Source organism: Sphaerisporangium sp. NPDC049003 (genome assembly GCF_043197795.1).
Lineage (GTDB): Bacteria > Actinomycetota > Actinomycetes > Streptosporangiales > Streptosporangiaceae > Sphaerisporangium.
Map to the genome: position 1 here is coordinate 1 of NZ_JBICTU010000003.1, position 57,671 is coordinate 57,671.

General features: G+C 69.3%; 38 protein-coding genes and 1 pseudogene (1 of these 39 running past the window's edge). 25 read left to right on the plus strand and 14 right to left on the minus strand.

Annotation, left to right across the window (positions count from 1 at the left end; all coding sequences use genetic code 11):
- The first annotated feature begins 433 nt into the window (after nt 1-433).
- The 8 genes from drmD to ACGFIV_RS03645 all read left to right on the plus strand — a co-directional run bounded on the left by drmD (nt 434) and on the right by ACGFIV_RS03645 (nt 20,746).
- On the plus strand, nt 434-3,574 hold the full coding sequence (gene drmD / locus ACGFIV_RS03610) for a DISARM system SNF2-like helicase DrmD (RefSeq protein ID WP_392831626.1): 3,141 nt from the start codon (nt 434-436) through the stop codon (nt 3,572-3,574).
- Complete coding sequence (locus ACGFIV_RS03615) at nt 3,571-7,653, plus strand: Eco57I restriction-modification methylase domain-containing protein (RefSeq protein ID WP_392831629.1); 4,083 nt, start codon at nt 3,571-3,573, stop codon at nt 7,651-7,653. Before drmD ends, ACGFIV_RS03615 begins: the two co-directional genes overlap by 4 nt.
- A gap of 94 nt (nt 7,654-7,747) precedes the next feature.
- Nucleotides 7,748-11,767, plus strand: a complete 4,020-nt coding sequence (drmA, locus tag ACGFIV_RS03620) for a DISARM system helicase DrmA (protein WP_392831632.1) — start codon at nt 7,748-7,750, stop codon at nt 11,765-11,767.
- Nucleotides 11,767-13,719 (plus strand): DrmB family protein, encoded by a 1,953-nt coding sequence (drmB, locus tag ACGFIV_RS03625; protein WP_392831635.1) that lies wholly within the window; start codon nt 11,767-11,769, stop codon nt 13,717-13,719. Before drmA ends, drmB begins: the two co-directional genes overlap by 1 nt.
- A 28-nt stretch (nt 13,720-13,747) precedes the next feature.
- Complete coding sequence (drmC, locus tag ACGFIV_RS03630) at nt 13,748-14,506, plus strand: DISARM system phospholipase D-like protein DrmC (protein WP_392831638.1); 759 nt, start codon at nt 13,748-13,750, stop codon at nt 14,504-14,506.
- A 222-nt stretch (nt 14,507-14,728) separates the two neighbouring features.
- The gene (locus tag ACGFIV_RS03635; protein ID WP_392831641.1) at nt 14,729-16,222 is read left to right on the plus strand and encodes a protein kinase; all 1,494 of its coding nucleotides are present in this window, start codon (nt 14,729-14,731) and stop codon (nt 16,220-16,222) included.
- Nucleotides 16,223-16,312: 90 nt separating this feature from the next.
- Nucleotides 16,313-18,406 carry a UvrD-helicase domain-containing protein gene (locus tag ACGFIV_RS03640; RefSeq protein WP_392831644.1) on the plus strand — a complete coding sequence of 698 codons (2,094 nt, stop codon included), beginning with the start codon at nt 16,313-16,315 and terminating at the stop codon, nt 18,404-18,406.
- A 72-nt stretch (nt 18,407-18,478) separates the two neighbouring features.
- Nucleotides 18,479-20,746 carry a DUF262 domain-containing protein gene (locus ACGFIV_RS03645; protein ID WP_392831646.1) on the plus strand — a complete coding sequence of 756 codons (2,268 nt, stop codon included), beginning with the start codon at nt 18,479-18,481 and terminating at the stop codon, nt 20,744-20,746.
- Nucleotides 20,747-20,797: 51 nt separating this feature from the next.
- Here the strand turns inward: ACGFIV_RS03645 and ACGFIV_RS03650 are convergent.
- From ACGFIV_RS03650 to ACGFIV_RS03660, 3 genes and pseudogenes are all read right to left on the minus strand, one after another.
- Nucleotides 20,798-20,965, minus strand: a pseudogene (locus tag ACGFIV_RS03650) (serine/threonine protein kinase); the annotation flags it as partial.
- A 109-nt stretch (nt 20,966-21,074) separates the two neighbouring features.
- Nucleotides 21,075-21,317, minus strand: coding sequence for a hypothetical protein (locus ACGFIV_RS03655; protein ID WP_392831648.1), 243 nt, complete (start codon nt 21,315-21,317; stop codon nt 21,075-21,077).
- A 98-nt stretch (nt 21,318-21,415) separates the two neighbouring features.
- The gene (locus ACGFIV_RS03660) at nt 21,416-21,880 is read right to left on the minus strand and encodes a hypothetical protein (protein WP_392831651.1); all 465 of its coding nucleotides are present in this window, start codon (nt 21,878-21,880) and stop codon (nt 21,416-21,418) included.
- A gap of 7 nt (nt 21,881-21,887) precedes the next feature.
- Between ACGFIV_RS03660 and ACGFIV_RS03665 the strand changes: the two genes are divergently transcribed.
- Entirely contained in the window at nt 21,888-23,192 is a 1,305-nt protein-coding gene (locus ACGFIV_RS03665; protein WP_392831653.1) for a hypothetical protein, read from the plus strand.
- On the opposite strand, the gene ACGFIV_RS03670 is transcribed toward ACGFIV_RS03665, so the two are convergent.
- The 5 genes from ACGFIV_RS03670 to ACGFIV_RS03690 all read right to left on the minus strand — a co-directional run bounded on the left by ACGFIV_RS03670 (nt 23,189) and on the right by ACGFIV_RS03690 (nt 27,034).
- Nucleotides 23,189-23,791: a DUF6879 family protein gene (locus ACGFIV_RS03670; RefSeq protein ID WP_392831656.1), complete on the minus strand. Its 603-nt coding sequence runs from the start codon at nt 23,789-23,791 to the stop codon at nt 23,189-23,191. The genes ACGFIV_RS03665 and ACGFIV_RS03670 overlap by 4 nt on opposite strands.
- Nucleotides 23,792-23,826: 35 nt before the next feature.
- On the minus strand, nt 23,827-25,017 hold the full coding sequence (locus tag ACGFIV_RS03675; RefSeq protein ID WP_358546489.1) for a hypothetical protein: 1,191 nt from the start codon (nt 25,015-25,017) through the stop codon (nt 23,827-23,829).
- 71 nt (nt 25,018-25,088) lie between these two features.
- Complete coding sequence (locus tag ACGFIV_RS03680) at nt 25,089-25,211, minus strand: hypothetical protein (protein WP_358546492.1); 123 nt, start codon at nt 25,209-25,211, stop codon at nt 25,089-25,091.
- 64 nt (nt 25,212-25,275) lie between these two features.
- Nucleotides 25,276-26,388, minus strand: coding sequence for a ThiF family adenylyltransferase (locus ACGFIV_RS03685; protein ID WP_358546495.1), 1,113 nt, complete (start codon nt 26,386-26,388; stop codon nt 25,276-25,278).
- Nucleotides 26,389-26,455: 67 nt separating this feature from the next.
- Nucleotides 26,456-27,034, minus strand: coding sequence for an RICIN domain-containing protein (locus ACGFIV_RS03690; RefSeq protein WP_392831662.1), 579 nt, complete (start codon nt 27,032-27,034; stop codon nt 26,456-26,458).
- Between the two features lie 530 nt (nt 27,035-27,564).
- Here ACGFIV_RS03690 and ACGFIV_RS03695 point away from each other — a divergent pair.
- Together ACGFIV_RS03695 and ACGFIV_RS03700 are read left to right on the plus strand one after the other, a co-directional pair.
- Complete coding sequence (locus ACGFIV_RS03695) at nt 27,565-28,191, plus strand: hypothetical protein (RefSeq protein WP_358546501.1); 627 nt, start codon at nt 27,565-27,567, stop codon at nt 28,189-28,191.
- 79 nt (nt 28,192-28,270) lie between these two features.
- Nucleotides 28,271-31,549 (plus strand): BTAD domain-containing putative transcriptional regulator, encoded by a 3,279-nt coding sequence (locus tag ACGFIV_RS03700; protein ID WP_358546504.1) that lies wholly within the window; start codon nt 28,271-28,273, stop codon nt 31,547-31,549.
- A gap of 44 nt (nt 31,550-31,593) precedes the next feature.
- Here ACGFIV_RS03700 and ACGFIV_RS03705 read toward each other — a convergent pair whose 3' ends face one another.
- The gene (locus ACGFIV_RS03705) at nt 31,594-32,175 is read right to left on the minus strand and encodes a hypothetical protein (RefSeq protein WP_358546507.1); all 582 of its coding nucleotides are present in this window, start codon (nt 32,173-32,175) and stop codon (nt 31,594-31,596) included.
- A 477-nt stretch (nt 32,176-32,652) separates the two neighbouring features.
- Here ACGFIV_RS03705 and ACGFIV_RS03710 point away from each other — a divergent pair, with 477 nt between their 5' ends.
- The 9 genes from ACGFIV_RS03710 to ACGFIV_RS03750 all read left to right on the plus strand — a co-directional run bounded on the left by ACGFIV_RS03710 (nt 32,653) and on the right by ACGFIV_RS03750 (nt 45,504).
- Nucleotides 32,653-34,083, plus strand: a complete 1,431-nt coding sequence (locus tag ACGFIV_RS03710; RefSeq protein ID WP_392831668.1) for a hypothetical protein — start codon at nt 32,653-32,655, stop codon at nt 34,081-34,083.
- Nucleotides 34,080-37,031 carry a DEAD/DEAH box helicase gene (locus ACGFIV_RS03715; protein WP_392831670.1) on the plus strand — a complete coding sequence of 984 codons (2,952 nt, stop codon included), beginning with the start codon at nt 34,080-34,082 and terminating at the stop codon, nt 37,029-37,031. Before ACGFIV_RS03710 ends, ACGFIV_RS03715 begins: the two co-directional genes overlap by 4 nt.
- A complete protein-coding gene (locus tag ACGFIV_RS03720; RefSeq protein ID WP_392831673.1) occupies nt 37,028-38,197 on the plus strand; it encodes a hypothetical protein in 1,170 nt (389 codons plus the stop codon). The genes ACGFIV_RS03715 and ACGFIV_RS03720 overlap by 4 nt, the downstream gene beginning before the upstream one ends.
- A 77-nt stretch (nt 38,198-38,274) precedes the next feature.
- Nucleotides 38,275-39,138, plus strand: a complete 864-nt coding sequence (locus ACGFIV_RS03725; RefSeq protein WP_358559045.1) for a MurR/RpiR family transcriptional regulator — start codon at nt 38,275-38,277, stop codon at nt 39,136-39,138.
- 96 nt (nt 39,139-39,234) lie between these two features.
- Complete coding sequence (locus ACGFIV_RS03730; RefSeq protein WP_358559047.1) at nt 39,235-40,695, plus strand: APC family permease; 1,461 nt, start codon at nt 39,235-39,237, stop codon at nt 40,693-40,695.
- The gene (locus ACGFIV_RS03735) at nt 40,692-41,930 is read left to right on the plus strand and encodes an aminotransferase class III-fold pyridoxal phosphate-dependent enzyme (RefSeq protein ID WP_358559049.1); all 1,239 of its coding nucleotides are present in this window, start codon (nt 40,692-40,694) and stop codon (nt 41,928-41,930) included. The genes ACGFIV_RS03730 and ACGFIV_RS03735 overlap by 4 nt, the downstream gene beginning before the upstream one ends.
- Nucleotides 41,931-41,937: 7 nt before the next feature.
- A complete protein-coding gene (locus tag ACGFIV_RS03740) occupies nt 41,938-43,224 on the plus strand; it encodes a glutamine synthetase family protein (protein ID WP_358559051.1) in 1,287 nt (428 codons plus the stop codon).
- On the plus strand, nt 43,214-44,356 hold the full coding sequence (locus tag ACGFIV_RS03745) for an amidohydrolase family protein (RefSeq protein WP_358559053.1): 1,143 nt from the start codon (nt 43,214-43,216) through the stop codon (nt 44,354-44,356). Before ACGFIV_RS03740 ends, ACGFIV_RS03745 begins: the two co-directional genes overlap by 11 nt.
- Nucleotides 44,353-45,504, plus strand: coding sequence for a M20 family metallopeptidase (locus ACGFIV_RS03750; RefSeq protein WP_392831680.1), 1,152 nt, complete (start codon nt 44,353-44,355; stop codon nt 45,502-45,504). Before ACGFIV_RS03745 ends, ACGFIV_RS03750 begins: the two co-directional genes overlap by 4 nt.
- 235 nt (nt 45,505-45,739) lie before the next feature.
- Here ACGFIV_RS03750 and ACGFIV_RS03755 read toward each other — a convergent pair whose 3' ends face one another.
- Nucleotides 45,740-46,681: an acyl-ACP desaturase gene (locus tag ACGFIV_RS03755; protein WP_392831683.1), complete on the minus strand. Its 942-nt coding sequence runs from the start codon at nt 46,679-46,681 to the stop codon at nt 45,740-45,742.
- A gap of 322 nt (nt 46,682-47,003) precedes the next feature.
- On the opposite strand from ACGFIV_RS03755, the gene ACGFIV_RS03760 reads away from it, so the two are divergent.
- The 4 genes from ACGFIV_RS03760 to ACGFIV_RS03775 all read left to right on the plus strand — a co-directional run bounded on the left by ACGFIV_RS03760 (nt 47,004) and on the right by ACGFIV_RS03775 (nt 52,809).
- Entirely contained in the window at nt 47,004-47,753 is a 750-nt protein-coding gene (locus tag ACGFIV_RS03760; protein ID WP_392831686.1) for a hypothetical protein, read from the plus strand.
- 291 nt (nt 47,754-48,044) lie between these two features.
- Nucleotides 48,045-49,778 (plus strand): ABC transporter ATP-binding protein, encoded by a 1,734-nt coding sequence (locus ACGFIV_RS03765; RefSeq protein ID WP_358557692.1) that lies wholly within the window; start codon nt 48,045-48,047, stop codon nt 49,776-49,778.
- A gap of 83 nt (nt 49,779-49,861) precedes the next feature.
- The gene (locus ACGFIV_RS03770) at nt 49,862-51,772 is read left to right on the plus strand and encodes an ABC transporter ATP-binding protein (RefSeq protein ID WP_358557689.1); all 1,911 of its coding nucleotides are present in this window, start codon (nt 49,862-49,864) and stop codon (nt 51,770-51,772) included.
- Between the two features lie 236 nt (nt 51,773-52,008).
- Entirely contained in the window at nt 52,009-52,809 is an 801-nt protein-coding gene (locus ACGFIV_RS03775) for an SAM-dependent methyltransferase (RefSeq protein WP_358557686.1), read from the plus strand.
- A gap of 172 nt (nt 52,810-52,981) precedes the next feature.
- Here the strand turns inward: ACGFIV_RS03775 and ACGFIV_RS03780 are convergent, their stop codons facing one another.
- The 4 genes from ACGFIV_RS03780 to ACGFIV_RS03795 form a co-directional block, all read right to left on the minus strand.
- Entirely contained in the window at nt 52,982-53,809 is an 828-nt protein-coding gene (locus ACGFIV_RS03780) for an SAM-dependent methyltransferase (protein ID WP_358557684.1), read from the minus strand.
- A gap of 78 nt (nt 53,810-53,887) precedes the next feature.
- Complete coding sequence (locus ACGFIV_RS03785; protein WP_358557681.1) at nt 53,888-54,796, minus strand: alpha/beta fold hydrolase; 909 nt, start codon at nt 54,794-54,796, stop codon at nt 53,888-53,890.
- 3 nt (nt 54,797-54,799) lie between these two features.
- Nucleotides 54,800-55,510 (minus strand): response regulator transcription factor, encoded by a 711-nt coding sequence (locus ACGFIV_RS03790; RefSeq protein WP_358557678.1) that lies wholly within the window; start codon nt 55,508-55,510, stop codon nt 54,800-54,802.
- Between the two features lie 321 nt (nt 55,511-55,831).
- Complete coding sequence (locus ACGFIV_RS03795) at nt 55,832-56,995, minus strand: cytochrome P450 (RefSeq protein WP_358557675.1); 1,164 nt, start codon at nt 56,993-56,995, stop codon at nt 55,832-55,834.
- A gap of 228 nt (nt 56,996-57,223) precedes the next feature.
- Between ACGFIV_RS03795 and ACGFIV_RS03800 the strand changes: the two genes are divergently transcribed.
- A protein-coding gene (locus ACGFIV_RS03800) for a methyltransferase (protein WP_358557672.1) crosses the window boundary here: on the plus strand, nt 57,224-57,671 show its 5' portion. The gene runs 629 nt beyond the window's last position; only the first 448 of its 1,077 coding nucleotides appear in the window; it begins with the start codon at nt 57,224-57,226; its stop codon lies off the right edge, out of view.

Here is a 57,671-nt window from a genome sequence, read left to right on the forward strand (position 1 = left end):
ACAACCCACGCCCGTTCGTGTGGAAGAAGACCGCAGAGGAAATCCTCGAATCCCTCGCCCGATATTGCCGACGAATTTCTGGCGCGGGACACTAGCTCCCCGCCGGGTAAACCATTTGCGGGAGCCGAGAGTCCCTGTGATGGGCTTCGATGCCTTCGGCACTGGACGCGGTGGCTGTCGGTTCGGGATGTATCAGAACTGCATGCTGAGTTCCCTGCGTTGTGAATCGGATACACGTCAAATAGTTCCCTGTAGACAGTTACCATCTACGTGCCCTACAGTACGGTACACACCGACAGCACAAGTGTTCGGTGGCAAAAGTGCTGTTTTGTCTGAAATGCCCCGCGAGACTGATTCGGGGGAACGTCTCGCTCGTGGCGGAAGGTGGCCGGCTCGCCAAAGCCGGTGCTGTGCCCGTTGACGAGGAGAGATAGTGACGATTGCGCCGTCGGAACGACCGATCACCGGTGCGCTGGTAGCGGTCCGTGGACAGCGGTGGGTGGTCAGCGAGTCCGAAGCCGGTGAGGCCAGCACGCTGGTCAGGCTGCAAAGTGTCGAGGACGGCCGATACGGAGAGACGCTCGACGTCATCTGGGAGATCGAGCCGGGCCGCCGCGTCCTGCCCAGCGGTTCGTTACCCGACGTCACGACTGACGCGTTCGACTCGCCCGAAAGGCTCGCGGCCTTCCTCGACGCCATCAGATGGTCGGCGGTGGCCAGCGCCGACGTGAAGACCCTGCAGGCGCCGTTCCGGTCGGGCGTGGCCATCGAGGATTACCAGCTTGAGCCCGTCGCCAGAGCGCTGGACGCTCCGCGCGTGAACCTCCTTCTGGCCGACGACGTCGGCCTCGGCAAGACCATCGAAGCCGGGCTGGTCGCCCAGGAACTGCTCCTGCGCAACAGGGCCCGCCGGATCATGATCGTGTGTCCGGCCGGTCTCATGCTGAAGTGGCAGGACGAGATGGCCGACAAGTTCGGCCTCGACTTCACCATCGTCGACACCGAACGCTGCGCCATCGTCCGTCGCACCCACGGCAGCGCCGCCAACCCCTTCTCGGTCTACCCGCTGACGATCGTCAGCCTGCCCTGGCTACGCGGCCAGAAGGCCCAGCGGTTGCTCGACGAGGTGCTCGACCCGGCCGGCCTGGAGCGCCGCTTCGACCTGCTCATCCTGGACGAGGCCCACCACATCGCGCCCGCCGCGCCCAAGCAGGTGTACGCCGTCGACTCCCAGCAGACCAAGCTGATCCGCAAACTGGCCCCGCACTTCACCCACCGGCTGTTCCTGTCCGCCACCCCGCACAACGGTTACCAGGCGTCGTTCACCGCGCTGCTGGAGATCCTCGACAACCAGCGGTTCGCACGTGGCGTCGACCCCGATCGGGCCGCGATGAAGGACACGGTGGTCCGCCGGCTCAAGCGGCACATCGTCGACGAGCACGGGAACAAGCGGTTCCTGGAGCGGGAGGCGCATGCCATCCCCGTCGAGTACCCGCAGAACGAACGGCAGGTGCACGCCCTGCTGACTGAGTTCGCCAAGCTGCGCCGCGCACGGCTCAACACGAGCCGGAAAGGGCGAAGGGCGGCCGACCTGATCACCCTTCTGCTGAAGAAGCGCCTGTTCTCCAGCCCCGCGGCGTTCGAGCACACCCTCGGTGTCTACCTCGAAACGGCAAGCGGCACCAGGGCCGTCTCCTACATCGGGGCCGAGGACGACGACGATGACTTCTTCGACGAGTTATATGAGAGCACGGCCACCCTTGACGACGAGGCCCTGTCGGTGGCCGAGGACGATGCGATCGGCACCGCGGCACCGCTCCAGGGAGTAGCCACCGAGGCGGAGATCGCACTGCTCAACCGCATGCGCGGCTGGGCGCAGGACTACCAGGCCGCTCCGGACGCCAAGGCCCGTGAACTGATCACGTACCTGAAGGCGGTGTGCCGGCCGGGCGGGCAGTGGACGAACGAGCGGGTCGTCGTCTTCACCGAGTACCGCGACACCCAGAGGTGGCTGGTGGAGCTGCTCCGCCAGGAAGGGCTCGCCGGTGACGACCGGCTGGAGGTGCTGCATGGAGGCGTCTCCGCCGAGGAGCGCGAGCGGCTGCGGGTGGCCTTCCAGAAGGACCCGAGCGAGCACAACGTCCGCGTCCTGGTGGCCACCGACGCCGCCAGCGAGGGCATTGACCTGCAGAACCACTGCCACCGCCTGGTCAACTACGACATCCCGTTCAACCCCAACAAGCTCGAACAGCGCATCGGCCGTGTCGACCGGTGGGGCCAGAAGCAGACGCCGGACATCCGGCACTTCGTCGGCACCGGCTGGGACAAGTCCGTCGACTCCTACGAGGCGGACCTGGAGTTCCTGTCCCGGGTGGCGAACAAGGTCGCGCGGATGGAGGAGGATCTCGGCTCGGTCAACGCCGTTCTGGCGGCGGCGGTGCAGAAGCGCATGCTTCACGACATCACCGACTACGACGTGGAGCGTGCCGGCAAGAAGGGCACTATCCCGGTCGAGACCAACGTCGGCGAGCAGGTGCGGAAGCTGCGCGCCAACCTGGACAACACCGTCGACCTCCTCGGAATCACCCCCGCCAACGTGAAGCGCGTCGTGGACACCGCCCTCGACCTGGCCCGTCAGCAGCCGCTCAAGTCGCACCTGGACGAGAAGCACCTCACCGGAGGCCTGCTGGACGTCCCGCCGCTGACCGGCTCCTGGGCACGTGCCAGTGCGGGCCTGCTGGCCAAGACCACGAAGAAGGACGAAAGGCCCCACCAACGGCCGATCACCTTCGACTCGGCCGCGACTTTCGACCCCGAAGGCCGGGTACGGGACGATGTGGTGCTCGCCCACCTGGGGCATCCCCTGGTCGCCATGTCCACCCGGCTGTTGCGCGCCGCCGTCTCCAACAGAGAGATCGGCCTTCACCGGGTCACCGCCGTCGTCAGCGACGACCCGGCGCTGGAGACCACGCTGGTCGGCGCCTACTCCCGCTTCCTGTTGGTCGGCGGAGACGGCGTCCGCCTGCACGAGGAGGTGCTGCACGCGGGCGGCTGGGTCCCCGAGACCGGACGGTTCCGCCGTCTGGAGAACCTCACCGTGCTCGGCGCCATCCTCGGCCGCGCGCTCACCGAGGGCACCCCGGCGTCCGCTCCCGTACGCGGCAGGCTCGCGGAGGTGTGGCCGCGGACCAGCGGCCCGCTGCTCCAGTCGATCGACTGGCGGGTCGAGCAGCTTCGTGACCAGCTCGACCGCAAGCTCGCCCAGCGCATGGAGTCCGAGCAGACCCGTCTCGTCGACAACCTCGACCAGTTCGCCGCCACGCTCCGCGCCAAGCTCGCCGAAGGCGACCAGGAGGAGGACGCCCTGTTCAGCCGCAGCGAGGTGGCCAGGAGCAAGGAAGAGCTGGAGCAGTACCGCAAAGACCGCAGATCCTGGGAGGAGCGTTTGTCCCACCTCGCCGAGGAGCGAGACCGCGAACTCAAGGTCATCGCGGCCCGCTACCGAGACCCCCAGCCGCACCGGTTCCCGGTGGCCATGGTCTTCGTCGTGCCGAGGCGGGAGGCGACCCGATGAGATACCACGTCCGCGAGTTCAGCCACCAGGACTGGCTCAGCCTCGTCGAGGTGTCCGGCCCGTTTCTCAGCCTCCCCGTCCTGCGCTCCACCTGGCCGGCGCTTGACTCGATCGACAAGCGGGCGCTCGAACGGCTCCGCCTCGCGCACGCCGCCTGGCAGAAGGGCGGCGGCCGTCGCGACTGGGTCGAGTACGTGCTGCGCGACCTGCTCGGCTGGGGAGACGCCGTCCACATGGGCGGGCTCGACCACCGCCTCGACCACCTGGCGATGGACGTGCCCGAACACGACACCTCCGTCACGCCTGCCTTCGCGCTCGCCGTGCCAGGCGAGGAGACGAAACCGGACACCGTCCGACTTCTGGGCATGATCACCAAAGGCCACCCGACCGCCCGCATGAAGTCGTCAGCCTGGGCCGCCACCCCGGTCGACCGCATCGCGCAGCTGTGCCGCCACCATGGCGTCGAGCTTGGTCTGGTGACCGACGGCCGCTGGTGGGCGCTGGTCTGGGCGCCGCGCGGCGGAGTCACCACCACGGCCGTGTTCGACGCCATCCCGTGGCCCGAGTCGGCCGAACGCGACGTGCTGCGCGCCTTCGTCTCCCTGCTGAACATCGTGCGGTTCTTCGAGGTCCCCGCGGGCGAGCGGCTGCCCGCGCTGCTCAAGGCCAGCCTGGACAACCAGGAGGACATCACCGAAGCCCTCGGCGTGCAGGTCCGGCAGGCCGTCGAGCTGCTCGTCGCCGCCATCGGCCGGACCGGCGTGCCGAACGACATCAGCGCGCACGAGGTCTACCGGGGCTCCGTGACGGTCATGATGCGGATCGTCTTCCTGCTCTTCGCCGAGGAGCGCGGCCTGCTCCCCTCGGACAACGAGGTCTACGCCGCCGCGTACTCGGCCGGACGCCTCTGCGCCGAGCTGGAGCAGAGGGCCATGGAGGGCAGCGAAGACGAGCTGGAGAACACCCAGGCGTCCTGGCACCGGCTGCTCGCCCTGTTCCGCGCCGTGCACAGCGGCGTGGACCACCCCCGGCTCACCATGCACCCGCACGACGGGTCGATGTTCGACCCGGACGCGGACGCCTGGATGCCGCTGACCATCGACGACCGTACGGTGCTGCACATGCTGCGCGCTGTGCAGTACGTCGAGGTGGGTACGGGCCGGAACCGCGAGCGCCGCAAGCTGACCTTCCGCTCCCTGGACGTCGAGCAGATCGGCTACGTCTACGAGGGCCTGCTGTCCTACGAGGGCTTCCGCGCCGCCGACACGGTGGTCGGCCTGGTCGGTAAGCCAGGCCGGGAGGAAGAGGTCGAGCTCACCGACCTGGAGAAACTCGCGAGGGAGGTCGCGGCCGAAGTCGCCCACCGGATCTACGAGGCGATGGTGCCGGGCCACGACCCGATCGTGGAGACCCTGGCCGAGAAACTCGCGGAGAAGTACAAGGACTCCGGTATCGGCTCGGCCGCCGCGCTACGGAAGCGGCTCGCGCCGCTGGACGACGTCGCCACCCTGGAGGCCACCCGCAAGCTGCTCGCCGTGACCGGTGGCGACGCCGAGCTGGCCGGACGGCTGCTGCCCTTCTTCGGCCTTCTCCGGGAGGACCTGCGCGGACTTCCCGTCGTCATCCTGCCCGGCGCGCTGTATGTCACCGAGTCGGCGCTGCGCAAGAACACCGGCACCCACTACACGCCCCGGTTCCTCGCGGAGCAGGTCGTCGAGGGTGCCCTGGAGCCGCTGGTCTATACGCCCGGTCCGCTGCAGACGGCGGACAAGGCGGAATGGAAGCTTCGCAGCTCCGAAGACATCCTCAAGCTGAAGATCGCTGACATCGCCATGGGCTCGGCCGCCTTCCTCGTCGCCGCCGCCCGCTACCTGGGCGACAAGCTCGTCGAGGCCTGGTCCCAGGAGGGCAGCGCGGAGGCGCTCGCGTACGTGTCGGGCGCGGAGGACCGTACGGCCGACGCCGACGCCGACCCCCTGGTCATCGAGGCCCGCCGCCAGATCATCGAGCACTGCCTGTACGGCGTCGACATCAACCCCATGGCCGTAGAAATGGCCAAACTCTCCCTCTGGCTCGTCTCCATGGACACCACCCGGCCCTTCACCTTTGTTGATGACAGACTGGTCGCTGGGGACGCGCTGCTGGGGATTACGTCACTGGAGCAGCTTGAGCACATGCACATGGATCCCGCGAAGGGCCGCGAGATTCACCAGGACATCTTCGACTGGACCGCCGGGGTACGATCGACGGTCGCCGACCTGGCTGGATACCGTCGAAAAATCTTCGAAGTGGAGCTTGGCGACGATCCGTTAGCCGCGCTGGCCAAGAAGAGGGCACTCCTCGCTGATGCGGAGGTCGCCTCGGCGCAGTTGCGTCTCATGGCAGACCTTACGGTAGGTGCTGCGCTCGCCTATGCAGGCAAGGGCGAGCGCGGCCTAAGAATTGGGTCAGAGCAAGCAGCAAAACTGGTCAACGACGTTTATAGTAGGCGTGGAGATCTAGTGGCTTGGGAGGCCCGAAAAAACTGGCTCTTGACCGATCGAGTGAGCGGTGGTTTCAATCGCCAGCCAATTCATTGGCCCCTGGTCTTCCCTGAAGTTTTCCAGGGAGGTGGATTTGGCGCGATCATTGGGAATCCTCCTTTCCTGGGTGGGCAGAAGCTTACAGGAGCCTTGGGCGTAGCTTATCGTGAGTATCTTGTTGAGGTGCTCGGGGCTGGTGTGCGAGGTAGTGCCGACCTCGTAGCGTACTTCGTGCTTCGAGCTCACAGTCTGCTTAATTCGGTAGGGCAAACAGGCTTAATCGCCACGAACACCTTGGCTCAAGGGGATACCCGAGAGGTAGGCCTCGATGAGCTGTTAGCTGAAGGTGTAGTGATTCGTCAATCTGTCAAAAGTAGGCCGTGGCCATCAAGAAGCGCGGTCTTGGAATACTGTGCTGTATGGACTAGCAAGGCTGTCCTTGCTCAGCGGGCGATGCGGCGAGCAGATGGCGAGGCTGTAATCGGCATCACTTCATCGCTTGATGCACAGTCGCGCGTAATTGGGACTCCTAGGAGTCTACTGAGCAACAGCATGTGCTTCGTCGGATCCTACGTGCTGGGGATGGGATTCACGATGGAGCCCCAAGAGGCAAGGCGCTTGATTGATAAGGATCCCAGGAACAAGGATATCCTTTTTCCTTACCTGAACGGACAGGATCTAAATACTCACCCAGATGGGTCGGGTAGTAGATGGATCATCAATTTCCATGATTGGCCCGAGAGTAAGGCGAAGAGTTATCGAGAATGTTATGAACAGATAGTCCGAGAGGTTAAGTCCGAACGCTTAAAAGTAGCGTTCAGCAAGAACGCTCGCGAGCAATGGTGGCTCTATGAGCGCCGTCGTCCCGAACTGTATCGGGCTATGGCCGGGTTAGAGCAAGTTATCGTGCTTACGAGAGTAAGTAAAACCGTGATGCCGCTCATGGTTCCAACAGGACAGATCTTCAGCGAAGCTACTGTTGTCTTTACAACAGATGACACAGCCATGCTGGCTATGATTTCCAGCGCTTCGCATTACTGGTGGGCCGTCGCTTGGGCATCGTCCATGAAGACAGACCTTCGTTACACGCCCTCGGATGTGTTCGAGACCTTGCCGCTCCCCCAACTCACTCAGGAGATGCGTGGTTTGGGGAACGAGCTGGACACCTTCCGTCGCGACCTGATGCTTGCCCGTCAGGCTGGCCTCACCAAAACGTACAACCTCGTCCATGACCCCAAATGCGACGATGAGGACATAGTCGAGTTGCGCCGGATTCACAAAGCCATCGACGAGGCCGTCTGTCGGGCCTATGGGTGGGATGACCTGATCGATCAGCTTGATCATGGGCACCATGATCTCGGGCGGGAGACGCGCTACACCGTTGGTTCCTATGCCCGGCGGGAGCTGGTGGATCGGCTGCTGGAGTTGAACCACGAGCGGTACGCGGAAGAGGTCGCGAAGGGGTTGCACGACAAGGGGGCCAAGAAGAAGGGGTCTCGGGCTCCCAGGAAGCAGCCGATGACGGATGGCTCCGTGCAGGAGGCGTTGCTGGAGTGAGCGGGTAGGTACGCAAGGCACGCAGGTGGTTCACGGCCGTGGTCGGGGGGCTCGGCTGTTCTTCACGATTCACGAGATCAGAGAGGAAGCCCCCGTGTACGACCGGCAGGAACCGCTCTTCGCGGCACAAGCCGAGCAAGCCGACCTTTTCGCCGAGAGCACCGACGGCGACGGCGCGAAGGCGGACGCCAAGCCAGCCACCGCAAGCCCCGCAAGCCCCGCAAGCCCCGCGACCGCCGAGCCGGCGTCCTCAAGCCCGGCCTCCGATGAGCCTGTCTTACCCGACGCGGCCCCGCCCCAGCAGCGCGGATTGGACGCGCCGCAGGTGTTCGAGCCGGCCACATCCTTCGAGGTGCGCGACGCATTCCAGGAGCTGGCCTGCCGCGACCTGCTGGGCCCGTGGAACGGTGACGAGGAGGAGCTGCCGACGAGGTCCCCTGGCCCGCGCGAGCGCTACCTGGTCGGCATGCTGGGTCCGAAGCCGTCCGCGCGGTCGATCGAGAACGACGCCGACGAGGTGCCGGACACCGAGATCGGCGCCGAGGGCAGCGGGGACGACGGCGAGCTGCCCGACAAGCTGACCCCGCAGAACCTCGGCCGTATCTGGGCGTCGTCCATGGGCATGATGTTCGCGGTGCCCGGCGACGTGGACGTCCTGAAGGTCACCGCCTCCTGGGGCCGGTACACCAAGTCCGACATCCAGGTGGACGACGGCAAGGGCGGCACACGGGCCGTGCAGGCCTGGTGCCGTGAGCCGGTGACCCACCCCAGGGAGATCCGGCTGGACGGCGGCGCGTCGCAGCGCGTCCCGCTGACGATGGAACGCGCTGACGCTCCCGGAGTGCTGCTGGCCGTCGGCGTGCGATCGCAGAAGGACGGGCGGCGCGTCGTCGAGCTCACCCTGATCAACCAGCAGACCGCGCCGGTAAGGGCTCCCGACAGCGCCTGGTTGTTCCAGACCGAGCTGAAGGTCACCGCACCCCACTCCGACCGGGAGGCCGCGCCCTGCGTCTTCCTGCCGATCGACGACCCCCTCGACGGTGACGACGGCCTGGAGGAGGACCTGGAAGACAGGCATCTGCGTCTGCTCTACCGGAACGAACGCCGGTACGCGGCCGGACGCAACGTCGCCGTCCACGCCATCGTGCCGGACGGGCAGCGGTGCGCCGCCGAGCTGTGCACCACCTGGCTGCCGGCCTACGACGTCCCCGCCACGGTCGCCCCGGTCGGCGAAGGCACCCCGCTCGAAGGGGTGGAGCTGTCGATGGACGCCCTCGCCGCCGCCTCGCCCGGCGAGCTGGCGGCCGGGCTGATGCCGCTGGCGACCGGGTACGCGGCCTGGCTGGACGTCCAGGAGGAGCGGATCCCCAGCCTGCCGGAGCCGCTGCGCGAGGCCGCCTCGCTGGCGGTGTTCAAGGCACGCGAGGCCGCCCGGCGCATCGAAGCCGGGGTCGCGCTGCTCAGCGGCGAGGAGCACGCGCGTGCCGCGTTCCGGTTCGCCAACCGGGCGATGGCGTTGCAGCGCCGCCGTACCGCCGTGGCGAAGCTGCGGGACGAGTCCGGGCTGAGCTACGAGGAGGCCATGGCGCAGGTCGACGAGCAGGGCGCCAAGGCGGCGTCGTGGCGGCCGTTCCAGCTCGCGTTCGTGCTGCTCAACCTGCCCTCGCTGACCGACCCGGGCCACCCGGAGCGCGCCGCCGACCACACGGCGACCGTCGACCTGCTGTTCTTCCCCACCGGTGGCGGCAAGACCGAGGCCTACCTCGGACTGACCGCCTACACCTTCGCGATCCGCCGGCTGCGACGGCTCGTCGGCACGGGCGCGGACGCGCGTGACGGCATGTCCGGCGTCGCCGTGCTGATGCGCTACACGCTGCGGCTGCTGACCGCCCAGCAGTTCCAGCGGGCCGCCGCCCTGGTGTGCGCGGCCGAGGTGCTGCGCCGCGAGGACACCGCCACGTGGGGCGAGGAGCCGTTCCGCATCGGGCTGTGGGTCGGCAACGCGGTCTCGCCCAACTGGTTCGACGAGGCCGAGAAGCAGATCCAGGAGGCCAGAGAGGCACCGGACAGCCGCCGGGCCAACGTGCTGCAGACGCTCACCTGTCCCTGGTGCGGCGAGAAACTCGTCGCCGGCCGGAACCTCCAGATCGACCAGGAGCGCCGCCGGGTGCTGCTCTACTGCGGGCGCGGCCGGGAGGGGGAGACCGACCTGTGCCCGTTCTCCAAGCTGGGCGAGGACCGGATGCTGACCTCCCGTCTGGACGATCCCGGAGAGATCGAGAGCCGCAGGGAAGGGCTGCCGATCCTGACCGTGGACGAGGAGATCTACCGGCTGGTGCCGAGCCTCGTCATCGCCACCGTGGACAAGCTTGCCCAGCTTCCGTGGCGCGGCTTCGCCGGGCATCTGTTCGGCCGGGTCGGCCAGTGGTGTCCCCGCCACGGCTATCGCCACGGCGACCTGGATGATCGGGTCAAGTGCGGCGGCACGCACCACGCCAAGGGGAAGCTGCCCAAGGCGTGGAGCCGTCCGGTCGTACGGCTCCGCCCGCCGGACCTGATCATCCAGGACGAGCTGCACCTGATCTCCGGAGCGCTCGGGACCACGGTCGGCCTGTTCGAGGCCGCGGTGGACGAGCTGTGCACCTGGCGGGTCGGCGGGCGGCCCACCGGACCCAAGATCGTCGCGTCCACCGCGACCACCAAGCGGGCCGAGCGCCAGGTGCTCGGCATCTTCGGCCGTGGGCTCGCGGTATTCCCGCCGCAGGTCATCGAGGTGTCTGACACCTTCTTCTCCCGGCAGGTGCCGGTGACGCCCACGACCCCCGGGCGGCGCTACCTCGGCGTCTGCGCGCACGGCGTGCGTCTGAAGTCCGCGGAGATCCGGCTCGCCGAGATCCTGTTCATCGCCGGCCAGACGATGTTCGACCGGCACGGCGAGGCCGCCGACCCGTACATGACCGTGGTCGGCTACTTCAACGCCACGCGCGAGCTGGCCGGCATGCGCCGCTACCTCGACGACGACGTGACGACCCGTATCAGGACGCACGGCAGGCACAAGAACCTGTCCAACCGGCTGCTCAGCAGGGTCGACCTGCTCAACATCGTCGAGCTGACCTCGCGTATCTCCTCCGGCGACATCAGCGACGTGCTGAAGCGGCTGGAGATCGGCTTCGACCCCGAACTCGACACGACCCGGCGGCGTCTGGAGATCCGCGAGGAGTTGGCCGCCATCATGAAGGAGGAGAAGGGGAAGCGCAGGCAGGCGCATCCGCTCGCCGACCGCAACCTCGCCCGGCGTACCGACCGCACGGCCGGCCGGCAGCCGGTGGACGTGGTGCTGGCCACGTCGATGCTGCAGGTCGGTGTGGACGTCTCCCGGTTCGGTCTCATGGTGGTGACCGGCCAGCCGAAGAACACCGCCGAGTACATCCAGGCGTCCTCGCGCGTCGGCCGCGACGCCGACCGGCCCGGCCTGGTGATCACGCTGTACAACTGGTCGCGTCCCCGCGACCTGGCGCATTTCGAGGACTTCGAGCACTACCACGCGACCTTCTACCGGCAGGTGGAGGCCCTGTCCGTCACGCCCTACACCAGGCGGGCGCTCGACCGGGGCACCACCGCGACGCTCGTGGCGGCGATCCGGCACGTCGACGAGTCGTACTCGCGTAACCGGGACGCGGAGGACGTACCGCTGGACGGTGAGCGCGTGCGGCACGTCATCACCCGGATGCTGCACCGGGCGGAGGCGGTCGGTGGCCCGCGCGGCCGGGAGTATCTGGACGCCCGGATCAAGGCGGTAACCGACATGTGGAAGCAGCGTAAGGAAGGGCCGGCGCGGCTCGGCTACGAGCGCAGGGCCACCAAGCAGGAGACCATCGCGCGTCTGATCGAGCGGGCGGGCAACGGGCCGTGGAGCCTGATGACGGTCGGCAACTCCATGCGGGAGACCGAGAACGACGTCAATCTCCTGCTGCCGGGCAGCGGCGCCATCTTCGAATCACCGGTGAACGCGAGCGCGTGGGCGTTCGCCACACCGCAGGTGGAAACGGAGAACGCCGACATCCCGGTCGGCGACGAGCTGGGTGAGTCCACGATCGGGGGGCGGGGTAACTGATGGCGGAATTCTCGCGGTACCGGCGCCGGGTCGGATCGGTCCGTCCCAGCCACCTGATGTTCACCTCCGGAGTGGGCTCGCTGGTGGACCTGCCGAACTTCTCCGTCCTGGTCAAAGGGCTGGAGGACTGGAAGTACGAAAAGGTCGGCGACAGCCCCGCCGTGATCACCGAGCCCCGGCTGCTCGCGGCCGTCCAGGCGGTGCTCAGCAAGACCGTGGAGCAGCCCCGGCTGCTCGCGGCCGTCCAGGCGGTGCTCAGCAAGACCGTGGAGGAGCTCAAGCCCGCCCCGTGGCTCCCCGGCGCGGACCAGGATCCCAACGGTGAGGCGGCGCGGACCGGGACTCCGGTCGTCCCCTTCCCGAGCTGGATGCGGTGCACCGCGTGCAACCTGCTCGCCCGCATCGACTCACAGGTGTTCGGCTTCGAGAACGACAAGCCGAACAAGCCGCACGAGGCGCGGTTCTTCCACGAGTGCGGCAAGGGGCGCAGGAAGAACCTCGTGGTCGGAGCCCGGTTCGTCGTCGCGTGCACAGCGGGGCACCTGGACGACTTTCCGTACCTGGAGTTCGTGCACCACGGCGGCACGTGCCCGGCGGTGGAGAAGCCGAACCTGCTGATGGAGGACCACGGCGGCAACCTCGGCGCCAACGTGCGCATCGCCTGCCAGCGGTGCCCGGCCACCCGCAACATCCGTGAGGTGATGGGCAAGCGTGGCCAGGTGCACCTGCCGAGCTGCCGCGGCCGCCATCCCCACCTCGGCACCTTCGGAAGCTGCGCCAAGCAGTTGCACGTCCTGGTCGTCGGCGCGTCCAACCAGTGGTTCGCGCAGACCCTCTCCGCGCTGGCCGTGCCGCAGGCCGGGGCGGGTGAGCTCGACGGCAAGGTGGAGCAGTTCTGGGCGAACCTCCAGCACGTCTCCGGGATCGCCATGATGCCGTTGATGCGGTCGATGCCCCCGCTGAGCTACGAGTTCGAGAAGTGGACCGACGACGAGTTGTGGGCCGCGATCGAACGCCACCGCGCCGGGCCAGAGCCCGACGGGGGGAAGGAGCCCGAGGGGTATCCCGACCTGCGTACCCCCGAATGGCAGGTGTTCTCCAGCGCCACGCTGCCCGAGCCCGGCGACGAGTTCGCCGCCTACCGCCACCCCGACGGCGTACCGAACCTGCTCAAGGGTTTCTACTCGGACGTGATCCAGGTGGAGCGGGTGCGTGAGGTACGCGCCATGATCGGCTTCACCCGGCTCGACGCTCCCGACCCCGACGACCCGAACCTCGTCACCCGGGCGAAGCTCTCCCGATCGAATCCCACGTGGGTGCCTGCCAGCGAGGTACGCGGAGAAGGCGTCTTCCTGCGGTTGCCCGAGGAACTTCTGGCGGGCTGGGAGAAGCGGGTCGCCGGCTCGCGTGCCATCCAGTCGCACTACGAGGCGTTCGGGCGATTCCGCGAGTACCGGTACTCGGCGCGCACCGGGCAGCCGTTCAACGAGGAGACCCGCTACCAGGGGTGGCCCGGCGCACGCTACTACGTCCTGCATACGCTGTCGCACCTCATGATCCGGACGATCGCGCTGGAGTGCGGGTACAACTCCGCCAGCCTCGCCGAACGCATCTACGCGGGGAACGAGGACGACCCGCGCGGAGGCATCCTCATCTACACGGCCGTGCCGGACGCGGAGGGGACGCTTGGCGGGCTTGTCTCACTTGCCGAACCCGATGACCTGGTCCGGCTGACCCGCCGCGCGCTCACCGGGGCCCGGCACTGCTCCTCCGACCCGCTCTGCGCCGAGCGGCTGCCGTGCGACCCGGAGGACTTCCTGCACGGAGCCGCATGTCACGCCTGCCTGTTCGTGTCGGAGACCACCTGCGAGCGCGGCAACCGTTTCCTCGACCGGCGCTTCGTCGTGCCGATCGACGCACCCGACCTGGCGATTTTCCCGGACGTGCCGTGACGGCGGGCCCGCTCCCGGGACGGGCGTCGTGAGCGGGGATTTCGAAGCGGCGGTGGAGGAGGCCCTGGTCCGGCTAGGGCCGCTGTACACCGGCATGCTGGGCCTGGCGGTCGGCCAGGAGGTACCCCGGGAGGCCGTGGTTCACGCCGTCCCGCTGCCGGAGTCGGCGAGGGTCGCCCGGCGGGTGCTCGACGCCAAGGAAGCGGAGGGATTGTCAGGCGCCGAAGCCGCCGCGTACATCAGGGGAGCTGCCGCCGGGTGGGCGGCACACGAGGTCACCCTGCGGATCGAATCGGTGTGGAGCGGGCCGGGCACGCACGAGGTGCCGGTACGCGCCACCGCGCAGGTACTGGTCGAACTCATCGAGGAGGCCACCCACGAGCTGCTGCTCATGACCTACTCGGCCAAACCCTACGAGCCCCTTCTGGAGGCGCTCGCCGCCGCGATCGCCAGGGGTGTGTCGGTGATGGCCGTCGTCGAGACCCTGCAGGGCGCGGGGAGCGCGCTCGCCGGTTCGGAGCCGGCTCTGGCGTTCGCGTCGGTCGCCGGAGTGGAGGTGTGGCACTGGCCGCAGGCCCGGCGGGCCGAGCAGGGCGCCAAGATGCACGCGAAACTGGCGGTGGCCGACCGGCGCGTGCTGCTGGTGTCGAGCGCCAACCTGACCCAGTCCGGTGTCGGCAGGAACATCGAGGCCGGTCTGCTCGTCCGTGGCGGGACGGCCCCGGGACGCGCCGCCGAACACGTGGCCGCACTCCGTGCCAAGGGGCTACTGGAGCGGCTGCGTTAACCCGGCCTTTTCGAGCCTTCGCGCGAATGGCGGGGCGGCCGGTCCTGCCGGGACGGATCTATTATCGGAGGGTGTGAGCGGCCGACAATGCATGTGGCCCCCGGCATTGATCGTGTAGTTTCTTGCGTTATGGCCTTACAAGAAAGGCGGGTCGCTGCGGACCGCCGGACTATTGTCGGCGGCCGTTACGAGTTGGATCCGCTGTCCCGTCGCTCCGGAGGGATGGGGGAGATCTGGTTCGGCTACGACAAACGCCTCGATCGGGCGGTCGCGGTCAAATTCATCCGGATCGACAGGCTGCCCGACGGTAAGCCCGACAAGGAGCTCACCCAGCGGTTCGTCCGCGAGTCGCGGATCACCGCGCGGCTGGAGCACCCCGGGGTCCCCACGGTCTACGATTGCGGATCCCACGGGGAGGACCTCTATCTGGTGATGCAACTCGTCGAGGGTTGCTCTCTGTCGGACCTGCTGGACGAGATACGCGAGGACGGCGAGATCCCCGTCGCCTGGGCGGCGGCCATCGCGGCTCAGGTGTGTTCGGTCCTGGGCGCCGCGCACGCCCGGTCACTGGTGCATCGCGACCTCAAGCCGGGCAACCTCATGCTCTGCCGGGACGGCTCGGTCAAGGTGCTCGACTTTGGCGTCGCCGCGGCGCTGTCGTCCACCGAGACCAAGCTGACCCGTACGGGTGTCGCCGTCGGCACACCCGAGTACATGGCGCCGGAGCAGGCCGCCGCCGGGACCATCGGCCCGCAGACCGACCTGTACTCCCTGGGCGTTGTGCTGGACGAGATGCTGGCGAAGAACAACCAGTTCAAGGGCGAGACCGCGCTCGCCTCGATGCGGAATCACACCGACCGCGCTCCGCAGCCGCTGCGTACCCGCGGGCGCGACGTCCCAGAAGGACTGGAACGACTCATCCTCCGGTTGCTCGCCAAGAACCCAGCTCACCGGCCCGCCTCCGCCGACGAGGTGTACACGCGGCTGCTCGACTTCTGCGACGACCTGCCGCCGTTCCCGGGCTACGTCGACCTCACCCCCCGCCATCCGCTGCGCATGTACGCGAGCGTCGTCGGGCGTATCGCCTCACCTCGGGCGACCCCTGTAGAGGCGCTGCCGGAACCGGCGCGGTCACCGGCGCCTTCGGTCACAAAGATCCATCCGAATGACATCGCTCTCGCCCGCACCCGAGCCGAGGCGCTGAGGGCCGAGTCCCGGTTCAGCCAGGCTGCCGAGGTGCTGGCCGGGGTCGTGGAGATGGGCACGCGCACGCTCGGCGCACGCCATCCCCAGGTGATCGAGGTACGCATCGAGCTCGCCGACGTCCTGTTCTTCGGCGGTGACTACCGCCGCGCGGCCCCCGAGTTCGGCACGCTCGCCGCGGACCTGGCCGAGCGTGAAGGCCCGGAGGGCGACCTCGTGCTCCGCTGCCGCCTGATGGAGGCGAACTGTCATGCCGCGGTGGGGGAGACCGGCCTCGCGCTCGCCCAACTAGCCCGGCTGCTCGATGACGAGAGGCGCTTCGGCGTTGACGAAGACCGCATCCTGGAGTTGCGGCGGCAGATCGGACTGCTCGAACTGGGCTCCGGGAACCGATCCCAGGCACGGCGCACGCTCGGCGGCCTTCTGCCCGACCTCGAACGACATTACGGCCCGCACCACCCAAATGTCCAGAAGGTCCGGGAGGTGCTGAACGGCCTCGGCGGGGAGCGTTGACAACTGTTCAGAGTTGCTCGCTAACGACCTCGGGCCGAACGCCGATGGTCTCTTTAGCGCGTATGGCACCGGTCTTCAACAAGGAGTGGCGTGGCGAAACTCGGGATCCACAAGGACTTCCTGCGTGATTACGGAAAGCTGGAACGGTCCGTCCAGGACCGGGTCGCGGAGGTCTTCGCCAAGTTCGAGCACGCCACCCATGCCGGACTGCATCTGGAGAAGCTGCACAATGCGCGTGACGACCGCTTCCGTACCATCCGCATCGACCTCTTCTGGCGGGGGGTCGTCCTCGCCCCGGAGACCGGGGACACCTTTACGCTGCTGAAGGTACTTCCCCACGACGAGGCCACGGCCTGGGCGGAACGCCGGCGTGCCTCGGTGAACGCGGCGACAGGCCGCATCGAGATCCGCGACGTGGCGGCGATGGACGCCACCCTGCCGGAACTCGTCCGTCACGCGGAGGCTTCCTCGGCATCGCTGTTCGAGCACGTCGGTGACGCGGACCTGGCGAGGCTCGGTGTCGACGAGCCGACCCTCGCCTTCGCCAGGGTTCTCACCCACGTAAGCCAGCTGGAGGCCGCCGAGGCGTTCCTCCCGCAGAACCAGTGGCATGTCCTGTACGGACTCGCGGCCGGGTTGACCCCCGAACAGGTATGGGCCGAACTCGGCGCCACGCCCAGGCCGGAGGCGTACGACACCGACGACCTCTCCGCGGCGGTGCGGCGCACCCCCGAGCGCGTGGTGCTTGTCGACGGACCGCAGGAACTCATGGAGGTGTTCCGGCACCCCTTCGCGCTGTGGCGTGTCTACCTTCATCCCGCGCAGTACCAGGTGGCGAACGCGACGTTCAGCGGCCCCGCGCGCGTCACCGGAGGACCGGGCACCGGCAAGACGGTGGTCGCCCTGCACCGAGCCCACCATCTCGCCAGGCTGGGAGCGGGTCCTGTCCTGCTCACCACGTTCACCTCGACGCTGTCCGCCTCCCTGGAAGCCGGGATGCGCCTTCTGGCCGACTCGGAGGCGGGTCGCGACCGAGTCGAGGTGCGCCACGTCGACCAGCTCTCCTACCAGATCTTCGCCGCGCGGCATGGACGGGCCGCGATCCTGCGGGACAAGGAGGAGAAGGAGATCTGGCGCCGGATCGTCAAGCGCCTTGACGCGCCTTTCACCGAGACCTTTCTCGCCGAGGAATGGCGGCACGTAGTGCTCGCCCAGCGGGTCACCGACGCCGCCGGATATCTCGCGGCCAAGCGCGAGGGGCGGGGCCGCCGGCTCGGCACCCGGCAAAAGGCCCAGCTTTGGCAGGCCGTCTGGGAGTTCGAAGAGGAGCTGAAGCGTCGGCGTGTCTGGACGTACGAGACGATCTGCGTCGAGGCGACCAGGCTGCTCGGTGAGCGCGCCGACAGGCCGTACCGGCACGTCATCGTCGACGAGGCGCAGGACCTGCACCCGGTGCAGTGGCGGTTCCTGCGCGCAGCGGTAGCCGAAGGGCCGGATGATCTGTTCATCGCCGGGGACACCCACCAGCGCATCTACAGCAATCGCGTCTCACTGCGAGACGTCGGCGTCAAGGTCGCCGGACGATCGTCACGCCTCACGGTCAACTACCGGACCACAGCGGAGATCCTCGGCTGGAGCCTTGGCATGCTCCGCGGCGAGCCCATCGACGACATGGACGGAGGCCTCGACTCGGTCGCCGGTTACCGGTCGCAGGTGCATGGCTATCCGCCTGAGCTGCACGGTTTCCGTACGCAGAAGGAGGAACTGGACGCGCTCGAACAGAAGGTCCGTGAATGGCGTGACATGGGGGTCGAGCCGGAGGAGATCGGCATCGCGGCGAGATCCAACATGCTCGCCGACTCCGCCGTCACCGTCCTCAACGCGGCGGGCATTGCCGCCCAGTCGCTCGCCAAGGCGGCGGGCGCCGAGGGCGTGGTGCGCGCTGGAACCATGCACCGGATGAAGGGACTGGAGTTCCGGTGCGTCGCGGTCATCGGCGTGGGGGAGCACGCGGTGCCCCCGTCGAGCGCTGTCACCCTACCTGAGGAGGACTCGGTGACCCATGCGCAGGACCTGCAGCGTGAACGTTGCCTTCTGTTCGTCGCGTGCACCAGGGCACGGGAACGGCTCTATGTCTCCTGGCATGGCAACCCGAGTCCCTTTCTGGACGGTTTCACCTCGTGACTTCTGGTTATCGTTCGTTTGCAAAGCGTGCGTCAACCTTTGATCGGCTCATCGTCAACCTGAAGGCGGGTCATGGCCAGGCTCTCGGTACTTCTTGACCAGATAGACAACGGCACCGTGCTGCTCCCCGAGTTCCAGCGCGGGTACGTGTGGAACCGCGACCAGGTCCGCGGGTTGATGCGCTCGCTCTACCGCGGCTATCCGGTGGGCGGCCTGCTGCTCTGGGAGACCAAGCCTGAGCAGACGGCCGTGCGAGGCGGGGCGACCGACGGGGGAGTACGGTCGCTGCTCCTCGACGGCCAGCAGCGCATCACCTCGCTCTACGGCGTCATCCGCGGCCACGCGCCCGCCTTCTTCGAAGGAGACGCCGCCGCGTTCACCGGCCTGCGGTTCAACGTGGAGGACGAGAGCTTCGAGTTCTACGCGCCGGCGAAGATGCGCGACGACCCCCGGTGGGTCGACGTCACCCGCCTCTTCATCGACGGCCTGCAACCGTTCTTCAAGGACTTCGGCGCCATGCAGGAGGAGTTCCCGGTCTACCTGGGACGGTTGAACCAGCTGCGGCAGCTCCTGGAGCGGGAGTTCCACGAGGAGAAGATCACCGGAGCAGACAAGGATGTCGAGGTCGTCGTCGACATCTTCAACCGGGTCAACTCGGGCGGCACTGCGCTGTCCAAGGGCGATCTGGCGCTCGCGAAGATCTGTGCCCACTGGCCGCCGGCCCGGCAGGTCATGCGTGACCACCTGAAGGGGTGGCAGAACAAGGGCTTCGACTTCTCTCTGGACTGGCTGCTGCGCAACACCACCGCCGTGGCCACCGGGCGTGCCATCTTCACGGCCCTGGACACCATCTCCGCCGACGAATTTGAAATCGCCCTGGCCAAGTCGGTCGGGTATGTCGGGAATTTCCTCGAAGCGGCGTCCGGCCGGCTCGGGCTCGACCACGATCAAGTTCTGATGGGCCGCTACGCGATCCCCGTCATCGCCCGCCTGCTGCACCTCAGCCCTGGTGGCCGCTTCACCGACGCCGCCCATCGGGACAAGGTGCTGTTCTGGTACGTCCACTCAGCTCTGTGGGGGCGTTTCGCCGGGTCGACCGAAACGGTGCTCGCCAAGGACTACGAGGTCGCCAAGGAATCCGGAATCGACGGGCTCATCGCTTCACTGGAACGCTGGCGCGGCGGCAACCTTGAGATCCAGGCTCATGACTTCGAGGGGTCCACCAAGGGGTCGCGCTTCTACCCGCTTCTCTATCTGCTCACCCGCGCCAAGGGGGCGCGCGACTTCGGCAGCGGGCTGCCGTTGCGGGCGGAAATGCTCGGCAAGCTGACATCACTCCAGGTGCACCACATCTTCCCCAAGGCCGTGCTGCACAAGGCCGGCTACGACCGTAGCGAGGTCAACGCCATCGCCAACTTCTGCTTCCTGACCCAGGACACCAACCTCGTCATCGGCAAGCGCACTCCCGAGGAGTATTTCGTCGAGGTCGAGGAGAAGCACCCCGGCGTGCTGGCCTCACAGTGGATTCCGGCCGACCGCGATCTGTGGAAGGTCGACCGGTATCCCGACTTTCTCGCTGCCCGGCGGGAACTGCTGGCCCAGGCCGTGCAGTCCTTCCTCGCCGAGTTGCGCAACGGCGCCATGACCCCGGTCGAGGAGCTCGCCCCGATCACCGTCACCGCCGACGAACGCGACGACGTCCGCGTCGCCCAGGTCAAAGCCATGGCCGAAGAGCTGGTACGGCTGGGCTACGCCGAACCGGCCCTCGACAGCGAGATCGCCGATCCCGCGACCGGCCGCGCCCTTGCCGTCGCCGAGGCATTCTGGCCCGACGGGCTGCAGCCGGGCCAGGGCAAGCCGGTGATCCTGGAACTCGACCCAGAGGCCGCGGACCTTCCGCGACTGGAGGAACTGGGGTATGAGGTCTTCACGTCGGTCGACGCGCTGCTTGGCTACGCGACCCGTCGCAACGAGTCGGCTGCCGGCATCGAAGCGGTGGTCGAGCAGGCGGAGGTGGCTCCGGACGTCCGGCAACCGGTGGCAGGGGCAGACGCGGAGTTCGACAGGGCCATGCGGTCGGTCTACGACCGTGCACGCCGCGAGGCGAATTATCACGCCGGATACTTCCTCAGCATGCTGGCCGAGCACGGTAGCCTCGCGACGGCTCGTAAGCTTCTCCATGCTCCCGCCGTGAGCGATGGCTTCGCCGCCCTATGGGAGCGAGGCCGCCTCGACCTCACCGTCGAGGCCCTGGTCACCCAACCACGCTTCGCCGACCTGTTCACCCCAGCGGAAATCGACATCGCCCAACACCGCCTCGCCCAGTTCGGCTACCACTGATGGTGACCTACTGAGTGATCGCGAGCAAGAACTGGGCGGCTGTGGTGGGCCGATCGGGTGCCCGGAGACCTGCTCCGGGGACATGTAGGCGGGGGTGCCCTTGACGCCTCCGGTCGTTGTGGTGACGGTGTCGGGTGCCTTGGTGATGCCGAAGTCGATCACACGAGTGCCGTCAGGCCCGAGAAGGACGTTGGCCGGCTCGAAATCCCGGTGGACGATGTTGGTGTCCTTGAAGGACCAGGGACAGTGGGGTCGCGGCCCGGGAGTAGGAAGCAGCAAGTGCCACCCATAGCAATGCCTGGGATCGGCAGGTTCGAGCGGCCTACCGTCAGCGTTTCCGGTCGGTCTGTTTTGGATGTCCGGTTCCAGCTCGTGTGATCCACAGGGTGCGGTGTTCGTCGTCGATGGCGTACCAGATGCGACCCCCTGACGTCGCCTCGTACTGCCACTGTTCCAGCGACTCGCCGCCGACCTTGACCGTGCCAAGGGCACCCTTCAGCGGATGCTGGCGGCCATCCACGTGGCGAGGATCGCCTGTGATGGCCACCCATGCCCGGTCGAGATTCTCCATAGCCTGGGCGAGAAGCTGGCTCCAGCCCTCGGCTGCTCTGCGGTCGGCGAATCGTACGATCCAGGGCTTAGGGCGGGGAACATCCTTTCCCCGGCCGGTCACGCCGACTCAGCGGAAGGCCGGGGCACTTCCGCGCCATCGCCGGGGAACGGGCCTTGGAGATCCCTCGCGATCTGCGGGTCGCTCCAGGCGACGGCGGTGGAACGCCAGGAGGTCAGCGCCCGGCTGAAGGGCACCAACTCGCCCGTGTCCGCCCCGGCCATCAAGTGCCCGAGCAACTCGCGCACGCAGGTGTGCCGCTCGGTCTCTGGGAGCCATGTCGTCCACGGCAGTTCCTCGGCCAGTACCTCCTCTGCGAGATCGCTGTAGCGCCGGGCGAGGATCGCCAGCGCGCGGGCCGCGATGCGCAACGTGGCCGCGCCGGCTTCGAAACGTTCGGCGCGCATCAGGACGAGGTTCTCGTCGTCCCTCCGCTCCAGCACGACGTCGGCATCGTCCAGGGAGGGAAGCACCTGAGAAGGCCCACGCAAGAAGGCGCTGTACGGGAAGCTCTTCGTCGCCATGACTTTCATGCTATCTGAACTACTTCAGATCGCTGATTGGCACCACAGGATCAGAACGCTGGCGCTCCAACCGCGTATGTCGTGGTGCTCTCCCTGGCCGCCGTGGCCGTCGCAGGAGTTCTATGCGGGCATTGCTGGCGACCTGGTGCTCTGGGAGCTCGTCGAAGAGCTGTCCGGCACCGTGGAGTCCGTCGCGAGCCTGGGCGTGTGGGCCGCCACGGTGATCCTGCTGGTGCGGGTCGTCTCCGGGGTATCGGCCCGGTTCCGGGCGTTCGCCCTCGCACTCGGCCTGATCAGCGTGCTGACTCCGCCGCTGGGGTTCTTCATCGACGGCTCCGGCTTCCAGGCGTTCAGCCTGTTGGGACTGGCGAGCGTGGGCTGGACGGTGATGATCCTCATCGGGCAGCGCCACGATGGCCGGTGGAGCAGCGCCACAATCAACATCGGGAGGATCGCCCTCGTCGCCCCGCTGGCCGTCCCCCTGCTCAGGCTCGCCCTCCAGGACGAGCGGATGATGTTCGACGGCACGGGGCTCGCGATGAGAGCGCTCGGCGACGAGGAAAGCGCCCGGTTGGGCTTCACCGGTGCGGACGAGGGCTGCCGCGAGCGGATCCGGTCCTCCACCGACACCCGGCAGGAGGACCGGCGGCGGGCGTTCCTCTGCGTCGCCAGGGACGACACCGAACGAGGGACGCCGATATTCCCCAAGGACCTGGCGGACCAGCGAGTCCTGGTGTATGGCGAGGAACTGTGCGCGGTGCCCGGCGTCAAGGAACGGCAGGCGCTGCTCCTGCGGGCAGGGGGGTCGGCGGACGCGGCAGAGCTCGGCGGCGCACTGGAGTTTTTGTGCCCCGGCATCGTCGCCCGGCAGCGGGCGGAACAGGCGCGTAAACAGGCCGAGCGGGAGCGGGAAACGGCCGCGTGGAAGGCCGAGATGAACGCCCGATGCGCCAACCCGTGGCCGAAGCTGCGGGCCAGGCGGCAGGGCACGGCCGCGTACAGGCTCTTCGAAGGGGGCGGCTACGGCGTCCACGACGCCCGGGACAGTGCCGAGGGCGCGGGCGGCGACATCTTCGCGGCCATCGAGGATGGGTTCATCGACGCCGCCGGGAGCAGCGTCGCCATCACGACCTATGGCGAGAACGAGCCGATGTGCCTCACAGTCAAGGCGTTCGGAGCCGCCCCGCCTCTCCGGCTCAAGGGCTGGGACCGGGTGGTCGAGGTGGGCGTCGTCAGCCGCAGCGGCCGCCTGGTCGTGCCGTCGTACGCGCCCTCAGCGCAGGCGGGGGAGGAGGAGCGCCGCGTTTCCTAGTTGGTCGCCGGTGGGGGCAGTGGCGCGATTTCTCGTTCGTGGTAGGCGATCAGGTCTTCCGCCTGGTCGTACAGGCGGATGAGCGCGTCCAGGCACGGCCCGATCACCTGGGGATCGCTCACCCTGCGCGCCCCGGTGTGCCCGCCGGCCGCGTCGTAGAGCACTTCGTAGCAGAGTGAGCGAGAGAAGATCACAAGTTCCGGCACCGGGGAGTTCCGCTCGAAGTCGCGTACGGCGTCCGCGGGGAGGACTCTGACCTGTTCACCCGTCGACACCCGTATCGTCAACCCGTTGATCTCCCACTGCAGGTAGGGCGTGATCGGGGTCTCGACGATGCGCAGCCGGCGGAACTCGGCATGGGTGGCGTACTGTTCCTCCAGCGGTGGGCGCCAGTCTTCGAGCAGTTCCATGGAGCGTTTCCAGTCGCCGTCCATCATGGCCTGCCAGCTTTCGACGTCGGGTTCGTGGAACTCCTGGGCTCGCTCCAGCTTCCAGACGGTGTCGCTCGCGGCGGCGTAGACCTTGTCGAACTCGTCCTGGTATTCGGCGACGGGAAGGACCTCGCCTCCGGCGGTCCGAAGGTGGTGGAACGGGTCCAAGACTCCTCCGATTTTGGTCGGTGTCGCGGTCGGTGTCACTTTCGTTGCGCGGTCGCCAGGCGCGAGATGGTGACGGCGCGCCGGACTCGCCGGCCGTGCCGTCGCCACCAGGCTCTCGCCCAGAGCGACTGGAAGAACAGGATGACGAGCAGGGTCACCAGCGCGTCGGCGAGCCGGGCGGGACCAGGCTGATGGGAAAGCGTTTCGAGCGCCCGGGTCAGCAGGGCCAGGGTGGCGGGAAGGGTGATGAGGAGCGCGATCGACAGGCATCCCGCCGTCCCCAGCACGACCAGGGACGTGTACCAGCGCAGCGCGCGGCGTTCCGCCACGGGCAGAGCGGCGAGGGGGTTCGGCCGCCGGCGGCCCGAGACGAGATGGAGCAGGTAGGCGCCCGCGTCCCTGTACATGTTCCGGCAGCCGGTGAGGTCCTGCAGAACGAAGTACAGGTCGGTGCGCATGAACACCAGGAACTGGGTCGCCACCATCGTCAGTGCCGTCAGTATGACGACCGTCAGGAGGGGGTGCCCGCCGGTGGCGGCCGTCAGGACCAGGCAGACCGCGCACACCGCGCAGTCCACGGCCATGCCGGCCAGGTACACCGTCATCCGGATCCGGCGTTCGGCCAGCCAGATGCCCGAGACGTCCGTCTGCGCCGCGAGGAACTGCAGGCGGGTCCCGAGCCGGATGCGCCCCGGAACCCCCGCGGCCCGCGCGGTCGAAAGGTGGGCCAGCTCGTGAACGAGGATGAGGGTCCAGCCCACCGCGATCTGGGTCAGCAGTACGGCCGTTCCATTGCTGCTCCACAGCAGATCTCGCCAGCCGGGCATGAGCCCCGGACGGAGGAGGAGTGTGGCCGCGCCGGCCAGGATGACCAACGCCACGGCCAGGTGAAGGCGTGGGCTGAGGGCCCACCGCACGTGCCGGGCCGTGAGGCGCGGCAGCGTGGGGGGAAGCGGCACCGGGGAGCCGGTCGCGCGGCCGTCGACCGCGGCGACCAGGCCCGCTTCGGTCAGCCCGGCGACGAAGCCCGCGACGTCGAGCCGTGCGCCGGTGTCCTCGAAGAGGCGGCGCTCGGTCTCCTCGACTGATCCGTACTCCTGAAGCAACTGGATCGCCCGTAGCCCCGCGGACGGTACGGCCACGAAGTCACCGGAATCGACACGGCCGACGATCCACTCGTCCCTGTCGCGGCGGAATCCAACCTCATGAAGTTCTACCAAGGTCATGCCGGCGGCGTTCCTCTACATGCGAGTGACCGGTAGGCGGAAACGCGCCTCGCCTACCGGTCAGCGCGTGATCAGTTGGAGTTGCCAGAGCTGTCAGCGGTGGTTTCGATCTTGTCGAGCCGGCGGATGGTGATCGTCACCTTCGCCTCACCCTCGTCCTCGGAGGGCTGGATCTCGCTCTCTGCGTGAGACATGGTGCGCCTTCCGTTAGAGAAGCTCCTGCGGACCCCCAGATCATCCAGGCCCTTGAGGGCGTGGTCAAGGTTTGTCGGATGGCCCTGTCCGGGCGCGACACACCGGGCATCCCTCGCGCGCGGGATGGCGGATGTCGATGAGCTGGTCGGGCGCGATCAGATTCATGCCGCAGACGCGTCCCGGCGGGATGGCGGGAACACCGGTGAGCTGTGTGATCACCGCGTGGGCCACCAAATGCCCGGAGATTCCCGCCGAGGTGGCGATCACCCCTGGCCCACCCAGGTCGACGGGGGTTCCCGGGCGACGCCTGGCCTGCTCGCCCGCACTGACGCACTCGTAACACGGTCCGCCCGGTCCGTACACCCCCACCGTCACCAGCGGACCGCTGTAGCCGCCACCCGCCCAGGGGATACCCGCCCTGGCGCACGCCCGGTTGGCCCAGACGCGCAGGCCGTGGCCGCGAGGTTCGTCGGCGCAGAGCGCGAGCATGTCGGCGCCGGCGAGGAGTCCCGCGAGCTCCTCCTGGCTCGTGACCCGCCTGCGGTCACCGGTGATCGTCACATCGGAGTTGATCCCGCGTAGCCGGCGCACGGCCAGGTCCGCCTTGGCCTGGCCGACGTCCGCCTCGCCGTAGAGGACCTGACGGCTGAGGTTCGACAGCTCCACCACATCGGGGTCCACGCAGTGCAACCGGCCGACGCCCGCGGCGGCGAGCGCCCACGCCGCGTGGCTGCCCGTGCCACCCAGCCCGAGCACCACCACCCTGGCGTTCCTCAGCCTGAGCTGCGTCTCCCAGCCGTGCTCGCGGGGGATCAGGTCGATGCGCCGGAAGAAGGCGTGATTCCTGCTGTAGCGGTCGAGCTCTCGGGGGCTGAGATCGCCTGGGGGCGCCGCCGCCGCGTCTTCGAGATAGCCGGAACCGATGAGCTGGGCGACCACCGACTCGGCCTGCCCCGTGGACAGTTCGGGGAAGGCTCCGCCCAGGCGCGACACGATCTCCTCCACCGGGCGGGTCCCGTCCATGAGCGAGAGTGCCGTCCACACCCATCCGCTCGGATCGTCGATCTCGGCGGCGAGCCCGTAGACCTCACCGCCGACCCGGACGGTGCCATCCGGATACCGGTGCGGACGATGCTCCGGCTTCACCCGGGGACGACGCAAGGACACCACCTCCATCCCAGAAGGATCAAGCTTGTCTGAACCGCCCCCGTTTCGGCCGGGTAATTCGTCTTCTGATCGATGATCAGCCTACGAGCCTGAGTGTCCAGCGGCGGGAGGGGTGGGTGTCGCAGGTGAACTGGAGTGCCTCGACGTTGTTGGCGGTGCTGACTCCGCCTGCGATGGTGAGGCACTTGCCGGTCTGGACGTTTCTGATCTGGTAGAGGCCCGTCCCGGTGACGTCGGTGAGCCTCCAGCGGCGGGAGGGGTCGGTGTCGCAGGTGAACTGGAGGGCCGTGACGTTGTTGGCGGTGCTGACTCCGCCCGCGATGGTGAGGCACTTGCCGGTCTGGACGTTTCTGATCTGGTAGAGGCCCGTCCCGGTGACGTCGGTGACCCTCCAGCGGCGGGAGGGGTGGGTGTCGCAGGTGAACTGGAGGGCCGTGACGTTGTTGGCGGTGCTGACTCCGCCTGCGATGGTGAGGCACTTGCCTGTTTGCACGTTCGTGAGCATGAACGTGTTGGTCGGCCCGAGATTCGTGCGTGCCGCGGTTTTCGAGAGCGCTGCCGTATCCGCGCTGGCGGGGGAGGCGGCGGACACGCCCAGCGCGGCGACGGCGAAAGCGGCGGCGATGCTGAGCAGGGGGCGGATGGAACGGTCCATGTGATGCTCCTCGTGTCGCGCTGTTCCCGGTTCGTCCCGGACAGGCGGATTGGTATACGGCTTAGCGAGCGTGCCTGCAATGCCTACGGTCGCCGAGAACAGCGGAGCGCACATGAGTAGGCCCCTACTCAAGCGAGAAAAGGCCGATGCCGCTCCACACGTCGGTCCGACCGTACTCGGGCAGAGAGGGGTCCGGGCTCAAGCGCGAGTCCGTCGTTCGTCGGCCATGGAGAGTACGTGGTGATTGATCCGGCTCTGCGTTTACGCGAGTCGGACCTACCGGCGGCGGCTTACGGGGCCTGTCCACCATTCGGAAACCGGACCGGAGCGCCGCCACCGACTGGTGGGTCCGTTAAGTCGCCGCTAAGTCGCTGCGAAGTACCACTGGGCACTCTTCTGGAGAACCGAGAGATCAGCGGAAATGCCCGATTACCCGGATGGATCGGGCGGATCCCCGGCTGCTCGGGTCACAGGTCCCGGCCATCCCCGGACGACTCGTGTCCGGGAAGATTTCGACGGAGGAACATCCCATGAAGCTGTCCAGATCGGCTGCCGCAGGAGCGGCGGCACTCGCCGTCGCCGGCCTGGTCTGCACCGCGCCGTCCGCATCGGCCGCCGACACGCAGTGGCGGCACGCCTTCCAGGTCTCCCCCGGTGCGACCGTGACGGCCACCCAGACGTGCCCCGCGGGCGCCCCCTATCTCGTGCGGACCGGATTCCGCGCGGAGTACGGCACCGGCGTGGCGGTGACGAAGCAGATCCGGCGGGACGCCGCCGCCGACGGCTGGGTGGTGACCGCGACGAACACCGGCACCGAGGAGGCGACGGTGACGGCCGCCTACAGCTGTTCGACGACCGCGACGACGTACCCGAGGTGGAACAACGCCTGGGTGAGGTCGACCGATACGAACCCGCTCAACACCTCGATCGGCTGCCCGTCGGGCTACCCGTACTTCGACACGGGTACGGCCGTTCAGGGCGACACCAAGGTGTTCAACTACGTGACGCCCGACTTCGAAGCCGTGGCCGGCGTCCCTCACGTGACCCCGATCGGATTCCCGCAGAAGATCGAACTGACGTTCCGCAGCAGTTATCCGATCACGACCCACCCGTCTGTGATCGAGTGGATCAGGTTCGACTGGGTGTGCTCGAGGTAGCCGGGCTTGGCCGCCCGCCCGGCCGGCTTTCACCCTCCTATATGCCGACGGGAGGAGTGAACCCTATGCTGCTCTGGACATGGTGCGCTTGCGGGTTCTGGGGCGGTTCTCGGCCGAGGTGGCAGGGCGTCCGGTAGATCTGGGCCCACCGCTCCAGCGGGCGGTGATCGCGAGACTGGTGTGCGCCGGCGGGCACGTGGTCTCGACGGACCGGTTCCTCGACGATCTGTGGCAGGGCCGGCCCCCGCCGAAGGCTCTGGGCGCGTTGCAGGTCTACGTATCCAACCTGCGCCGCGTCCTGGAGCCGGACCGGGCACCGCGGACCCCGGCCACCGTACTGGTGAGCGCCCCGCCCGGATACCTGCTGCAGCTCGACACCGACGCCGTCGACGCGTGGCGGTTCCCCCGGCTCATGAACGCGGCGGTGGCCTTCCTCAACGACGGAGAGCCGGCCAAGGCGCTGCACACGGTCGACACCGCCCTGTCGCTCTGGAGAGGCCCCGCCTTCGCCGAGTTCGCCGACGAGGACTGGGCGGCTCCCGAGGCGTCCCGTCTGGCAGCGCTGAGGGTCATGGCGGTCGAGTACCGCGCGGAAGCGGGACTCGCGCTCGGCTGCCACGCGGTGATCGTGCCCGAGCTGGAACGGCATGTCGCGGCACACCCGCTGCGCGAGAACGCGGTGCGGCTTCTCGCGCTCGCCTACTACCGCTCGGGGCGGCAGGCCGAGGCCCTGGCGGCGCTGCGCACGACCCGGGCCATGCTCGCCGACGAGCTGGGAGTGGACCTCGGGCCCGCCTTGCGGGGTCTCGAAGTCGACATCCTCACGCACAGCGACGCCCTGGGCGTGCCGGAGGCCGGCTCTGCTCCTGCCCGCCTCGCCGCGCCACCGGCCGCGCCGCCGTCTCAGATGATCGGCCGTACGGTGGAGCTCGGCCGCCTGGCGTCCGCCGCCGGGGAGGCCGAGCGCGGGCTCCGGGTGGCATGGCTCGGCGGAGATCCTGGAGCCGGCAAGAGCACGCTGGCCGACGCGCTGCTGCGGCGGCTCGGCGACGAGGGCTGGCAGGTCGCGGTCGGCCGGTGCCCGGAGACCCTCGGCGGGGTGCCACCCGCGTGGGCGTGGCGCGAGGTCCTCCGCAGCCTGTTCGTCGTACAACCCCCGTCCCGTGAGCTCGAAGCACGGCTCGAGCCCCTGTTGACGGCGGACTCTCCCCAGGTCGGCCAGTTCTGGCTGGCCCAGGCCGTGGGGGACTACCTGGAGACCGCGCCGGGACCGCTGCTGCTCGTGCTCGAGGATGTGCACCGCGCCGATGACGCGACTCTCCAGCTGCTGCGTCACCTGGCTGCCAGGCTGGCGGACATCCCGGTGCTGGTGCTCCTCACGCATCGGCCCGCCGAAGCCAGCGACGACCTGGTCGCGGCCAGGGCCGCCCTGGCCGTCCAGGCCGCGGAGGACGTGACGCTGCAGGGCCTCGGCGAGGACGACGTCCACCGCCTGCTGCTGGAACGGTCCGGCATGGAGGTGGACGCCGACACCACCCGGACGGTCACCGAACGAACCGGCGGCAACCCCCTGTTCGTGGCCGAGACCGCCCGGCTGCTCGCCACCGAGGGAGCGTCGGCGGTTCACTCGCTGCCGCCCGGCGTCCGCGATCTCATCCGCAGGCGGATCGCCCGCCTCCCGGCGACCGCGCAGACCACCCTGCGTGACTCCGCCGTGATGGGCCGGGACGCCGACGTCGACGTGCTGGTGGCCGTCCAGGACGCCGACGAGGAGACCGTGCTGGCGGGCCTGGAGGCAGGCGTGCTCGCCGGGCTGCTCACCGAGCCGAGCCCCGGCCGGGTCCGCTTCACGCACGTCCTGGTCCGCGAGACCCTCTACGAGGACATCTCCCGGCTGCGTCGCACCCGGCTGCACGCGCGCGTCCTCGCCGCGCTGGAGCGGGTGCGGCCGGGCGACGTCGGCGCGCTCGGCTACCACGCGCTGGCCGCCGCCACGGCGGCCACGGCAGGTGCGGCCGCCGAGTACGCGGGAAGAGCGGCGGCCCAGGCGTCCGGCGTCTACGCCCACCGGGAGGCGGTGACCCTGCTGGAGGGCGCCCTTGACGCCCTCGACCTCGGAACCGAGCCCGTGGACGACATCCGGCTGGATCTGCTGTGCCGTCTGGTCTCCGCGCGGGCGAGCGCGGGCGACCTGATGCGGGCGGCGACCGACCGCCGGCAGGCGCTGGCCGTCGCCCGCAGGCTCGGCGACCCCGCCGCGATCGCCCGCGCCGCGGTGGCCAACGACGCGCCCGCCATCTGGATCTCGCAGACCGACCTCACCGGGGACGCCGACCTGGTGGACGCGATCCGGAGCTGCCTGCCCGCCGCGACGGGCGAGCTACGGTGCCGGCTGCTGGCCGCCCTGGCCCAGGAGTCGGTGGGCCATGACGACGAGCTCACAGAGAGCGCGAGCGCCGAAGCCGTCGAGATCGCCCGTGCCGTCGGCGACCCCCGGTTGCTGTGCCTGGCGCTCAACGCGCGCTACTGGGTGGCGTTCGTGCCCGGCCACCCAGACGAACTGGAGGAACTCGGGCAGGAGCTGCTGGCGGTCTCCGCCCGCGGCGGCCTGCTCGGCTACCAGACGCTCGGGCACTACGCTCTGTGCAATGTCGCGCTCGGCCGCAACGACTGGGCCTCGGCCCAGCGGCACGCCGGACGGGCGGTGGAATACTCCACGAGCGGCCAGCTCGGCCTCGCCCTGGTGGCCATCGCGCACCTCGACGCCCTCCGCCTCCTGCTGGACGGCGAGTTCGAGCGGGCCGAGGCGGCCTACACGGCCCTTGCCGACCGGATGGGCGAGGCCGGAGGATCGAACGCCGCCATCTACGGCGGCATGAGCAGATTCGCGGCACGCCTCGCGTGCGGCCGGGCCCACGAGTCGGTGGCCGAGTTCGCCGCCACGCACCATCGCGTGCCAGGGGCGATCGACGAGTTCTACGTCAGCGCGCTGGTCGCCGCCGGGCGCCTGGACGACGCCCGGTCCGCCTGGCCGGCGCACCGCGCACCAAGACGGGACATCTTCCTGCGGATCAACCTGGCGCTCCGCGCGGGCAACGCGATGGCCCTGGCGTGCCGCGAGGTGGCCGAGGAGTGCTACCGCCTGCTCCTGCCGGCCGAGGGAGAGATGATCGGCCTGCAGACCGTCTCGATGACGCTCGGCCCGGCCGGCCTCACCCTCGGGCGGCTGGCCGAGTTCCTGGGCGACCCCGCCCGGGCCGCGGACCACTACGCCACGGCCGCCGACGTCGCGAGGCGGCTCGGCTCACCACACTGGCAGGACCAGGCCGGCCAGGCACTCGCCGCGGTCCGGCCCTGACGGCGGGCACAGGCGTGGTTCGATCGTGCGAGGCCGGTGCCGGGTCAGCCGGGGGTCTGGGCGGTTTCCAGTTTGTGGATGATCGGGGTGAGGAGGGCGTTGAGCTCTCGGGCCAGGGCGGCGACCGCCAGGCGTGCGGTGTCCGGGAGGGCCTCTGAAGGTCCGTCGGGGGCGGGTGGCAGCGCGTCGAGGGGGATGGGCGCGTCGATGAGCAGGGTGCTCCGCAGGAAGGGGATGCGGGTGAGGTCCTGGTCAGTGGGCTCCAGGTACTGGCCGAAGGACTGCGGCCACTCGCGCCAGCCGCGGTCGCGCCACCATTCGCGGGAGGCGGTGAGCTGGGCGGGCAGCGGTGACACCAGCAGGACGTGGGCGGTCAGCGTGCCGTCCCAGGGATTGCGGTCGCAGGCGGCGGACAGGACGCGCCGGTGCCGGCGCACGTACGGCGGAGAGGGCGTGATGGCGAGCCGCCAGGCGGCGCAGGCGAAGGTGACCGGCGCGATGTCGCCCCACGAGCCCTCGAACGCCGCGACGTTGCGCCGTACGTGCTCGGCGTAGTGGCTCGACCCGTCGGCCGCGAGCTCACGATCGTGGCCGTGGTCGATCCAGAAGGCATCGTGCTCGCCCATGCGTTCCTCTCCCCGACGTGGTTCCGCCGCCAGTCAACGCGACATCGCCGTCCCGCGCGCGGGGTCTCTCCCAGAGCCGACAGGATGTGCCCTCTTGGGCTGTCATGTCGCGCGCCGTCCCGTTACCGGTCAGTGCCCGCACGCGATCCGGTCCCGTGTGGCCTTTTCGGCGGAGAACCTGAAATCTCGGTTCGATCAATCGTTTCTCCTCGACGGCCGCGTTGATGTACAACGGTCTGGCAGAACGGATCAGCCTGGCGAGGGGTTTCCGGGTTCAGAGGTCGAGTGGCTCGCGAACGCGGCGTGTGCGCTTCGCAGTGATATATCGGGTAAAAGCGTGCTGCGTGCGGCCCATGGCTTTATCCCCTCCCCATTCAAGGGCGTCCGGAATCAGTGTTTATGGATCACCCTCTTAGGGTGAACCCGCGGTGGCGGGGGCGAGTGGAGGCCAGGGTCTCCGGCGCGGGAGTGTGGTGTGTGACCGGCGGTGGCTTCGGGGTGGGCGAGCATCCGATCGACTTCCTGGCGCACCATCAGCGCAGGGGAGAGGCGGGGGCGCCGGAGGACTTCGAGCAGATGCTCGGGTTGCTCGTCTCGGCGGTGACCGGGCAGGAGGCCACCCTGGTCCGGGCGAATCCCGGCGACTGGGGCATCGATGTGCTCGTCGGAGACCTGAACGGCGGCATCTCGATCTGGCAGTGCAAGTACTTCGTCAAGGGCTTCGGGGAGTCCCAGAAGAAGCAGGTGAGAGAGTCCTTCGACTCGGCGATGCGGTCGGCGGGAAAGGAGGGCCACACCGTGGAGCGGTGGGTGCTGTGCGTTCCGTGCGGCATGGACGCTCCGACCCTGAAGTGGTGGCACGGCTGGCGGTCGCGTCAGCAGGCGGCCCACCGCGTCACGATCGAACTCTGGGACGAGAACGTGTTGCGCCGCCACCTCGGCCGCCCCGAGGCCGCGGTCGTCCGGCGTGCCTACTACGACCTGTACCGGCCCGTGGAATTGGACGACTCGCCGCCGGTTCCCCTCGCGACTCCGGTCCCGTCGGCAGGGGACGCCGACTGGCGTGGCGGTGAGGAGCTCCGCTTCGGCGGCGACTGCTTTCTCCTGCACGACGAGCCTACCCAGAAGTTCAGCCCGGACCGGTCATGGGTCGGGCGGGAGGCGGTGGCCGATCGGATCGAGCCGGTTTCCGCCCGGGTACGGTTACGCCAAATCGCGATATTTCGGGGTACGTCCGGTGCGCGGGCTGCCAAGGAGGCCTTACGCGCTCAGGCCGAACTGCTCACCACCATGTCAGGCGCACACCGGCTGCCCCGGCTGCTCGCCGTCCATGAGAGCCCGCAAGCCATCACGACGGCCTCCGAGCTACCGGCCGGTCCGACCTGGCGCGAGGCGTTCGGCCCGGGCGCCGTACCGCTCGATCGCCTCACCGTCGCCGCGGTCCTGGCCGCGGCCGCGCGGCTGTGTGAGCCGCTGGCCGAGCTCCATCGGCGCGGTCACAGCCACCGCGTGCTCGGTCCCGATGCGATCGTCATGGCCGGACGGTCCTACGAGCCGGCACTCAGGGACATCGGGCTGGCGGCCTGGCCGCCGCTGCCGGGCGAGGGGCCCGACGGGTACCGCGCTCCCGAGCAGGTGCGCGTGGGCCCGCACGTTCCGGCCCCGGGCAGCCACACCGACGTCTACCAGCTCGCCGCGATCGTCTATCACACCGTGACCGGGTACCCGCCCGCGCCGGGCGGCTCCCCACCGGTACGCGCGACCGTGCGCGGGTTCCCGTCCTCGCTCGACGACCTGCTCGCACGCGCCCTCGACCCGGATCCCCGGCGTCGCCCCGAGCGGATACGCGGCCTCGGCACGGCTCTGTCGCGAGCGCGGCGGGAGCTTTCCCAGGGAGGGCTCGCGTGACGGCACTGCCGGTGTTCCTGCCCGGTCCGGTGGCGGTGATCCCTTCGGAGAAGGTGTACGCGCAACTGGCCCCGGCCGCGCATCCGCTCCAACTGGTCGAGGAGATGACCCGCCTGGCCAGGGCGGGCGCGCTGCCCGCCCGGATGGAGGAGAACCCGAACCGTCTCGCCGTCTACACCGACACGCACGTCGCCCGGCTCTACGTGACCCAGTTCGGCGACGCCTACCGCCTCGGCAGCGCGGCCCCTCGCGGCTTCAAGGACGAGGAGCGTCTGCTGCGTGGCGCCATGCTGCTGAACTGCGCCGCCGGCTGGCGCGCGTTCCACCAGGTGCGTGACGTACCGCGCGGGACCATGTCGGCCCACTGGGGCTTGCTGCGGCAGGCATGGGCACAGGTGGGCCGTCCCGAGCGTCCTGTTGAGCGGCTGCCACCGCACCACACCGCGTACCTGGACCTGATGGCGCGGGTCATCGAGGCGGGGCGGGACATCGAGGTCGCCCGCCAGCATGCCGCGCCTCCCATTCACTACCGGCGCAGGGAGAGCGCCCGCGAGGAGCGCTACTCCGCCCGGGGCGTCTACACCTTCCGCCTCGCCCGCCCCGCCCCGCTGGCGACCGGCGCGGTGGTCTACCTCGCCGACCAGCCCGACCTGCGAGGCAGGGTGACAAGGGCCAAGGATCTGGACGTGGTCGTCCGGTTCGAGTCGACGATCGACTACGGCCGGATCCCCGCCCAGGGCGCCCTGATGGTGATGCCCAGCGACCGCGTCTTCCGGGCGCAGGCGGACGCCGTGGAGACCCTGCGTCAGGGGGAGGCGGCGAACCGGCGGCTACTCGGCCAGCTCGTCGAGCGGCGTCTCGCCCCGTACCAGGTCAACCCGCACGACAGGCCACGCGGGACGCTTGACCCGGACAGCCAGCTGGTGGCCTTCCAGCGGGCGCTCGCCGTACCCGACCTGCTGCTCATCCTGGGGCCGCCGGGCACGGGCAAGACGAGGACGATCAGCGAGATCGCGGCCGCCTGCACCTCGCGCGGCGAGCGCGTGCTGGTCACCTCGCACACCAACCGCGCTGTCGACAACGTGCTTGAGCAGCTGCCCGAGTACATCCGGGCCGTACGGGTGGGCAACGAGGACGCCATGACCGGCCGTGCCCGCGGCCTCATGGTGGACAACCACGTCGCCGTGTTGCGGGACCAGATCCTCGCCGGCACCGAGGGGACGGTCTCGCGTCTCGCCGCGTTCACGGGCGAAGGGGAGGTGGCCGACCGGTGGATGGCGTACCTCACGGACTCCCTGGCGGACGCTCGTACGGCCGAGCACGACGCCTCGGGGCACGCCGTCGCCCTCGACCGGGCCGTCCGCCGCGTCGAGGCGCCCTTGGCCGACCGGCTCGCCGCGGCCGGCGGCAGGCTCGCCACCTCCAGGGCGACCGTCGGGCGGCTGGAGGCGCAGGAGAGCACGTGGGGGCTGCGGTACGCGAGCGCCCGCGCCCGTACGGACGCGGGGGCGCTCGCCTTCTTCTTCCGCTGGCTGGCCGGGCGGAGGATGAACCGGTTGCGAGCGGTCCAGCGGGAGCTCCTGCCCGCGCGAGCGGAGCTCGCGGAAGCGGGCGCCGCGTACCGCGCGGGGCGGGCCGAGGTGGACAGGCTGGTCGCCGCCGACCCGGACGCGGGCAGGCTGGTCGCCGCCAGGGACGACGCCCACCGTCGGCGGGAGGAGGCGCTGGCCGAGGCCGGCAGAGCGGCGGAGCTCGTACGCGCCATGGTCGAGGCCGTCATGCCGATGCCCGCCGAGACGCTACCGGCGGACCTGGCCGGCTGGGAAGGGCTGCGCGAACGGCTCGCGCACACCGTGGCGACGCTCCGCAGGCGAGCCGGCCTGCTGGCCGAGTGGCGTGCCGGGATCGGCGACGCCGAGCAGAACCTGCAGCGCGAGATCGTCCGGTACGCGGATGTGGTGGCCGCCACCTGCATCGGCACCGCGACGACCAAGTTGCTCGCCGACCTGGAGTTCGACCTCGCGATCGTCGACGAGGCCGGGCAGATCTCGACGCCGAACCTGCTCGTCCCGCTCGTACGGGCGAAGCGGAGCATCCTGGTCGGGGATCACCAGCAGCTTCCGCCGTACCTGGACGACGAGGTGCGCGAGTGGGGTGAGAACCTCGCCCGGGACGGCGCCCTGCCGCCCGCCGCCGCGCGTGAGGTCGGGGAACTGCTCAGCCGTAGCGCCTTCGAGCGGCTGTACGGAGACGTCCCCGCGGACCACAAGGTCATGCTGAACGTGCAGCGCCGGATGCCACGGGAGATCGGGGAGTTCGTCTCGGCCGCTTTCTACACCGGTGTGCTCCGCACCGATCACCCCGGCGGGCACGGTGATCCCATCTTCACCGGCCCCTTCGCCATGGTCGACACGGCGGACAGGTCCCCTGCCGAGCGCAAGGAGGAGGCCGGCGGACAGGGAGAGGACGGCAACCGTCGTGGGTACGTCAACGCGCTGGAGGCCGACCTCGTCGTCCGGCTCGTGACGCGGTACGTGCGGCGGTACAAGGACTGGGCGGTGATCGTGCCGTACCGCGCCCAGGCGGAGCGCATCCGCGCCGGGCTCGCCCATACGATCGGCGGCGGGGCCGAGGTGGCGGACAACGTCGGCACCGTCGACTCGTTCCAGGGCGGCGAGCGGGATCTCGTCGTCTTCGCCTTCACCCGCAGCAACGCGCGCGGCGAAGTGGGGTTCCTCAAAGAGCTGAGGAGACTCAACGTCGCGGTGTCCCGCGCTCGAAGACAGCTCGTGCTCGTGGGGGACACCGCGACCCTCGGCATCGCCCGTGACGAGGGCTTCCGTGTGCTCATGCGGCAGATGCTCGACCATCTCCACCGCGTCGGCGACCTGCGACCGTCCGCCGACGTCGCAGCCCGCCTCGACCTTCTCGACGACGAGTCGCTATGACGACACGTGCCATCTACCCCGCCCGGCGTGCCGTGGAGCACGCCGTCACCGTGCCCGGTGTCCGCCCGGTGCGCCTGTTCGCCGTACTGTGGCCGCTCTGGCAGGTGGAGATCACCGCGAACGTCTACGACGAGCAGGCCTACGAGATCATCGACAGATTCCTGGTCCGTGCCATCGCCGAGGGCGGCATCGACGGCAGGGACGAACTGATCGCGTTCTACTGCCTGCAACCTTCGCTGGTGGACCGTTGTCTGGCCTTTCTCACCGTGATCGGCCATCTCACGACGGATCACGGCCGGCTCCGCCTGACCGAGCTGGGCCTGCGTTCCGCGCGGGCGGGCGTCCGGTACACGCTGAAGGAGAGCAGGCAGAAGCTGCTCTTCGAGCGGTACACCGGCAGGCCGCTGCCACGGCGGCACTACCACGGCTCGGTCACCGTGCTGCCCACCCCGGACGTCCCGGAGGACATGCTCGCCGACCGCACACGGTTCCTTCCGCTGTACGCGGCGACGGCGTTCCATCCGCGGATGGTCGATGCCCTGGCGGCTCGCCCTGACAGGGCCGACTACAACCTTCCCGGGCAACTCCGCAGGATCGGCGGCGGCGCCGCGCAGGATGCCTACCTGCCCGTCTACCTGATCGAGACCGACAACCGCGACCTGCTGGCGTACACCGCGATCGGCGCGGAACGGGACGCGTTCCTGGAAGCGGTCTGCCGTGACGTCCCGGCGATCCACGCGAGGATCGACGCCGAGAACCGCCAGGACCCGCGTGACCTGTGGACCGAATGGCTCGCCGGCACCAAGCTCGGGGCGGGTCAGCCCCGGCGGCTTGCGAACGGTGTCTGGCGGGTCACGCTGACACCGGCGGCTTTCAGCGGGCCGCCGAAGCTCCCGCTGAGCCGCGTGGGCTCCTTCCAGCTGAGAAAGCACCACTTCCTGCAACTGTGGTGCGACGACGCGGAACTGCGCGGTCGTGCCGTGAAAGAGAGAGCACTCGCGATGGCGAGATCGCACGAGGTCGAGACCCAGGCCGACCTAATGGGCCGGATCGACGCCCTGGCCTCCCAACTTGAGGTGACCGGCCCGACGATCGCGCAGCTCCGTTCCTACGCGAAGAGCAACCGGCTCCATGATCACCTGGCTCATCTCGACGACCTGGGATAGCGGATCAGGCAGATCGTCAAGCGGCTCGCCGAACCTGTACCTTGCGCGTAAACGTGATGTGAGGAGAGAGCAGGCATATGAGCGTTGCAGGTGGCGCGGCCGCGAGTTCCAGCGTGGCTGAGCGGATCCGCGGCCGCATGGGGCAGCTCTCGGCCGGCGAGCGCAAGGTCGCGCGGGCTCTCCTCGCGCACTATCCGTCGGCGGGTCTGGGGTCCACCCACGAGCTCGCGGGGCGTGCCGGCGTCAGCGCCCCGACCGTCGTCAGGTTCGTCGCCCACCTGGAGTTCGACGGCTACAAGGAGTTCCAGCAGGCGCTCCGCGACGAGGTCCAGGAGCGCAGGGCCTCACCGCTGACCATCCCGCAGCGCATCACCAAGGACGACCTGCGCGCCGTCTCCGCCCACGTCTTCACCCAGGCCGTCCAGCAGACCTACGCCTCGCTCCCCGACGAGGAGCTGGACAAGGCCGTCGACCTGCTCGCCGACACCAGCAGGCACGTCACCTCCTTCGGCGGTCGTTACTCGCACCTGCTCGCCACCTACCTGGACCTGCATCTGCGGCAGATGCGCCCGGGCACGACCGTGCATCCGCAGACGCCCACCCACCACTCGGGCTTCCTCCTGGACGTCGGCAAGCGTGACGTATGCGTGGTCTTCGACTTCCGCCGGTACCAGCGCGACGTCGTCGACCTGGCCGTCCACGCGCACGGCAGGGGCGCCAAGATCCTGCTCATCACCGATCCGTGGCTCTCGCCGGCCGCAGAGGTGGCCGACCTCGTCCTGCCGGTCAGGGTCGACGGTCCGAGCCCCTTCGACTCGGTCGTTCCCGCCACGGCCGTCGTCGAGTCGATCGTGGCAGGCGTGCTCGCGAAGCTCGGCACGCACGCGGAAACCAGGATCAGAGATGCGGATGAGCTGGCGGGGGACATCACGTTCGACTGAGATGTTTCGCTGGTGACTCATTGACATCCGGATGAAATGAATGTTTCATGGCGGGCACCCCGCGCCCGAACTCCGCGTCACCCTGGAGCCCGCCTCATGGCCGACAACGCACCACGTAAGCTGCGCCTGTGGGAGGCGCTCGCCCTGTCCGTCGGGCTGATGGGCCCGACCCTGGCCATGGGCCTCAACGGACCCGGCGTCGCCGCGACCGTCGGCAAGGCCGTCCCGCTCGTCTTCGTTCTCGGCCTCATCGGAGTCGGCCTGGTCGGCTACGGCTTCTGGCGCCTGACCCAGCACTTCAACCACGCGGGCTCGGTGTACGCGCTGGCCGGCGCCACCATCGGGCCGCGCGCCGGGTTCTTCGGCGGCTTCGCGCTCCTCGGCACGTACTTGTTCTTCCTGACCTGCACCCAGGCCGCCACCGGGGTGTTCGCGCACGCGTTCCTGGAGGCGCTCGGCGTCCACGACAGCGGCCCGTGGATCATCGTCGCCGTCGTCGCCGCGCTCGGCGTCACGATCCTCAACTCGCGCGACACCCGGCTCACCGCGCGGACGCTGCTGATCATCGAGGGTCTCGGCATCCTGGCCATGCTCGTACTGGCCGCGGTCGTCGTCGGCGCCTCCGCCATCGGGTCGGGCGGCGTCACCGAGAGCGGGGGCGCGCCCACCCTGGACCTGTCCACGTTCACCTCCGGTGGCACCACCTTCGGCGCCGTCATGACCGCCACCGTCTTCGCGTTCCTGTCCTGGGCCGGATTCGAGGCATGCGCCTCGCTCGGTGAGGAGACCGACAACCCCAGGCGCAACATCCCGCGCGCTCTGGTCGGCAGTGTCGTGCTCACCGGCCTGCTCTTCGTCCTCATGATGTTCACCGAGACGATCGGCTTCGGCACGGACAAGGCGGGCATCGACGCCTTCGCCGCCGCCGAGTCGCCGCTGTCCACGCTGTCCGCCCGCTACATCGGCACGTGGTTCGCCCTCGTGGTCGCCTTCACCGCCGTGGCCTCGGCGTTCGCGAGCTCGCTGTCCTCCTCCGCGGCCGCCGCACGCATGCTCTTCGCCCTCTCCCGGGACGGTTTCGGGCCGAAGTCGCTTTCCCGCGTCGACCCCCGCACCGGTTCTCCCCGCGCCGCCCTGGTCGCCGTCGTCGGCGTCACGCTCGTCGTCGACATCGTCGTCTGGGCTTCCGGGGTCGGCGCCTTCGACGCCTACTACTGGTTCGCCACGCTCGGCGTGCTGTGCGTCCTCGTCGCGTACGCCGTGGCGGGCGTCGGCGTCATCGCCTTCACCTTCTCCGGCCGCTCCGCCATCCCGCGCTGGGAGGCCGTGTTGCCGGTGGCCGGCATCGCCTACCTGCTGTTCGTCTTCTACAAGCAGTCGTCGGGGCAGGACGCGCCGTACTCCTACTTCCCGTGGATCGCGGGCGCCTGGTGCCTGCTCGGCGTCGTGGTGATCCTCTCCGCGCCCGCCCTGGCCAGGCGCATCGGCGAGCGGCTCACCTCCGAGCTCACCGGCACGGGAAGCGCCTCGGACGAGCCGGCGGAACAGCTTCGATGAGCCTTCTCTACGACGCCGATCTCGCCGTCGTGGCCGGGGCGCAGCGGCTGCGGTTCTTCCCGCTCGCCCCGGTCTCGGGCCACGGGGCCCGCCTGGTGGAGGCGGACGGCCGCGAGCTGATCGACCTCTCCGGTGCCTGGAGCGCGGCCGGTGTCGGCTACGCGCATCCAAGGGTCGTCGAGGCCGTGGAGAGGGCGGTACGGCGGATGCCGGGGGCCAGCCTGCTCTCGGCCACCAACCCCGAGGCGGTCGCGCTCGCGGAGGAACTGCTGGCCATCACCCCTGGCGGACCCGGCCGCCGCGTGTACCTCGGCCACGCCGGCTCCGACGCCAACGCCGCGATCATCAGGAGCATCCGCGCCGCCGGTGACCGGCCGCGCATCCTGACGTTCGAAGGCTCCTACCACGGAGGGCTCGGCCCCGCCCAGCAGGTATCCGGCCTTCATGTGGCCGCCGGCGTCGAACCGGACCCCGGTCTGGTGCTCGTCCCCTACCCGGACCTCGACGCCGTCGGCACGGAGCTCGCCGCCGGCGACGTCGCCGCGGTGATCGTCGAACCGATCCTCAGCGACGGGGGAGTGGTGATCCCACCGGACGGTTTCCTCAAGGGGCTCGCCGGCCTGTGCCACCGGCACGGCACCTGGCTGGTCGCCGACGAGGTGAAGGCCGGTCTCGGGCGGACCGGCCTGCTGCACGCCTTCGAGTGCGACGGCATCGTCCCCGACCTCGTCGCGCTGGGCAAGTCACTCGGCGGAGGACTGCCGCTGTCCGCGGCGATCGGCCCGGCCGGGATCCTCGACGCCGCCGAGGGATCCTCGCTGCTCACGACCGCCGGCAACCCGGTGGCGGCCGCGGCGGGGCGGGCCGTGCTGCGAATCCTGGCCGAGGAGGAACTGCCCGCCCGCGCTGCCCGGCTCGGCGCGGGACTGAGCGCCGGGCTCGACCAGCTCCTGGTCCGGCACGACCAGGTGGCCGGGGTGCGCAACCGCGGGCTGATGGGCGGCATCGAACTGGTCGACGCCACGACCGCGGCGAAGGTCGTCTTCCGTGCCTACCAGCTCGGAGCGGTGCTCTACTACGTAGGACCGAGGTCGAACGTCCTGGAGCTCACCCCTCCGCTGGTCATCGAGGAGGAGGATCTCGACCGGGCGCTGGACATCCTCGACACGGCCATCGCCGATGTCGCGGCAGGCGAAGTGGACGACGCGGCCGTCGCGCCGTACAGAGGCTGGTGAGGTGCGCATGACATCGATGATCTTCGTGGCGACCTGCGACCTCGCGGGGCAGACCCGCGGCCGGGCCGTCCCGGCGGCGGACCACGACAACGTGCTGCGCACCGGGGTCGGCTGGGTCCCCGCCGACCTCGCGATCAGCTGCTTCGGCCCGATCGCCGAGGACAACGTGTTCGGCTCGACCGGTGACCTGCGACTGCTTCCCGACGAGTCGACCGGCGTCGACATCCCGGCGGACGGCACGCACCCGGGCGTGCGCCTCTACCTCGCCGACCAGGTACGTCCCGACGGGTCGCCGTGGCCGTGCTGCCCGCGCACCTTCGCCCGTACGGCGCTCGCGGAGTTCCGCGAGCTGACGGGGCTGGAGGTCGTGGCGTCGTTCGAGCACGAGTTCGTCCTTCAGGGCCTCCCGGACTCCCGGCCGTTCTCCTTCGGGCGCTACCGGGACGCCGAGCCGTTCGGTTCGGAGCTCGTCGAGCTGATGAGCCAGGCGGGACTCGAACCGGAGACCTGGCTCCCGGAGTACGGAGACGGGCAGTTCGAGGTCACCATGCGGCCGAGCGACGCCATGGTGGCGGCGGACCGCGCCGTGCTGCTGCGCGAACTGGTCCGCGACCTTGGCCGGCGCCGCGGCCACCGGCCGACCTTCGCGCCGCTGACCAGTCCCGAGGGCGTGGGCAACGGCGTACACGTGCACCTCTCGCTGCGCGACGCCGAGACAGGGGCGCCGGTGCTCTTCGATCACGCGCGGCCAGGGAGGCTGTCGGAGATCGGCGGCCGGTTCGCGGCCGGCGTACTCGGGCACGCCCATGCGATCACCGCCGTCACGGCGCCCAGTCCCGTGTCGTTCCTGCGGCTCACCCCGCACCGCTGGAGCGCCGCCGGCGTCTTCCTTGCCGAGCGCAACCGGGAGGCGCTGCTGCGCATCTGCCCCACCACGGCGGACGGCGACGTGGCCAGGCAACTGAACCTGGAGTTCCGCGCCGCCGACGCGACCGCGAACCCGTGGCTGGTCATCGGCACGCTCGTACGGGCCGGACTGCGGGGCATCACCGCCGCCTACCCCGATCCGAAGGTGTGGCCGGAGAACAGCACCGAGGCCGAGCTGTCGGACGTGCCCCGCCTGCCCGGGTCGCTGGACGAGGCGCTCGACGAGCTGGCCAAGGACGACGTCGCGCGGGCCTGGTTCGACGACGACCTGCTGCGGACCCACCTCGACGTCAAGCGCACCGAGCTGGCGCTGGTCGAGGGGCTCACGCCCGAGGAGAAGTGCCGGAGGATCGCCGATGTCTACTGATCTCAAGGCCGAGATCGACGAATTGGGGCTGGTCGACCACCACGTGCACGGCGCGCTGCGCGGGCCGGTGGAGCGGCCGGCGTTCGAGGAGCTGATCACCGAGTCCGACCGGCCGATCCCGCCGTGGATGACTCAGTTCGATTCGCAGCTGGGCTTCGCGATCCGGCGGCACTGCGCGCCGCTGCTCGGGCTGGAGCCGTCGGCGAGCGCGGACGACTACTGGGCCGCACGGTCCGCGGTGGCCCCTGGCGAGCTGGCCGGCACCTTCCTGCGCGCGAGCGGGACCGACCACTGGCTGGTGGAGACGGGCTACAAGGGTGACCAGATCCTCAGCCCCGTCGAGATGGCGTCCGCCGGCGGTGCCCGGGTAGAGGAGGTGGTGCGGCTGGAGGCGGTGCTGGAGGACCTGGCGGGTACGGCCCCCTCCGCCGGCGGCCTGCGTGACGGCTTCCGAGAGGCACTGGAGCAGCGGACGCGCGGCGCCGTCGGCCTGAAGAGCATCGTGGCCTACCGCCACGGCTTCGACTTCGACCCGGCGCGCCCGACCGACGCGGAGGTGCGGAAGGCCGCCGGCGACTGGCTGCGGCAGATCGGCGAGGGGGCGGCGCCACGCGTCGACGACCCGGTGCTGCTGCGGATGCTGCTGTGGGCGGGGGCCGAGACGGGCCTGCCGCTGCAACTCCACACCGGTTACGGCGATCCGGATGTCGAGCTGCATCGCTCCGACCCGCTGCTGCTGACCCGATGGCTGAAGGCGGTGGAGCACACCGGGTCCGACATCCTGCTGCTGCACTGCTATCCCTTCCAGCGCAACGCCGGCTATCTCGCCCAGGTCTTCCCGCACGTCTATTTCGACGTGGGGCTCGCGGTCAACTACACCGGCGCGCGCTCCGACGTGATCGTGGCCGAGAGCCTGGAGCTCGCGCCGTTCGCCAAGATCCTCTACTCGTCCGACGCGTGGGGCCCGCCGGAGTTGCACTACCTCGGTGCGCTGCTGTGGCGCCGCGGCATGACGCGTGCCCTGACGGCGTGGGTGGAGGAGGATGAGTGGACTCCGGCGGACGCCGCGGGTGTCGCGACGATGATCGGGCGCACCAACGCGGCCCGGGTATACGGACTGGACCTCGGATGAGCGAGCACCCCGAGCTGTGGGCGGCCCTCGATCAGGAACTGCCCGCGGCACTCTCGTTGCGCCGCCGCCTGCACTCCTCGCCGGACCTGTCCGGCGAGGAGTCGGCCACCCGCGAAGCCGTACTCGCGTCGCTGCCCGGCGGGCTGCCCCTGACCAAGGTCGCCGAGACCGGGGCGGTCGTGCGCGTCGGCGGGCCGGGGCCTGCCGTCGGAGTGCGCGGCGAGCTCGACGCGCTCGGGGTGACCGAGGCGACCGGCGTCGAGTGGAGCTCGCGGAACCGCGGGGTCATGCACGCCTGCGGTCACGACGTACACCTGGCCGCGCTGGTGGCGGTGGCCCGCGCCGTCCACAGGGTGGGAGGGCCCAAGCCGTTGCTGGTGGTCCTGCAACCACGCGAGGAGACCTATCCCTCGGGCGCGCAGGACATCGTCGAGAGCGGTGTGCTCGGCGCCGAGCGGTGCGGGGCGATGATCGGCGCGCACGTGCAGCCGGTGCTGGCCGCCGGCGTCGTCGCCTGCGTACCCGGCGGTGTCAACGCCTCGTCTGACGAATTCCAGATCAGCGTACACGGCGAGTCGGGACACGCCGCCTACCCGCACCTCACGCGCGACCCCGTGCTGGCCCTGTCGCACACGGTGGTGGCGCTCCAGAGCGTCGTCAGCCGGTCGATCGATCCTATGGCGCCGGCCGTGGTGGGGGTCTCGTCACTTCAGGCGGGCAGCGCGGCCAACGTCGTCCCCGGCGTGGCCAGGGCGCGTGGCACCATACGGGCGTTGTCGACCGCGACGCGCGAACTGCTGCACCAGCGGGTCGTCGAGGTGGCGGAGTCCGTGGCGCGCACGCACGGCTGCGAGGCGGAGGTGACCTTCGTGAAGGGGGAGCCGGTACTGGAGAACAACCCCCGGCTGGTGACGCAGGTGTCCCGGCTGCTTCGCTCGCACGGGCTGGAGGTGTCGGACACGCTGCGCTCGGTGGGCGCGGACGACTTCTCCTTCTTCGCCGAGCGGCTGCCGTCGCTGATGCTGTTCGTGGGCACCGAGACCGACGTCTCCCTGCACAGCGACCGGTTCCTGCCGGACGACGCGGACGTCGACCGCCTCGCCCGCGCGATGCTGGCCGGCTACCTCGGCGCCTGCACGGCACTGTGACGCCCGTCCCCGGCGTGGCCAGGGCGCTCGGCACCATACGGGCGCTGTCGACCGCGACGCGCGACACCGCAGGTCAGAGGATATTTCGGTGGAAATTTCGTCATTGCTACCGGGACCTCGTGGAGGAAGCGACCCCGCCGGGCGTGATACTGATCTTCGGGCTGAAGCCGCGGTGTGGGAAGCAGCGCCAGCTGCGACGCCAGGGCCGTTCCGTCCTGACGGCGGTGGCGGATACTCAGTGGTTCGCCGCGGTGTCGGCGAGGCGGGCGCGGCGGGCTTCGCGGCGGTCGACGAAGCGGGAGGCGGAGACCTCCAGGCGGGCGAGGAAACCGGCGAGCTCGTCGCGGGCCTTGTCCGCCTCGGCGTCCAGTCCGGTGAGGTCGAAGACGGCCCACTGGCGCAGGACCGGCATGAGGACGTCGTCGAGGTGCAGCCGCAGGTCGTAGATTCCGGCGTTGGCGATGGTCATCGCCTTGCGGGTGAAGCCTTCGATGCCGGTGCCGGGCATCTGGAAGGTGGTCACCACGTCGGTGACGGCGCGCATGGTCTGGCTGGGGGCGAGCCGGAAGGCCGCGTCGAGCAGGTTGCGGTAGAAGAGCATGTGCAGGTTCTCGTCGGCGGCGATCCTGGCGAGCAGGCGCTCGCAGTTCGGGTCCTGGGAGACCTTGCCGGTGTTGCGATGGGACACGCGGGTGGCCAGCTCCTGGAAGGAGACGTACGCGAGCGAGTGCAGCACTCCCTCGTAGGAGTTGCTGAAGCCCTCTCCCATGTGCAGCATGCGGGCCCGCTCCAGGGCGACCGGGTCGACCGCGCGCGTGACCGTCAGGTAGTCGCGGATGGCGGTGCCGTGGCGGCCCTCCTCGGCGGTCCACCGGTGAACCCAGGTGCCCCAGGCCGCGTCCCTGCCGAAGGTCGTGGCGATCTCGTGGTGGTAGCTCGGCAGGTTGTCCTCGGTCAGCAGGTTGACGATGAGGGAGACCCGCGCCTCCTCGGGGATGGTCGAGTCGGTCTCGGCCCAGGCCTCGCCGCCGAAGACGCCGTCGTAGTCACGCCCCTGCGACCAGGGGACGTACTCGTGCGGGAACCACTCCTTGGCCACCTTGAGATGCCGGTCCAACTCCCCGGCGACCACGGGCTCCAGCTCGAACAGCAACTCGGTGTCATTGAACGCGCGCACAGGATCTTCCCCCAATAGGCTACGAAACCGTAACCTACGCTAGCGTAAGTTCGAGCCGCTCGTGGCATCGGCGGTGCCGGCCTTGCGCATCTCGGGTGAGATCCCACCCGCGGCCATACCGCCTGAACGCTTCATCGTGCGACGCCTGGCGGATCGGAGCTGCCCGCCCTCTACCGGGCCGCCATCGCGGTCCTCTGAGTCCCTCGGCGAACAGGGCTTGACAAAGGGAGTCATACATAAATAGTTGAGATGGTCGTCAAACTAATCGATTAGCCGAGGAGGTTCTGACGTGCTGGTTCAACGTCGTCCTGTCGTTCGGCAGGTGCTTGCCTGTCTCGCGATGGTGGCCGCTCTCGTCGCCGGTACGACCCTGCCGGCCCATGCCGCCAACACGTGTACCGCCTACGGGACGATCACCCAGGGCAAGTACTGGATCAACAACAACCTCTGGGGGCAGGACTCGGGGTCGGGCTGGCAGTGCATCTGGGACACCTCCACCTCCGGTAACACGATCGGCTGGGGGACGTCCTTCGGCTGGTCCGGTCAGTCGAACTCGGTCAAGTCCTACGCCAGTTCGGTGCTCGGCTGGCACTGGGGCTGGAAGAACGCGAACACGGGGTTGCCCATCCAGCTGTCGGCCAACCGGAGCGTCAACACCGGCTGGAACTACAAGGTCACCCAGAACGGCGCGGTCACGATGAACGTGGCCTACGACCTGTGGCTGCACGCGATCTCGAACCCGAGCTACAGCGACAACCCCACCGACGAGGTGATGATCTGGCTCTACCGCTCAGGCGGCGCGGGCCCGGTCGGCACCAAGCAGGCCACGGTCACCATCGCCGGCACGAGCTGGGACCTCTACCGTGGCAACATCGGCTGGAACGTCTTCTCGTTCGTGCGCACCGCCAACACCTCGTCGGCGACGCTCAACCTGCGTGACTTCCTGAACAACCTCGTGTCGCGCGGCTGGATGGCCAATTCCAAGTACCTCACCAGCGTGGAGGCGGGAACCGAGGTGTTCATCGGCACCGGGCAGCTCGACACGAGCTCCTACTACGCGAACGTGGTATAGCGTCCGTCCGAGACCGCGAACCGGCGGGCACGGACACCGAGCCCCGCGCCATCACGATGCTCGCGGGCACTTCGGTGGTGAGCTGTGGTCTGCCGCGGAATGCGAGCGACTCCGGATCGGCGACGTCGGCCGGCGGTGACCGCGCAGGTCATCCGCTCCGGCCGCCCGCCCACGGCCTTGCCGCTCAGCGGGCTTGTCCCGGAAAAAGGTGCGTGAATGGGCCGCATGCTCCTATAACGTGATGCGCGTGACCCCGCCCTCCCGCCGTGCGCCCTCCGTCGGAGCGCATCCATGTTGAGCCGACTGCTCCGTACCTATCTTCGTCCCTACTCGTCGGCGCTGGCCGCCGTTGTGCTGTTCCAGCTCGTCGGCACCATCGCCTCGCTGTACCTGCCGAGCCTGAACGCCGACATCATCGACCAGGGTGTCGCCGCCGGTGACACCGGCTACATCCTGACCACCGGCGGCTGGATGCTGGCCGTGTCCCTCGTGCAGATCGGCTGCTCGATCGCGGCGGTCTACTACGGGGCGCGGGTGGCGGCGGGCTTCGGACGGGACGTACGGTCGAGCGTCTTCCACCAGGTGGGCGGCTTCTCCGCCCGGGAGGTCGCGCATTTCGGGGCGCCGAGCCTGATCACCCGCAGCACCAACGACGTGCAGCAGGTGCAGATGCTCGTGGTGATGACCTGCACGATGCTGGTCGCCGCGCCCATCATGGGCCTCGGCGGCATCATCATGGCGCTGCGGCAGGACATCGGCCTGTCGTGGCTCATGCTGGTCTGCGTCCCGGCGCTGCTGATCTCGATCGGCCTGATCGTCTCCCGCATGGTGCCCCAGTTCCGCGCGATGCAGACCCGCATCGACCTGGTCAACCAGGTGCTGCGCGAGCAGCTCACCGGCATCCGCGTCGTGCGGGCCTTCGTACGGGAGCGCGAGGAGACCCGCCGGTTCGCCGAGGCGAACGACGCGCTGACCGGCAACGCGCTGCGCGTCGGGCGGCTGACCGCGCTCATCTTCCCCACCGTGATGCTGATCCTCAACGTCTCCAGCGTCGCCGTGCTGTGGTTCGGCGCCGCCCGGGTGGACAGCGGCGAGATGCAGATCGGCGCCCTCACCGCCTTCCTCATGTACCTGATGCAGATCCTCATGTCGATGATGATGGCCACCTTCATCTCGATGATGATCCCGCGCGCCGCCGTCTGCGCCGAGCGCATCGGCGAGGTGCTGGACACCGAGTCGTCGGTGCGCCCGCCCGAGAACCCCGTACAGCGGGTGCACGGCCGCGCCGAGCTGGAGATGCGCGACGTCGAGTTCCGCTACCCGGGCGCGGCGGCGCCGGTGCTGTCCGGCATCTCCTTCCGCGCCGTCGCGGGGCAGACCACCGCCGTCGTCGGCAGCACCGGGTCGGGCAAGACGACGCTGGTCTCCCTGGTGCCCCGGCTGTTCGACGCCACGTCCGGCACCGTGTCGGTCGACGGCGTCGACGTCCGCGACCTCGACCCCCAGATGCTCTGGACACGCATCGGCCTGGTTCCGCAGAAGCCGTACCTGTTCACCGGCACCGTCGCGAGCAACCTGAGGTACGGCAACCCGGACGCCACCGACGAGGAGCTGTGGGAGGCGCTGGAAGTGGCCCAGGCCCGCGACTTCGTCGAGGCGATGCCCGAGGGCCTGGAGGCGCCCATCACCCAGGGCGGCACCAACGTCTCCGGCGGGCAGCGGCAGCGCCTGTCGATCGCCCGTGCCCTGGTGAGCAAGCCCGAGATCTACCTGTTCGACGACTCGTTCTCGGCCCTGGACCTGACGACCGACGCCCGGCTGCGCGCCGCTCTGCGCCCGCACACCGCCGAGGCCGCCGTGGTCATCGTCGGCCAGCGGATCTCCACCGTCGCCGACGCCGACCAGATCATCGTCCTCGACGACGGCGTCATCGTCGGCATGGGCACCCATTCCGAACTCCTGGACTCCTGCCCGACCTACATCGAGATCGTCGAGTCCCAACTGACCGCGGAGAGCGCAGTATGAGCGACCGGCCAACGGCACCCACGCGACCGCGACCGCCCGCGGGCGGCGGCGGCTTCGGACGGGGGCCCTTCGCAGGGGCGGGGATGCCCGCGGAGAAGTCGATGACCTTCGGGCCCTCCACCCGTCGGCTGCTCCGGCGCCTGAGCCCCGATCGCACGAGGATCGTGGCCGTGGTCGTCCTCGCCGTGGCCAGCGTCGCGTTCGCCGTCATCGGACCGAAGATCCTCGGCCGCGCGACGGACCTGATCTTCAGTGGCGTGGTCGGCAGGCGGCTGCCCGCGGGAACCACCGAGGAGCAGGCCGTCCAGGCCGCCCGCGCGTCGGGCAACGACAACCTGGCCGACATGCTCGCGCGGATGGACCTCGTCCCCGGCCAGGGGATCGACTTCGGCGCGCTGGGCACGGTCCTGGCGTGGGCCCTCGGGCTCTACGTCGCCGCGTCCGCCTTCAGCTGGCTTCAGGGCTACCTGCTCAACGACGTGACGCAGCGCACCGTCTACCGGCTGCGCGCCGACGTCGAGGACAAGCTCAACCGGCTTCCCCTGAAGTTCTTCGACGGCCAGCCGCGCGGCGAGCTGCTCAGCCGGGTGACCAACGACATCGACAACGTGTCGCAGACCCTGCAGCAGACGCTCAGCCAGCTCCTTGGCTCACTGCTGACCGTCATCGGCGTGCTGGCGATGATGCTGGTGATCTCGCCGCTGCTCGCGTTGATCGCCCTGGTCACCATCCCGGTGTCGATGCTGGTCACCGGGCTGGTCGCGAAGCGCTCGCAGAAGCTGTTCGTCGCTCAGTGGACCCACACCGGCACGCTGAACGCCCACATCGAGGAGGCGTTCACCGGTCACGAGCTGGTGAAGGTGTTCGGGCGCGGGCCGGAGGTCGAGGAGGTGTTCCGGCAGCGGAACGAGGAGCTGTTCAAGGCCGGCTTCGGCGCCCAGTTCATCTCCGGGATCATCATGCCGATGATGATGTTCATCGGGAACCTCAACTACGTCGCCATCGCCGTCGTCGGCGGCGTGCGCGTCGCCACCGGGTCGATGAGCCTGGGCGACGTCCAGGCCTTCATCCAGTACTCCCGGCAGTTCACCCAGCCGCTGACCCAGGTCGCCTCGATGGCCAACCTGCTGCAGTCGGGCGTGGCGTCGGCCGAGCGGGTCTTCGAGCTGCTGGACGCCGAGGAGCAGGAGCCCGACCCCGCCGACCCGGTGCTGCCCACCACCCGCCGGGGCCGCGTCGAGTTCGAGCACGTGTCCTTCCGCTACAACGCCGAGCAGCCCCTCATCGAGGACCTGTCGCTGGTGGCCGACCCCGGGCACACGATCGCGATCGTCGGCCCGACAGGCGCGGGGAAGACCACGCTGGTCAACCTCATCATGCGCTTCTACGAGCTGGACGCCGGGCGCATCACCCTCGACGGCGTCGACGTCACCGCGATGCGCCGTGATGACCTGCGCTCGCACATCGGCATGGTGCTCCAGGACACCTGGCTGTTCGGCGGCACCATCCGCGAGAACATCGCCTACGGAAACACTCAGGCCACCGACGAGCAGATCCACGCCGCCGCGCGGGCGACGTTCGTCGACCGGTTCGTCCGCACCCTGCCCGACGGGTACGACACCGTGATCGACGAGGAGGGCGGAAACGTCAGCGCCGGTGAGAAGCAGTTGCTGACCATCGCCCGCGCCTTCCTCGCCAACCCGTCTCTGCTCATCCTCGACGAGGCCACCAGCTCGGTGGACACCCGTACGGAGGTGCTGGTGCAGCACGCGATGGCCGCGCTGCGTACCGACCGGACCAGCTTCGTCATCGCCCACCGGCTCTCCACCATCCGCGACGCCGACCTCATCTTGGTGATGGAAGGGGGAAGCATCGTCGAGCACGGCACCCACGACGAGCTGCTCGCGGCCGGGGGCGCGTACCACCGGCTGTATTCCTCGCAGTTCAGCGGCGCTCTGGTGCCGGCCGACGGTGAGACGGCAGGGACGGGGTGAGGTGAGGCCGGTGACCCAGGTGACCGAGGTGAGGCCGGGACTGAGGCGACCGAGGCGACCGAGGTGACCGGGTGGTGACGGTCAGGTCGGTCGCCGGGTGGTTGGGAGCCTTCGGTTGATGTATTGGGCTAATTCCTGTGGGTTTCCTGGTAATCGTTGAGCGGTCAAGTTGCTGACTGTTACGGTCAGGTCATGATCCAGGTGTGTGGTCAAGAGGCGCCGGCGAAGGCCGCCTTATGACGCCGAATCCCGGCGAGTCACCTTTATCCGGCTTCGACGCGACAACGCCCAATGTAGGGCGAATGTACGATTACTATCTCGGCGGTAAGGACAATTACGCCTCCGACCGCGAGGCGGCCGAAAAAGTGATCGGGATCTTTCCACGGACGCGTGAGCTCGCTCGCGCGAATCGGGATTTCCTCCGGCGCGCCGTCGAATACCTGGCCCGCGAGAAAGGCATCCGCCAGTTCCTCGATATCGGGTCCGGACTGCCCACGCAGGAGAACGTCCACCAGGTGGCCCAGCGGGCGAATCCGGCCGCGCGGGTGGCCTATGTCGACCTGGAGCCGATCGTCCTCGCTCACGGGCAGGCGTTGCTGGCCACCGACGACCAGACGATCATGGTCACCGGCGACCTGCGCGAGCCGGATAAGATCATCGGCCACCAGGACGTCCGGGCCCATCTCGACCTGGCCGAGCCGACAGCGGTCCTGCTGGTCTTCGTGATGCACTTCATCAAGGACAGCGAAGATCCGCTCGGTATCGTGAAGACGCTGGTCGACGCTCTGGCGCCGGGATCGTGCCTGGTCCTGTCGCATGCGGAGCTGGACGATCGGCTGACGGCCGGGACCTCCGTCTACGACAGGGCGACCTCCCCGGCCGTGTTGCGTTCACGCGACGAGATCGAGGCGTTCTTCGACGGGCTGGCGCTCGTGGAGCCCGGAGTGGCCCGCCTCGGCGCCTGGCGGCCGGACGGCCCGCTGCCCCGCAGAGCCGACACGCTGCCGGCCTACTGCGGCGTGGGCCGCAAGAAATGAGGTCGCCCTCGCTCCCGTACGGCCCGAACGCCTCCTCCCGTCGCGCGAGCGCCCGGCCTCGTCTCAACGGCGCCCGGCCGCGTCCCGACGGCGCCTGGTGTCGTCCCGACGGCGCCCGGCCGCGTCCCGACGGCGCCCGGCCTCGCCGCGCGGGCGTCCGGGCGAGTGGCGGTCACTCGCGGGCGACGACGGCGAGGATGGCGGGCTTGGCGGGGTCGAAGGCGGCGTCGCCCTCGAACTCGGGCCGCCAGGACTGGACCGGCACGATGCCCGGCTCCAGCACCGTCATGCCCGCGAGGAGCTCGGCCAGCCGGTCGGTGCCGCGCGAGGTGAGCGAACCGGTGGCGGTCGAGCGGTAGACCTGCTGGCCGGCCTCGTGTACGTCCGCGCTGACGTCGCCCGCGAAGGCGTGGGTGATGATCAGGTGGCTGCTGGGGGCGAGGCGCTCGCGGATCGTGCGCACGATGTGGGTGACCAGGGACTCGTCGGGGATGAAGTGCAGCATGGAGACCAGCAGCACGGCGACCGGCCGATCGAAGTCCAGCGCGCCCGCGATCTCGGGATGGGCCAGCAGCGCCTCGGGCTCGCGCATGTCGGCCTGGACGACCGTGCTGTGCGGGTTGTCCGCCAGCAGCGCGCGGCCGTGTACCAGGACGATCGGATCGTTGTCGGCGTAGACGACCCGGGTCTCCGGGTCGACGCGATGGGCGATCTGGTGGACGTTCTCCCGCGTGGGCAGCCCCGAGCCGATGTCCAGGAACTGCCGCGTCCCCGCGCGGGTCAGCAGGTCGACGACCCGCGCGAGGAAGGCCCGGTTCGCCCGCGCCATCTCCCGGATGCCGGGCACGACGGTGATGAACTGCTCGGCGGCCCGCCTGTCTGCGGCGAAGTTGTCCTTGCCGCCCAGGTAGTAGTCGTACATCCGCGCGACGCTCGGGATGGTCGGGTCGATGCTCGCCGGGAGGTTGGTGTGTTCGGCCATACCTGCGCTTTCTGCCATGTGAGTTCATAGCCTACGGCAATTCCGAATCCGTGGATCTTCGCAGACATCCGATCTCTGCGGCCGGCCCGGCGGGTGTCAGCGTACGTGCCACTGCGTCTCGGCCCACCAGGTCTGGACGGCCGTGACGATGGCCCCGGGGGCCTCTTCCTGCAGGTAGTGGCCGGCGCGGGGGAGCGTCACGGTGCGGTGGCCGGGGAAGGCGGCCTCCAGTCGGCGGCGCGCGTCCGCCCGGAAGCCGGCGTCGGCCTCGGCCCAGACGATGAGGGCCGGCCTGTCCGCCAGGGACGGCAGGCCCTCCTCCACCTCCCGCAGGAAGTCGCGGCCGGCGGTGATCTGCTGGGGGAGGACGAAGATCGGGGTACGGGAGCGGGCGTCGGGGAACGGGCCCCGGTACGCGAGCAGCGCCCGGCGGTCGAGCCTGCGTGTCCGCATCGCGCCGGGGATGAAGGCGTTCACGAAGACGTTGAGCCGGCGGATGAGCGCGCGCCCGACCGGCCCGCCCATGATGACCGAGAACCACCGCTTGACGGCGTCGTCGCTCGGCCACGCCCAGGTGTTGCTGATGACGAGCCCGCGGATCCTCGCGGGATGGCGGCCGGCCGCCCACAGCCCGATGGGGCCGCCCCAGTCGTGGACCGCCACCACCAGGTCCGACAGGTCGAGCTTCTCGATGAAGCCCTCGACGACCCCGGCGTGCTCCCGGGGCGTGAAGCCGTATCCCGGCCGGGCGCGGGAGAGCCCGAACCCGGGGTAGTCGAGGGCCACGCAGCGGAAACGGCCGCGCAGCCCGGCGACCACGTCACGGTAGAGGAAGGACCAGGTCGGGTTGCCGTGCAGGAAGAGCAGGGACGGCCCTTCGCCCTCGTCGACGTAGTGGACGAGGTTGCCGTCGACCTCCAGGTAGCGGTCAGCGAAGGGGTACATGTCGGCGGGGACCCAGGCGGGCCGTTCGGGGGCCGCGCCAGGCCGGTCGTCGCGGGTCACGGGTCAGCAGATCCCCAGCGCGTGGCCCATCTCCGCCGCCTCGGTGCGGTTGCGCGCCCCCAGCTTCTGCAGCAGGTGGCGGATGTGGAACTCCACCGTGTGCTGGGTGAGGTACAACTCCTTCGCGATCTCCGCGTTGGTGTGCCCATGCTTGATCAGTTCGAGGACCTGCTGCTGCCGGTCCGTCAGATGGGGCGCCTTTGGCATGGAGCGCTGCCAGCGCAGGTACATCACATAGTCGACGATCTGCAGGTCCAGCAAGGCGGCGATCTTGAGCGTGTCGAGCACTCGGTCGAGGGTGGAGTTGTACGCCAGGTAGACCGTGCACCCGCGGCGCACCCAGGCCTCCGCACGCCCACGGTCCTTCAACGCCCCCAGCATCGCCAGGCGGGCCATCGGCGCCATCACCTGGCACTTGGCCACAAGCTCGGGGAGGTCCTCCTCGTTGAGCATCTGCCCGATCAGCAACCAATGGGGCTGGGCGCCGCGCACCTGCCTCGGGAGCGAGGTCATGTCGGCGGTGCCTCGCGTGATCAAAGTGTCGCGAAACCAGAACTCGTGCCCCTTGCCGTGGTCGGGATCGGCGGCGCGGGACGACGCGGTCTCCAAGGCCGGCCAGCCGCCGATCATGAACACCCGCTGCCCGGCCAGGCGCCGCCGGCTCCGGGCCTCGGCGGACAGTTTCTCCTTGACCAGCGTCTCGGTGGGGACCATACGGCTTCCTTTCCGGTTGGTGGCAACTCGTGCCCGATCGATCCCCTCACGAGGCAGGACGATCATCGGGCCCTTTGAGCAGTGGCTCTACCCTCCGGGGGGCTCGAGCTCTCGGGAGGCGCCCATTCCAGAGCCGTTGGCGACGGGTCGGAATGATGCCGTCAGGTGCGGTGGTTCTTCCCCGCGGTCCCGCCAATTCCGGTAAACCTAATCAGCATTGATCGTATCCCAGCGGCACCGGGTTTGGTATATCAACATCGTTCGGCGACGATCGTTAACACAAACGACTTATCGGCGTGTCAGCCGGTGCCACCTGGTCGTCTAGCCGTCCCACGACAGCGGTAACCGCTTGATTCCGAAGAGGAATCGCGGGATCGAAGTATCGAAGTCAATGCCCTCGGCCCACCACTTGCCGCCGAAACGCCGCAGCATTTCGGACACCACCACGGCGGTTTCCAGCCTGGCCAGCGGAGCACCCAGGCAATAGTGGATTCCGTGGCCGAACGCGAGGCCGGGACCGGCGGCGCGGAAGGGGTCGAACCGGTCGGGGTCGGGGAACGCGGTCTCGTCGCGGTTGGCCGATCCGACGAAGGGGAAGACGGTGTCGCCCGCGTTGATCCGCCGCCCGCCGACCACCACGTCCGCCGTGGCGAACCGCAGGACGGCCTGTACGGGCGCCGCGTACCGCAGGACCTCGTCGATGACCCTCGGCAGCGGATCGCCGCCGGACCGCCGGACGAGGTCGAGCACGTCGGGCATGCTCTGCAGGCAGAACACGGTGTTGGTGATCAGGCTGGTCGTGGTCTCGTGTCCGGCGATGAGCATCAGCGCGCAGAAGTTGAGCAGCTGACGTTCGGTGAGGCGCTGACCTGAGATCTCGGCGGCGAGGAGCCGGCTGATGAGGTCGTCGCCGGGTGCGTTGCGGCGATCCGCGAGCACGCCGCTGAAGTAGTCCATCATCGCGCCGATGTCGGTGTCGGCTCCTTCCCGAGCGGTGCCGCTGCCACCGGACACCACCGCGTTCGACCAGCGCCGGAACTGCTCGACTCGGTCGGTGGGGACCCCGAGCATCTCCATGATGATCGTGATCGGCAGCGGGTAGGCGATGTCGGCGACGACCTCCATGCCGCCCTTGCCCTCGAACCCGTCGAGCAGTTCGCCGCAGATCTCCCTAACCCGTGGCGCCAGACGCTCCACCACGCGCGGGGTGAAGGCCTGATTGACCAGGCCGCGCAGCATGCGGTGGTGCGTGCCGTCGGCGCGCACCATGGTGTCCTCACCAGGATCGAACACGTCCACCGCGGGCCGCCGGGTGGCGGGCCGGGTCGACTGGAACGTCTCTCCGTCGGAGAGCACCATGCGGACGTCCTCGTACCGAAGCACGTGCCAGGCGTTGAAGACGTCGTCCCGGAAGACCGGATTCTCCGACCGCGTCTCGCGGTACCAGTCGAAAATCGCCAGCGGAGAATTGTCGTCGATATGCATCACTAGGGCTCTTCCCCGTCCTCCCGCCGTGGCATGGCTTCCCCGCTGCCCCGGCGTGGCCTCAGCCTTCGCTCACTGGAGACAGTGCCATGAAGGACATGTGCCGCATACTGATGTAATCCTTAGTACTTGGTCATCTTCCCGGGCGTACCTGGACTGATCTGCACAAATAACGCGAGACTCATGCCTGTTTCTTGGATCGCCATCCGAGCGCAGCGGAGGGTAATCGTGAGTGCCGAATCCGACGTCCGAGCTTCCGAACGGCCGGGTGCGAGTGATCGCACAGCGGAATTCCCCGACGTTCCCGATGCCAGCGGGGACGTGGCCCGGCTGGCCGACGCGATCTGGCCGCACGCGGTCAGGGCCGCGGCGACGCTCCGGCTGGCCGACCACCTCGCCGACGGCCCGCAGGACGTGAAGGAGCTCGCCGTCCGCACGGGGCTCGACCCCGACGCCCTCGGACGGCTGCTCGCCTACCTGGTGGCGCACGGGGTGTTCCACCGCGCGGGCCCCGGCGAGTACGACCTGAACCCGGCCGCCCGGCTGCTGCTCGACGACCACCCCGCCCGGCTCCGGGCGCGGCTCGACCAGGACGGCCTGGCCGGCCGCCTCGACAGGGCCGCCGCGTTCCTGACCGACGCGGTGAGGACCGGCCGGCCGGTCTACGAGACCGCGT

Bases quoted from the DNA above. Each gene is read 5' to 3' on its own strand.
- ACGFIV_RS03690 (WP_392831662.1), bottom strand. From the start codon at position 27,034: ATGGACCGTTCCATCCGCCCCCTGCTCAGCATCGCCGCCGCTTTCGCC.
- ACGFIV_RS03615 (WP_392831629.1), top strand. From the start codon at position 3,571: ATGAGATACCACGTCCGCGAGTTCAGCCACCAGGACTGGCTCAGCCTC.
- ACGFIV_RS03675 (WP_358546489.1), bottom strand. From the start codon at position 25,017: ATGACCTTGGTAGAACTTCATGAGGTTGGATTCCGCCGCGACAGGGAC.
- ACGFIV_RS03740 (WP_358559051.1), top strand. From the start codon at position 41,938: ATGACATCGATGATCTTCGTGGCGACCTGCGACCTCGCGGGGCAGACC.
- ACGFIV_RS03780 (WP_358557684.1), bottom strand. From the start codon at position 53,809: ATGGCAGAAAGCGCAGGTATGGCCGAACACACCAACCTCCCGGCGAGC.
- ACGFIV_RS03770 (WP_358557689.1), top strand. From the start codon at position 49,862: ATGCCCGCGGAGAAGTCGATGACCTTCGGGCCCTCCACCCGTCGGCTG.
- ACGFIV_RS03660 (WP_392831651.1), bottom strand. From the start codon at position 21,880: ATGGCGACGAAGAGCTTCCCGTACAGCGCCTTCTTGCGTGGGCCTTCT.
- ACGFIV_RS03745 (WP_358559053.1), top strand. From the start codon at position 43,214: ATGTCTACTGATCTCAAGGCCGAGATCGACGAATTGGGGCTGGTCGAC.
- ACGFIV_RS03705 (WP_358546507.1), bottom strand. From the start codon at position 32,175: ATGGGCGAGCACGATGCCTTCTGGATCGACCACGGCCACGATCGTGAG.
- ACGFIV_RS03655 (WP_392831648.1), bottom strand. From the start codon at position 21,317: ATGGAGAATCTCGACCGGGCATGGGTGGCCATCACAGGCGATCCTCGC.
- ACGFIV_RS03765 (WP_358557692.1), top strand. From the start codon at position 48,045: ATGTTGAGCCGACTGCTCCGTACCTATCTTCGTCCCTACTCGTCGGCG.
- ACGFIV_RS03635 (WP_392831641.1), top strand. From the start codon at position 14,729: ATGGGGGAGATCTGGTTCGGCTACGACAAACGCCTCGATCGGGCGGTC.
- ACGFIV_RS03790 (WP_358557678.1), bottom strand. From the start codon at position 55,510: ATGGTCCCCACCGAGACGCTGGTCAAGGAGAAACTGTCCGCCGAGGCC.
- ACGFIV_RS03700 (WP_358546504.1), top strand. From the start codon at position 28,271: ATGGTGCGCTTGCGGGTTCTGGGGCGGTTCTCGGCCGAGGTGGCAGGG.
- ACGFIV_RS03720 (WP_392831673.1), top strand. From the start codon at position 37,028: ATGACGACACGTGCCATCTACCCCGCCCGGCGTGCCGTGGAGCACGCC.
- ACGFIV_RS03680 (WP_358546492.1), bottom strand. From the start codon at position 25,211: ATGTCTCACGCAGAGAGCGAGATCCAGCCCTCCGAGGACGAGGGTGAG.
- ACGFIV_RS03695 (WP_358546501.1), top strand. From the start codon at position 27,565: ATGAAGCTGTCCAGATCGGCTGCCGCAGGAGCGGCGGCACTCGCCGTC.
- ACGFIV_RS03775 (WP_358557686.1), top strand. From the start codon at position 52,009: ATGACGCCGAATCCCGGCGAGTCACCTTTATCCGGCTTCGACGCGACA.
- drmB (WP_392831635.1), top strand. From the start codon at position 11,767: ATGGCGGAATTCTCGCGGTACCGGCGCCGGGTCGGATCGGTCCGTCCC.
- ACGFIV_RS03685 (WP_358546495.1), bottom strand. From the start codon at position 26,388: ATGGAGGTGGTGTCCTTGCGTCGTCCCCGGGTGAAGCCGGAGCATCGT.
- ACGFIV_RS03750 (WP_392831680.1), top strand. From the start codon at position 44,353: ATGAGCGAGCACCCCGAGCTGTGGGCGGCCCTCGATCAGGAACTGCCC.
- ACGFIV_RS03665 (WP_392831653.1), top strand. From the start codon at position 21,888: ATGCTATCTGAACTACTTCAGATCGCTGATTGGCACCACAGGATCAGA.
- ACGFIV_RS03645 (WP_392831646.1), top strand. From the start codon at position 18,479: ATGGCCAGGCTCTCGGTACTTCTTGACCAGATAGACAACGGCACCGTG.
- ACGFIV_RS03735 (WP_358559049.1), top strand. From the start codon at position 40,692: ATGAGCCTTCTCTACGACGCCGATCTCGCCGTCGTGGCCGGGGCGCAG.
- ACGFIV_RS03730 (WP_358559047.1), top strand. From the start codon at position 39,235: ATGGCCGACAACGCACCACGTAAGCTGCGCCTGTGGGAGGCGCTCGCC.
- ACGFIV_RS03795 (WP_358557675.1), bottom strand. From the start codon at position 56,995: ATGCATATCGACGACAATTCTCCGCTGGCGATTTTCGACTGGTACCGC.
- ACGFIV_RS03725 (WP_358559045.1), top strand. From the start codon at position 38,275: ATGAGCGTTGCAGGTGGCGCGGCCGCGAGTTCCAGCGTGGCTGAGCGG.